This is a genomic window from Janthinobacterium sp. 344 (genome assembly GCF_900112025.1).
Taxonomy (GTDB): Bacteria; Pseudomonadota; Gammaproteobacteria; order Burkholderiales; family Burkholderiaceae_D; genus Janthinobacterium.
This window is the reverse complement of the sequence record NZ_FOKL01000008.1, coordinates 102,766-159,902: the sequence shown is the minus strand read 5'-3', so window position 1 is coordinate 159,902 and position 57,137 is coordinate 102,766. Positions and strand designations below refer to the sequence as shown.

Genomic DNA, 57,137 nt, shown 5'->3' with positions numbered 1-57,137 from the left:
CCGTGAACACCATGCCTGGGTACGGTGATGCGCGGCACGCCGCCAGCCGCTGCGCCAGGGTGCCCGCATGGGCTTCCAGCTGGTGGCCGTCCGGGTCGAGGAAATACAGGGAATCGCCGGCGCTGCGGTTTTGCCGCCATTCGGGTACGCCGGCGGCGCGCAGGTGGGCGGCAAAGGCGGGAAAATCATCCTGCGAGATGGAAAACGCATAGTGCGTGTAGGCGGGGCTGGCCAGCGCGGCGGTGTCCTGTCCCTCCAGCGACAGGCACAGCCACAAATCCCCGGCCGACAGATACGCGCCCCCATCCCAGCGCGCATGCAGGCGCAAGCCCAGCATATCGCGGTAAAACACGACGCTGCGCGCCAGGTCGTGCACGGACAGGGTGAGGTGGTTCAGGCCGGTCAACATGGTGCGGGATAACTTTCAGGTGGAAGTGGAGGCCAGCGGCGGCGCTTGCGGTGCGCGGGCTGGAAGCTTGACGACGACCGTGCCGGCCATGAAGTCTTGCGGCGCGCGGCGCTTCTTGTTAAAGAATAGCACCACGAATTCGCTGACTATCCACATCTGCGTCAAGGTATCGACGGTCGCGGCCCAGCTTGGCCTGAGGCCGGCCATGCGCGCGGATATCTGTATGAACGGCATCTGCAGATACGCGGCCTCATCGATGCGCAAGACGCCAATGATGCCAGCGATGGCGCTCAGTATCGTCAATGCCAGCAGCACGGCATGGCGCAGCAGCGCCGCCTGGCGCGTGACGCGAGCACCATCGAGCATGCGAACGCGTAATTTGCATAACAGCTGGCCGGGCGTACCGCCAAAACGGTTGACCAGGTACACATTGTAGCCAAGGTTCAGTGCCAGGCTGGGCAGAAACCAGTACAGCAGGAAAGACTGGCTCTTGGGCAGTCCCAGGTAAACGAGGGGCAGGACCAGCGCAGCATGATAGCGATATCGATAAAAAACGCGCCCACGCGGCGCCAGAATCCTCCGTATTCCATACAAAATTCCCCCAGTCATGGCAACCGGCGGCTGCCTGTATGACCAGATACGCGATTACGCAGGAGGAATGTTGGCTATCTGGCGCATGCTTGAGATGGGGCAATAACGGCAGGCTGCGTGCTCAGGCAGGCTCGGCATGCTCCACCATCAATTGCACCTTGGTCGTGCCATTGTATTCATTCGCATCGAGGCGGAAGGCGACCCGCGTGCGTTCACCCAGGGCGTCCGTGTGGCCGAACCAGATGGCATCGAAGCGCACGCCGTTCTTTTCCAGCAGCAGTTTCAAGTGCCGTTCCTTGAGGATGCGCTGGCTGACGACGCGGAATTCGTCGCAGAAGACGGGCGGGGCGAAGCCCTGGCCCCACACTTGCCCATCCATCAGCTCGATGAAGGCCGTCGTGTAATACGCGTCTTCCAGCGGGCCGTCCGTTTCCACCACCCGTTCCAGCTGCTGCTGGCTGAGCCAGGCCTGGCCCACGGCTTCGAAGGCTTGCGAAAACGCGTCGAAGGCGTCGGCGCGGATGGTCAGCCCGGCCGCCATGGCGTGGCCGCCGAATTTGTCGATCAGGCTGGGCGCCCGTTTCGACACGAGGTCGAGCGCGTCGCGCAGGTGGAAGCCGGGGATCGAGCGTCCCGAGCCCTTGATCCAGCCGTCCGCGCCCGGCGCGAAGGTAATCGTCGGGCGATAAAACTTTTCCTTCAGGCGCGAGGCGACGATGCCGATCACGCCCTGGTGCCAGGAGGCGTCGAAGACGCTGATGGTGCTGCTGTTGGCCGGCTCGAAACTGTCGAGATGCAGCAGGGCCGTATCCTGCATTTCCGCCTCGATCTCGCGCCGTTGCAAGTTGATGTCGTTGAGTTGCTGGGCCAGCGCCCAGGCGCGGCCCTCGTCGTCCGTGATCAGGCATTCGATGCCCAGCGACATGTCTTGCAGGCGGCCGGCCGCGTTCAGGCGCGGGCCCAGGGCAAAGCCCAGGTCGAACGGCGTGGCGCTGCGCGCTTCGCGGCCCGCCACGCGGAACAGGGCCGCCACGCCCGCGTGCATATTGCCTTTGCGCATGCGTTTGAGGCCTTGGGCGACGAGGATGCGGTTATTCGTATCGAGGCGCACCACGTCGGCCACCGTGCCCAGCGCCACCAGGTCGAGCAGGTTGTCCAGCTTGGGTTGCGTTTGCGCATCGAAGACGCCACGGCGGCGCAGCTCGGCGCGCAGGGCCAGCAGCACGTAAAACACCACGCCCACGCCCGCCAGGTGCTTCGACGGAAAACCGCAGGCGGGCTGGTTCGGATTGACGATGACGGCCGCGTCGGGCAGGGTATCGGCCGGCAAGTGGTGGTCGGTGACGACGACCTGGATGCCGCGCCGGTTCGCTTCGGCCACGCCGTCGATGCTGGCGATGCCGTTGTCGACGGTGATGATGATGTCGGGCGACTTTTCACGGGCAGTGAGTTCGACGATTTCCGGCGTCAGGCCGTAGCCGTACTCAAAACGGTTGGGCACGATGAAATCGACGTCGGCGCCCATGGCGCGCAAGCCGCGGATGGCCACGGCGCAGGCGGTGGCCCCATCGCAATCGTAGTCGGCGACGATGACCATACGTTTTTTTGCCGCAATGGCGTCGGCCAGGAAGACGCCGGCCGCGCCGATGTGCAGCAAGCCGGACGGTGGCATCAGGGCGGCCAGTTCGCTCGACAGTTCTGCCGCGTCGGACAGGCCGCGCGACGCATACAGCCGGGCCAGTACGGGATGGATGCCGCCCTGGCGCAGCAGTTCGGATTCGCGGTAGGGGCAGGGACGGGTGGCGATGCGGGTACGGGTCATGATGCTTTCAACTTGTTCAGGGTCATCGCGCGCCAGAATTTGCGCTGCGCGTTCTTGCTGGTGGTGACGTCGAGCCAGGCGTCGCGGTGGCTCAGCACCAGGCGCAACTGGCCCAGGCGGCCATCTTTCAGGGCCGCCAGCAGGGGGGCGAACCAGTGCGCCTCCAGCGCCTGCAACTGCTGCAGCCACAAGCCCCACTCCTGCGCCTGCGCCGCTTCGGTCAATCCGCCCAGCACGACGATGGTGTCCTGCGGGCTGGCCAGCACACTGCTTGGACTGGCAAGGCGCTGCGCCGGTTCCGCCAGCGCGGCCAGCCAGCCCGGCGCGTCCGCCACATGCAGGCTGGCCGCGCAAGGTGCGGGTGCGGCCGTGGCCTGGCTGCCGCCCCAGATCCAGAAGGAATTGATGGGCTTCAAGCCCCGTTCTTCGCGCGCCGCGTTGACGGGGTGCGCATGCCACAGCATCTGCACTTCGTTTTGCAGGCGCCGCGCGGCGCGCGCATGTTCGCCTTCCGGCATCCACACGGACAAGTCCTGCGTGGTGGCGGCATCCGGCGTGGCGCATTGCAAGTCGCTCCAGGCATCGCCGCGCATGAACCACGTGCCCGCGTCGCCATACGCCAGCGGCTGGCCGATCTCGTCGAAATACGGACGCGCCGTGTCGAACAGGGCGCGGCCATCGGCGTCGCTCAGATTGAGCTGGCGCAAGTCTTCCAGGCTGATATGGCTGCGGGCAATCGCCAGGTGGGCAGGGTGCAGCAGGAAATAGCGCGCGCCCGGTTCCGGCGTGAGGCCGTAGCCGCGCATGGCCTGGGCGGCAAAGGCCGCCTGCGCCGCCGCGCCATTGGCGGCCGGTGACAGGCCCAGCGCATGCGAAAGCCACGCTTCATGGGGCAGCAGGCGGTTGGCGTTGTCAAAAGTTTCCAAATTACTACTGGAGGTGCGCGACAGCAGGGCGGCCAGGGCGGGCGCTTGCAGGACCTTGATCAGGTCGGCAACCAGTTCAGCGTTGGGCAGGGCGAAGGGCAAGACGAGGGTAAGTTGATTCATCCCGAGATTGTAGGCGATTGTGGGCATGTCAGAGAAGGCGGCATGCAATTTCAGCGGGCAGGCGAGTGCCGTGAAATGCCATGAATGCATCAATAATATAAAAAATTCATCAGTATTGACGGAAAATAATTTGCTTTTGAAAATATAGACGATATAATTGCGCTAACTTAAATATCAGAAAGACAATCATACCGTGCTGTATGGTTGCGTCGTCTGGCTCCTGTGTCCCTAGAAACTGTATACAAGATGCTGCCGGCTTCATTTTTTAACAAGTCTCTTCTTGGAAGCCCATCTATGTATACATTCGCCGCTTTGCCCGGCCTGGCTGACTACGCCCTGGCCCCGACCGTTCCCACTCCTGCCGCCGCTGTTGCGCACCGTCAGGAGGCCGCATGACTACCTTTAATTTGTCGACCACGGTCCACGTCTGTGAAGATACCAGCAAGAATTTCGACATCCGCGACCTGCTGATCCAGGCGGGCTACACGGCGCAGGGCGAACTGAACATCAAGACTTTCAACGTACTGCTGCCTGACGATACGGAATCGAACACGAATACCCCGCTGTTCGGCCTGCTCGACAGCGACACCGTGTATGTGCGCCCCGGCGACTGGGCCGCCAACTACAACGGCAGTTTCTCCACCATCCAGGTGACGATCGACAAGGGCAATGGCGATATCGTCCAGTTGAGCCTGCAAGTCATCATCGATCCCGTCAATGACGCGCCCGACGCGGCCGACAAGACGTTTACCTTGCTTAACGGCAACAACGTGGTGCTGAGCGAAGGCGATTTCGGCTTCCACGACGACGTCGAACATGACGGCTTCAAATCCATCGTCATCACCAATACCACCACGGCGGGCCAGGTCTTGCTCAACGGCGTGGCCGTGGCGGTGGGCACGGAAATCTCCATCGACGACATCCGCGCGGGCCACCTGGTCTTCGTGCCCAGCCAGACCGTGGCGGGCGACTTCGACCTCGGTTTCAAGGTGCGCGATGACGGCGGCACGGCTGGCTGCAATGCGCAGGACCTGAGCCTGGTGCCGCATTACCTGACCTTCAAGGTGCCGATGGCGCACCTGGGCGACTTCGTCTGGGAAGACAAGAACGCCAACGGCGTGCAGGATGCGGGCGAGGCGGGCATCGCCAACGTGGTCGTGCAACTCAAGGATACGGCCGGCAACGTGGTCGCCACCACCACCACGGACGCCAGCGGCGGCTATCACTTCGACGTCAATCCCGGCACCTATTCGGTGACGGTGGTGGCGCCGGCCGGCTATGTGCCGACGGCAGCCAGCCAGGGCGGCGATGCGGCCAAGGACAGCAATATCGATGCCAGCGGCAAGATGGCGCCCGTGACCCTGGCGCCGGGCGAAACCAACCTGACCCTGGACGCGGGCCTGTACCGCACGGCCGAACTGGGCGACCGCGTCTGGTTCGATACCAACAAGAACGGCGTGCAGGATGCGGGCGAAGCAGGTGCCGCTGGCGTGAAAGTGACCTTGCTCGACGCGTCGGGCAACGCCGTGGGCAGCCCGTTGGTGACGGACGCGAACGGCAACTACCTGTTCACGAATTTGAAACCGGGCGCCTACAGCGTGCAGTTCGACAAGACCACCTTGCCGGCGGGCTATGTCTTCACGGGCCAGGACCAGGGCGGCGACGACTTGCGCGATTCGGACGCGAATGCCGATGGCCGCACGGCGCAAGTGCTGCTGGCCTCGGGCGACAGCAACCACAGCGTGGACGCGGGCATCGTGGCCTTGCCGGCCACCCTGGGCGACCGCGTGTGGCATGACACGAACGCGAACGGCGTCCAGGATGCGGGCGAGTCCGGCATCGGCGGCGTCACCGTGCAGCTGAAAAACGCGGCCGGCGGCGTGATCGGCTCGACCGTGACGGACGCCAGCGGCTATTACAATTTCAATGTCGATCCCGGCACGTATTCGATCGCCGTCGTCGCTCCCGCCGGCTACTTGACCACCGTCAAGGATGCGGGCGGCAACGATGCGCTCGACAGCGACATCAACGCGGCTGGCAACAGCGGCCAGGTGACAGTCGTTGCCGGCCAGAACTACAAGGATCTCGATGCGGGCCTGTACAAGACGGCGTCCATCGGCGACCGCGTCTGGTTCGATGCGAATGGCAACGGCACGCAGGATGCGGGCGAAACGGGCGTCGGCGGCGTGAAGGTCAACCTGTACAACGGCAACGGCGCCGTCGTGGCCAGCGCCACCACGGATGCCAACGGCAACTATCTGTTCAGCAACCTGGTGCCGGGCAACTATTACCTGGGCTTCGTGCCACCGGCAGGCTATGGCTTCACCAAGGCCGATATCGGCGGCTATGCCACCGATTCGGACGTCAATCCGGCCACCGGCCTCACCACCGCCATGGCGGTGCTGAAATCGGGCGACGTGCAGCTGGACTGGGATGCGGGCCTGGTCAAGCTCAACACGGCCTCCATCGGCGACCGCGTGTGGGAAGACAATAACTACAACGGCGTGCAGGATGCGGGCGAGCTGGGCGTGGCGGGCGTGAAGGTCAACCTGCTCAACGCCAGCAACGTGGTCATCGCCACGACGACGACGAATGCCAGCGGCAATTACCTGTTCAGCGAACTGGCGGCCGGCAGCTACAAGGTGGAAGTCATCCGTCCATCGGGCTTTTATTACACCAAGGCCAACGTCGGCAGCGATACGGCCGATTCCGACGTCGATGTCAGCACGGGGCGCTCGGCGCTGATCAACCTGGCCGCCGGCCAGAACGACATGAGCTGGGATGCGGGCATCTACCGCAAGGCCAGCCTGGGCGACAAGGTCTGGCGCGACGCCGACCATGACGGCGTGCAGGACTACAACGAGGCGGGCATCGCCAACATCAAGGTGCAGCTGTACTCGGGCAGCGGCGTGCTGCTGGCCACCACCTACACGAACGCCAACGGCAATTATCTGTTCAGCAACCTCGATCCGGGCAGCTATTCCCTGAAATTCGACAAGTCGGGCGTGTACCACGCGGGCTACGCCATGGATACGTGGCGCTGGGGCGCGAAGAACGTGGGCACGAACGACAATATCGATTCGGATGTCAACAGCAATGGCACGACGGCCAACGTGGTCTACACGGACATATTGAAACTGGCGTCGGGCCAGAACGACATGAGCTGGGACGCGGCCATCACGCCGATCGTCATCGACCTCAACGGTGACGGCGTGCACACGATCGCCCGCGCCGACTTCCACGGCAGCTTCGACCTGCTGGGCACGGGCAGCGCCATCCAGACGGGCTGGGTCTCGGCCCAGGACGGCTTGCTGGCCATCGACAGCAATGGCAATGGCAAGATTGACAATATCTCGGAACTGTTCGGCGGCAACGAAAAGGGCACGGGCTTTGCCAAGCTGTCCAGCTATGACTCGAACGGCGACGGCGTGGTCGACGCGAAGGATGACCATTTCGCCGAACTGCGCATCTGGCGCGACGCCAACAGCAATGGCGTGACGGACGATGGCGAACTGATGTCCCTGCACGACGCCGGCGTGGCCAGCCTGACGGTGAGCTACACGGAACTGCCTTTCCTCGACGCCAACAGCAATCTGCACCTGGAGCGCAGCAGCGCCACCCTGGCCGACGGCAAGACGGTCGACATGACGGACGTGTATTTCAACGTCGATGCCAAGGACGCGGCCGCCGCCGGCGTGCACCTGCCCAGCATGGCCGATTTGCTGCGCGACGACAGCACGCTCGACGTGGTGCTGGGCCAGGATGGCACGGTGAGCACCGTCGCCGCCGCGCCGGCCGCCGCCACCCCCGCCGCGGAAGCCCAGGCCCAGTGCGACATGGCCGAAGTGCTGCGCCGTGCCATGGCCCACGCAACGACCCAGCCCCAGGAAATGGCTGCCTGATGTCCAGTACCAGGCCGTAACCACGCCTGGCACCGGTGCCGGCCCCTGACACAGGGCGCCGGCACTTCTCGATACTCACCATAAATATTTAGGGAAACCACAATGAAAAAATCCATGCACATGATCGTCCGCGGCACCCTGGCGGCGGCCGCCTTTGCCCTGGCCAGCGGCAGCGCCCTGGCAGCCGGCTCCAAACTGACCGTCGACGACTTCTATGGCGTGCCCCTGTTCACGGCCACCGGTGGCGCTTTCGGCAGCGGCAACGCCATCACACCTTCCGTCTGGCAAGTCAGCTACGACAGCAACACCTTCCTGGCGTTTTGCCTGGATCCGCACGTGGCCCTGAACAGCGGCGCGAACAGCTACAGCAGCGGTACGTTCGCCGCCAGCGATTCCATCAAGCGCCTGTATGAAGGTTATTACAGTTCATCGGTGGCGAATGCGTCGAGCAATGCCAACGGCGCGGCCGCTTTCCAGCTGGCCCTGTGGGAATTGAACAATGACAACACCAACCTGCTGACGGGCGACCTGCGCTTCAAAAACCTGAGCAATGCCGTCGTCGCTGAAGCGAACACCATGCTGGGCGTGGCCACGGGCAATGGCGCCATCCAGAACCTGTACAACTACACCAGCCTGACCAGCGTAAACCCCGCTTCGCAGACCCTGCTCAGCGTGTCGCCGGTACCGGAAGCGCAAACCTGGGCCATGCTGGTCGCCGGCCTGGGCTTGCTGGGCTTCATGGCGCGCCGCCGCAAGGCGGGCCAGGCGTAATTGCCCGGCTGAAGTTGGCAGTTTCCCCTTTGTAGTGACTCTTGCTGCGGTGCGTCCGTCACGACGCACTGCAGTTTTTCTTTTTAACAACACATTTTCAGACAGTCGTTATTACTATGGCACAATGTTTCTGCAAATCATCGCAGCGCGACCGTGACGCTGGTGTTGCGCTGTTTTGCCACTCGCCACTGCCACAGACTGGATTGAGCTCATCATGACGCCACCTTCCGCCGCCGCCCACGGCCCCGCCAGCGCATCGGCCGCGCCCTCGGCCGCCAATGCCGCCACCATCGCCGACGCCATCGTCTTCCTGGCGCGCTTTTTTGGCGTGGCCGTGCAGGCCGAGCGCCTGCACGCCAGCGTGGCGGCGCAAGCCGACCCGGCCGCCGCCGATTTCCTCGACCAGGCGCTGGCGCACGCCACCCTGGCCGGCACCGTGCTGCCGGCCGACAAGCCGCGCCGCGCCACGGAAATGCCCGCCTTGCTGATCAACGGCGCCGGCCAGGCGCTGGTGGTGCTGGCCATCGCCAACGATCAGTACGAGTGCCACGTGCCCGGCATCGCCGGCAGTTCCTGGCGCGACGCGGCCGCGCTGGCGCAGGAAGTGCCCGCCGGGCGCTGGGTGGCCGTGCGTCCCGTCATGTTCTTCGACCAGCGCAGCTTGCTCTACAGCATGCCGGTGGCGGGGCGCTGGTTCTGGGACGTCTTCAACCGCAACCGCTGGATCTTCCGCTGGGCCTTGCTGGGCACCCTGGTGCTGAACATCATCGGCGCGCTGGTGCCGTTCTATGCGATGGCCGTGTATGACCGCGTGATCCCGAACAATGCCACGTCCAGCCTGTGGGTGCTGACGATCGCCGTGGTGGTGCTGACGGGCTTCGAGCTGGCCATGCGCCTGCTGCGCGGCGAACTGGTGGAAACGGCGTCGCGCCGCATGGACGTGGCGCTGTCGTCGAACATCTTCGCCCAGTGCCTGCGCCTGCGCGCGGCCAGCCGGCCCGCTTCCGGGGGCACCTTGGCCAATACCGTGCGCGATTTCGAATCCGTGCGCGAATTCTTCGCCTCCACCACGCTGACCACCCTGGGCGACTTGCCCTTTTTGCTGCTGTTCCTGCTGGTGATCGCCCTGGTGGGCGGCTGGCTGGTGCTGGTGCCGCTGGCCGCCATCCCCATCCTGCTGCTGGTGGCGTTCGCCTCGCGCGCGGCGCTGGCGCGCCACGTGGCCGCCTCGATGCAGGAAAGCGCCCAGCGCACGGCGCACCTGTTTGAAACCATGAATGGCCTCGACACCATCAAGGCGCTGGGCGCGGAAGCGTGGAGCCGGCGCAAATGGGAAAGCCTGACGGTGGCCATCGCCGCCAACAGCGTCGAGACGCGCGAAATCGTCAGCCGGGTCAATTACATCAACACGGCCGTGCTGGCGCTGTCCGGCGTGGCCGTGGTGGCCACGGGCGCCTTGCTGATGGGCGAACACCTGCTGACCCTGGGCCAGATCATCGCCGTCAGCATGCTGACGGGCCGCGCGCTGGCGCCCGTGAGCCAGATCGCGGGCCTGGTCATGCGCTGGGAGCAGACCAAATTGTCCTACCACGCGCTCAATAAAATCATGGAAGCGCCCACCGACGACGATGCGGCCAGCCTGCAGGCGCCGCCGCTGACGGGGCGCATCGAGTTCCGCGACGTGGGCTTCGCCTACCCGAATTCGCCGCCGCTGCTCGACAAGCTCAACCTGCACATCCGTCCCGGCGAGCGGGTGGGCGTGATCGGCAAGCTCGGTTCCGGCAAGAGCACCTTGCTGCGCCTGCTGCTGAACCAGTACGGCCCGCAGGCCGGCAGCGTGCTGTTCGACGACCTGGCCAGCACCCAGCTCGACCCCTTGAGCCTGCGCCGCCAGATCGGCTACGTGCCGCAGGACGTGACCCTGTTCCATGGCAGCCTGCGCGAAAACATCGAACTGGGACGCAGCCAGCCCGACGACGAGAGCCTGCTCGACGCCATCCGCCTGGCCTGCCTCGATGACATCATCACCCAGCTGCCCAACGGCGTGGCGACGGAAGTGGGCGAGCGGGGCGAGCGCCTGTCCGGCGGCCAGCGGCAAGCCGTGGCCATGGCCCGCGCCTTGCTCATGAAACCGCCGATGCTGCTGCTCGATGAGCCGAGCAGCATGTTCGACCCGGCCACCGAGCAGCGCCTGATCGCCCGCCTGCGCACCTTGCAGGACACGACCATCGTGCTGGTCACCCACCGCATGGCCATGCTGGCGCTGGTGGACCGGTTGATCGTCTTCGACAAGGGGCGCATCGTCGCCGACGGCCCGCGCGATGAGGTCATGCGCGTGCTCAATGGCCAGGCGGCCAAGCCAGCGGTGGAACAGGGAGCGGCGGCATGAGCGCCCTGAATGCCCCGAACGCCCGCCCTCTGCCGGCGGCCCACCCCGATCCGGAAAGGGAGCCGCAGCGTATCGTCATCCGCATGCTGGCCTTGATGTCCGTGCTGCTGGTGCTGGTGCTGGCCTGGGCCATGTTCGCCCAGCTCGACGTGTCCGTGAATGGCCGTGGCGCCATCACGCCGCCGTCGCACCTGCAGGAAGTGCAAAGCCTGGAAGGCGGCATCGTGCGCGAGATGCTGGTGAAGCCGGGCCAGCAGGTGCGCCGCGGCGACTTGCTGCTGCGCCTGGACACGGCCCAGTACGACGCCAACCTGGGCGCCAGCGTGCAGAACCGCCTGGCCGCGCTGGCGGGCAGGGCGCGCCTCGACGCGCTGCTGGCGGGCGCCACGCCGCAGTTCGCGCCCGAGTGGCAGAAAGACGCGCCGGAGCTGATCGCCAAGGAGATGCAGCTGTGGCGCGACGGCCAGCGCGAATTCGCGTCCGCCACGGCGGCCGCGCGCGAAGGCGTGACGCGCCGGCGCGGCGAGCTGGCCGAGGCGCACAGCCGCATCGCCCAGCTGGACGCGGGCTTGAAAATCGCGCTGGAAAGCCTGTCGATCGAAGAACGGTTGTTCAAGGAGGGCGCCGGTTCGCGCGGCGACTACCTGAATGCGCAGCAGCGCGTGCAGCAGCAGCGCACGGAACTCGACAGCCTGCGCGCCTCCGTGCCGCGCCTGGTGGCCACCCTGGCCGAGGCGCAGGCGCAGGCGGGCGAAGTGGAAGCGCGCATGCGCGGCCAGTGGGGCGCCCAGCGCAGCGAATACGAAACCAAGGCGGGCGCGCTGGCCAGCACGGTGAAGGGCCAGCAGGACCAGGTCAGCCGGCGCGACATCACGGCGCCCGTCGATGGCGTCGTCAACCGCGTGCTGGTGGCGACCGTCGGCGGCGTGGCGCAGCCGGGCAAACCTATCCTGGAAATCGTGCCCGCCGATTCGGAAGTGCTGATCTCCGTGCGCGTGAAACCGTCGGATATCGGCTTCATCCATGTGGGGCAGAGCGCCTCGGCCAACGTGCTGGCGTACGACGCCACCACCTACGGCCGCCTGCAGGCGCAAGTGGTGCGCGTGGGGGCGGACGCGATTCCCGACGAACGCAACGAGCCGTATTTCGAGGTGCAGCTGAGCACCGACCGCAGCCAGCTGACGGCGCACGGCAAGGTGCTGCCCATCACGCCCGGCATGCCCGTCGACGTGGGCATCCTGACGGGGCGCCGCTCGGTGCTGCAATACGTGTTCAAGCCCGTGCTGCGCGGCTTGCAGTCTTCCCTGCAGGAGCGGTGATGCGCGCCTTGTTACTCTGCATGGCGTTTGCCGGTGCGCATGCGGCGGCGCAGTCCATGCCGCCAGCCACCTTCCAGGCGCAGTCCGCGCGCGGCTTGCCGGCCCTGCTGGCGCGCGCCGTGCCGCGCGACCCGCAGGTGGTCGCCGCGCAGGCGGCGCTGGCCACCACCGAGGCGCGCTACAGGCAGGCCCGTTCGCGGCTGTTCCCGAATGCGGGATTGCAGGCGACGCGGGGGCGCAGCAACGACCTCGATGGCACCCAGGACGTGGAGCGTCGCACGCACCAGGTGGAGGCGAGCGTGCGCTGGAATGTGTACAACGGCGGCGCCGACCGCGCCGAAATCGACGCGGCCGAGCGCGAGATGGCGGGCGCCGCCTTCGACGTGGAGCGGGCACGCGCGGAAAGCGCGGAAAAGCTGGCCGAGGCGTATTTCGACATGCAGCGCCTGGAACGCAGCCTGCAGCAGTCGCAGGAGCGCCTGCGCGACGTGACGCAGCTGGTGCGGCAGGTGACGCGCCAGGCGGAACTGGGCAAGTCCTCGGAAGTGGACCGCGAACTGGCGCAAAGTTCGCAGCTGGACGCGGAACTGGTGCAGGATGGCCTGCTGACGGACCATCAGGCGGCGCGCATCAAGCTCGAGGCGCTGGCTTTCGAGCCGGTGGCGCAGTTTGCCGATTTCGCCTTTGCGCCATTATCCGCGCAAGCGCTGGAGAACGCCGATACGCAGCAGGCGCAGTTGCGCGCCGCGCGCGAGCGGGCGGCGGCGGCCCAGCTGCGCGTGCGCGGCGTGGCAGCCACCCTGGCCCCTAAAATCGATCTGAATGTCAGCCATCTGCTGAATAACAAGACCACGCCGCCGCCGTCGACCATTCAGCAGCGGGGCTGGTCGGTGGGCGTTTCCTGGGAGTTCCCGCTCGGTGGCGGCAGCCTGGCGCAGCGCGACGAAACCATCAGCCGTGCCCAGGCGGCCGATGCGGACGTGGCGCGCGCGGAGCAGGGCACGCGCGCCGATCTGGCCAGCATGCTGCCGCGCATCGCCAATGCGCAGCGCACCCTGGCCCTGCTCGACGAGCAGGAAAAGAAGATGGCCTTCGTCGTGCGCGGCGGGACCATCCAGTACGAGGCGGGGCGGCGCAACCTGCAGCAGATCATCCAGACGCGCGATACCTACTTCACGATACAGCAGCGGCGCATCGACCAGTTGCACCGTTTGACCCTGGCGCAGATGCGGCAATATGCGCTGGCGGGGCAGCTGTTGCGTGTTTTTGGCCTGGCGCAGGAGGCAAAATAGCGCCGGCGTGCGCGGTTTCACGCACAGATGACGCAGAGATCATGCATGACATGCCCATTGTGTGGCACACTGCGCGCTCGCATATCATCGTTGTCGCGGGAGCGCATGGGCATCATCAAACAATTTCCTTTTGAGTGGCAGGTCGGCGTGCGCTATACGCGCGCCGGGAAACGCAGTGGCCGCAACAGCTTCATTTCCTTCATCTCCCTCATTTCCGTGGCCGGGATCGGCCTGGGCGTGGCCGCCCTGATCGTCGTCCTCTCCGTCATGAACGGCTTCCAGAAGGAAGTCACCGACCGTTTGATGTCGGTGCTGGCGCACGTCGAGGTGTTCGACACCAGCGGCTCGATGCCGAACTGGCAGGAACAGGAACGCGCCGCCTACGCCAACCCGCAAGTGAAGGCCGTGTCGCCGTTCGTGGAAACCCAGGGCATGCTGCTGAACGACGAAACCATGCGCCCGTCCGTCGTGCGCGGCGTGCTGCCGCAGCAGGAAGCGACCGTCTCCAGCGTGGCGGCCCAGATGAAGCAGGGCAGCTTCCAGGACCTGACGCCAGGCTCGTACAACGTCGTGCTGGGCATCGACCTGGCCAAGGCGCTCGACGTGAAGGTGGGACAGAACGTGACCCTGATGCTCGAGCGCGAGCCCCGGGCGGGCGACCCGGCGAATGGCATCGTCATGCCGCGCATGCGCGCGCTCAAGGTCGCCGGCATCTTCGAGGCGGGCCACAATGAGCTCGATGGCAGCCTGGCCTTCGTGAACATGCAGGACGCCGAGCAGCTGCTGCAGCTCGACGGCCCGTCCGGCCTGCGTTTGCGCCTGCACGACATGAACAAGGCGCCGCAGGTGGCGCGCGAACTGAAAGCCTCGATGCCGGGCCAGCTGTGGATGCGCGACTGGTCGCGCGCCAGTGCCAGCTGGTATGCGCTGGTGCAAAGCCAGAAGAACATGATGTTCATCATCCTCAGCATGATCATCGCCGTGGCCGCGTTCAACCTGGTCTCCACCCTGGTGATGTCGGTCACCGACAAGCAGGCCGATATCGCCATCCTGCGCACCCTGGGCGCCTCGCCGTTCTCCATCATGAAGATCTTCATGATCCAGGGCGCGCTGGTGGGTTTGCTGGGGAGTGCTTTGGGCGTCATCGGCGGCGTCGTGCTGGCGCTGAACGTGGGCGTCATCGTGCCCTTCATCGAGGGCATCTTCGGCCTGCACTTCATCTCCAAGGAAATCTACCAGATCAGCGCCGTGCCGTCGGACGTGCACTGGCTGGACGTGGCGCAGATCGGCCTGATCGCCTTTGGCCTGGCGCTGGTGGCCACCATCTACCCGAGCTGGCGCGCCGCGCGCGTCAAGCCGGCCGAGGCGCTGCGCTATGAATAAGAAAATCAGCCCCAAGGCAGAACCTGGGGTCGGACCCTCAGGGTCCGACCCCGGCACTTCGCTGTTGGGTCAGCACGGTGGCATGTCGCTTATACAAGAATCAATCACCTCACAAGCATGTTAAAAAATCTTCCCTTCGAATGGCTGGTCGGCCTGCGCTACACGCGGGCCGGCAAGCGCAGTGGCCGTAACAGTTTTATCTCTTTCATCTCGCTCATTTCCATGGCCGGCATCGGCCTGGGCGTGGCGGCGCTGATCGTCGTGCTGTCCGTGATGAACGGCTTCCAGAAGGAAGTGACGGACCGCATGCTGTCCGTGCTGGCGCACGTGGAAGTGTTCGACAACAGCGGCAGCATGCCCGACTGGCGCGCCGAAGCGGCGCAGGCCTTTAAAAACCCGGCCGTCAAGGGCGCCGCGCCGTTCGTCGAAACGCAGGGCATGCTGCTGCGCGACGATGCGCTGCGCCCGGCCATCGTGCGCGGCGTGCTGCCCGAGGAAGAGCCGAACGTCTCCGACATCGCCGGCCAGACGCGCATGGGCAGCTTCAAGGCGCTGCAGCCGGGCACCTTCAATATCGTGCTGGGCATCGAACTGGCGCGCGCCCTGCGCGTCAACCTCGGTGAAAAAGTCACCCTGATGCTGGCGCAGGGCCAGGTCACGCCGGCCGGCGTGCTGCCGCGCATGCGCAGCTTCACCGTCAGCGGCATCTTCCAGGCGGGCCACAATGAATTCGACGCGGGCCTGGCCTTCATCAATATCGAAGACGGCCAGCGCTTGCTGCGCATCGACGGGCCGTCCGGCCTGCGCCTGCGCCTGGCCGACATGAACCAGGCGCCGCAAGTGGCGGCGGAGCTGAAGAAAAGCATGCCGGGCGACCTGTGGCTGCGCGACTGGTCCAAGCTGAACGCCAACTGGTTTAGCGCCGTGCAGACGGAAAAACGCATGATGTTCATCATCCTGACCCTGATCATTGCCGTCGCCGCGTTCAACCTCGTGTCGACGCTGGTGATGACGGTGACGGACAAGCAGGCCGATATCGCCATCCTGCGCACCCTGGGCGCCTCGCCCGGCTCCATCATGAAGATCTTCATGATCCAGGGCGCGCTGGTGGGCATCCTGGGCACGATCCTGGGCGTGGGCGGCGGCGTGCTGGTGGCCATGAATATCGACGTCATCGTGCCTTTCATCGAGCACCTGCTGGGCGTGCAGTTCCTCTCCAAGGACATCTACTTCATCAGCACCGTGCCGTCCGACCTGCGCTGGCCCGACGTCACCAAGATCGGCGTGCTGGCCGTGATCCTCGCCTTCTTGGCGACCCTGTACCCAAGCTGGTGGGCCGCCCGCGTCAAACCTGCGGAAGCCCTGCGCTATGAATAATCCACTGACGACTACCATGACCGATCTGAACAAACCCGCCTCCAATGGTGCATCCGCCGATTCCGCCGTGCTTTCCTGCCGTGGCCTGGGCAAGACCTTCACGCAGGGCAGCTACAAGGTGCAGGTCCTGGCCGGCATCGATATCGATATCCACCGCGGCGAGCGGGTCGCCATCGTCGGCGCCTCCGGCTCGGGCAAATCGACCCTGCTGCATCTGCTGGGCGGTCTCGATACGCCCACCAGCGGCAAGGTGACTCTGCTGGGCAAGGACTTCGCCACCCTCAGCGAAAAGGCGCGCGGCGACCTGCGCAACGCCTCGCTGGGCTTCGTCTACCAGTTCCACCACCTGCTGCCCGAGTTTTCCGCGCTGGACAACGTCGCCATGCCCTTGATGATACGCCGCATGAAGCGCGCGCCGGCCACCGACCTGGCGCAGCAGATCCTCACGCGCGTGAACCTGGCCAAGCGCGTGACGCACACGCCCGGTGAATTGTCGGGCGGCGAGCGCCAGCGCGTGGCCCTGGCCCGCGCCCTCGTCACGCAGCCGGCCTGCGTGCTGGCCGATGAACCGACGGGCAATCTCGATCACGCCACGGCCGAACAGATTTTCGACCTGATGCTGGAATTGTCGCGCACCCTGGGCACGGCGTTTGTCATCGTCACGCACGATATCGAACTGGCCAAGCGCTGCGACCGCGTGCTGCGCCTGACCGATGAAGGGCTGCAGCCTTATCAATACTGAGCAATACTAGGAGTCCGCCATGTGGATCGACACGCATTGCCACCTCGACGCGCATGAATTCGGCGGCGAATCGCCGCAGGTGGCGGCGCGCGCGCAGCAGCAGGGCGTGGCGATGATCGTCGTTCCGGCCGTCGAACGGGCCAATTTCGCCATCGTGCGCGAGCTGGCGGTAGCGGCGCCCAACGCCTGCTATGCGCTCGGTATCCACCCGATCTACGTGCCGCACGCCACCGAGGACGATCTGATCGCCCTGCGCGAAACCGTGGCGCAGGCCATGCATGATCCGCGTTTTGTCGCCATCGGCGAGATCGGCCTCGATTTCTTCCTGCCCATGCTGTGCGAACCGCCCATGCGCGCCAAGCAGGAACACTTCCTGCGCGAGCAGCTGAAGATCGCCCGCGACTTCGACCTGCCCGTGCTGGCGCATGTGCGCCGCTCGCAGGACATCGTCCTCAAGCACGCGCGCCAGATCCGTCCGAACGGCGGCATCGCGCATGCGTTCAACGGCAGCTTCCAGCAGGCCCAGGGTTATATCGACCTGGGTTTCAAGCTGGGTTTTGGCGGCGCGATGACGTTTACGCGGGCCTTGCAGATACGCCGCATGGCCACCGACCTGCCTTTGGACGCCATCGTGCTGGAAACGGACGCGCCCGACATTTCCCCCAGCTGGATCCACCCTGGCCGCAACAGCCCGGAAGAATTGCCGCGCATCGGCGCCGTGCTGGCCGAGTTGCGCGGCCTGCCGCTTGCCGACGTGGCGCTTGCCACCAGCGCCAACGCGCGCGCCGTGCTGCCCCGATTACCCTTGACGGAATGAGACCACAATGCACAACAAGATGATCACCGGCGCGCTGGCCGCCTGCCTGTCCGGCGCCCTTGCACCGGCCATCGCGGCCACTGGCGCCCAGTGCGACGGCATGCCGCGCCTCGACGTGACCACGCCGCCCGGCTTTTGCGTGGCCGTGCTGGCCGACGGCCTGAAATTTCCCCGTGGCGTGCTGCCGCTGACGAATGGCGACATCCTCGTCACGGACATGGCGGGATGGACGCCGAAGCAGGGCAAGCTATGGCTGTTGCAGCGCAAGGCGGCTGGCCCGGGCTATGAGCGCAAGCTGCTGCTCGACAAGCTCGATCGCCCGAATGGCATCGTGCAGGGACCGGACGGCCTGGTCTACGTGGGCGAGGTGGGACGCATCTTCCGCTTCGACCTGCGCGATCCCGCCCGCGCCACCACCGACATCATCGGCGGCACGGCCAAGACGCCGCGCCTGCCGGGACTGGGCTTGCACCTGCTGACGACCATGCGCTTTGGCCCCACGGGCGACCTGTATGTGAACGTGGGTTCGAGCACCGACCATTGCGAGAGCGATGGCAAGGCCCCCGATCCCGCCAAGCCCTGCGCCTCGGCGGAAGGCCCGGAAGCGCTGGGCGCCATCCGCGAATACAAGATGGCCTGGCCGGCCGGCACGGTGACGGGCTGGCGCACGCACGCGCGCGGCTTGCGCAATTCGATGGCGCTGGCCTTCCATCCGGCCACGGGCGAGCTGTGGCAGGCGGAAAACGCGCGCGACGCCATCCAGGCCGCGATGCCGCAGCTGAAAAGCGACGAGAACCTGCCGCATGAGGAACTCAATCTGATCAAGGCCGACCAGCACTATGGCTGGCCCTACTGCTACGACGACAATGTCGCCAGTCCCGAATATCCGAAGACGGCGTGCGCCGCCAAGTACGTGGCGCCGCAGCGCCTGCTGCCGGGCCACGCCGCGCCGCTGGGCATGACCTTCTATACGGCCAGCCGCTACCCGGCGGTGTACAAGAACAGCCTGATCATCGGCTACCACGGCTATCGCGGCAACGGCCACCGCCTGGTGGCGCTGCTGCCCGACAAGGCCGGCGCCCCGCTGGGCAAGTCCGTCGAGTTGATCGGCAACTGGGAGCGCAAGGGCAAGCAGGGCAGGGGCGCGCCCGTCGACGTCAAGCAGGGCCAGGACGGCGATATCTATATGGCCGACGACCATAACGGCCTGGTGCTCAAGCTGCACTATGCGGCGCCGGGCAAGCCCTGACCCGACAACAGCCGCAGCGCCAGCAGTGTCGCCGGATGACGCGCGCCTTCGGACGCGCTAATCCGGCCTACCCGACCTGTGCTTGACCTCGCTCAGTGCGGGGCTGGCGCATTCTCCTACAATCGGCCAGACGTTCCCCACTGACGGGCTGGCCATGCATGTCTCCGTGTTCCTCATCGCGCTGTGCCTTTGCCTGCCAAGCGCGCGCGGGGAGGGCGCAAGCTACCCGCCGGCGCCGCGCCTGAGCGCCGACCGGCTGATCGCCTTTTACCGGGAAGCGCCGCCGCAGGGAGAAACGGCCGATCCCCTTTTCCTGCTAGGCCAGCGCTACGCCCAAGGCTACCTGGCCGGCGTGGCCGATGCGGCGCAGGGCCGGCAGTGGTGCGACACGGGACGCCTGAAAACGCTGGAAATCGACGCGCAGGTCGTGACCGAGTTGAAAAAGCTGCCCGCGCGCGCGCGCCAGGGCGATGCCGCCACCTTGATCGTCGCCATCCTGGCGCGGCGTTTTCCCTGCTCCACTCCACCACCCATGGGAGGCTGACGTGAAACCTGCATTCATCAAGCTGCGTGAAAACTACTCGAGCGTGGCCGCCGTCGACCAGGCGGCCCTGTTCGGTGAAATCGGCTGGGAGGATTTGATCGGCAAGGACAGCTTCGCCAACACCTGCGCCATCCGCGTCAGCCTGGCCCTGATCAAGGCCGGCATCAGGCTGAAAGGCCGCATGGCCATCCGCAAGGGGCCGTTCAAGGGCGCGCTGATCGAACCGGGGCAGGCCAAGCTGGCGCATATGCTGGCCAGTCCGTCGCTGTTTGGCGCGCCCGAAAAATTCGCCCGCGATGCGGCCATCGAAGGCATCGGCCAGCGCAAGGGCCTCGTGGCTTTTTTTCGCATCCCCGGCTACCTGGGCGGCGCGGGCGGGCATATCGATATCCTGCTGCCGTCCGCTGGCGTGAAGATATGCGGCTCCGAGTGCTACTGGACTTGTGCGGAAGTCTGGTTCTGGGAATTGCGCTAAGAGATACGGCCTATTTGAATTTCTTCGAACGACCGCGCGAGGCCGCATTGTGCGCGCGCAGGATGGAATCGACCCTCTCCGACGCGTCGCGCGACAGGTTCTGCGCCACGGCGATGTCGGGGAAGAACTCGGGCAGGCGGTAGCTGAGCCAGGCATACGCCGAGTAGTAGCGGCAGGTGTCTTCCACCTGCTGCAGATTCTGCGTGCCGCCGCCATAGGCGTGCTGGCGCAGGGTGCTCGTTTTTCCCTGCGACAGATTCTTCGCCCAGTGCTCCCACGCCGTCTGCAGGGACGGCACCTTGCTGGAGATCGGCACCAGCGACAAAGTAAATTTGTCGGCCACGGACAAGGGCAGGGTGTCGAGCCACACGGCGCGCTCCTTCTGGTCTTCCGTGATGCGCGGGAAGAAGAAGCCGTCCGGCACGTCGATATTGTGGATGAAGCGGCGCAGCAGTTTACTCAGCGACAGTTCGCCCGTGACGGCCGAAATGCGGTGCAGATGCTCGAGCGAGGGCGCCACGGCAAAGCCGCTGGTGTTCAGCGGGTGCAGCTTTTCCTTCAGCAGCGCGCGCATGACTTCATGCGTCTCGTTGTCATAGCCGGCCACGAGTCCCTCCTCATGCACGCCGTAGCGGCCCGCGCGCCCGGCGATCTGGCGCGCCAGCGCGGCCGAGATCTCCTCCTCTTCGCGGCCATTGTATTTGACGCTGGTGGTCATGACGATGCGCGCGATCGGCATGTTCAGGCCCATCGCCAGCGCATCCGTGCCGACGACGATATCGGCCGTGCCGTCGCGGAAGCGCTGCGCCTGCGCGCGCCGCACTTCAGGCGACAGGTTGCCGTACACGGTGGCTACCGACAGTCCCGTTTCCGTGATCATGTCGCGCCACATCAGCACCTCGCGGCGCGAAAAGGCGATGACGGCGTCGCCGCGGCGCAGGTTGCGTACCTTGCGCACGGCCGTCGGCTCCATCGACAGGGGCGCCATGCGCTTCAATACGTGCACCTCCAGCGGGCAGTCCAGGCGCTCGGCCAGCGCCTCGATGGCGCGCCGCGCTTCCGGCGCCCCCACCAGGTACACCGTGTGGGCGGGCGCGCCGCAGACGGCCGCCGTCCATGCGGCGCCCCGGTCCGGGTCGGCCAGCATCTGGATTTCATCGATGACGGCCACTTCGACGACGGTTTTCGTGTCCAGCATTTCCACCGTGCTGGCGATGTGCGTGGCGCCGTCGACGACCCTGCGCTCCTCGCCCGTGATCAGGCTCACGGCCAGCGGCTTGCCGTGCGGCGCGGCTTCCTGCAGGCGCTCGTAGTTTTCCAGGGCCAGCAGGCGCAATGGCGCCAGGTAGATGCCGCTCTTGGCCTTGACCAGCGCTTCCATCGCGCGGTGCGTCTTGCCGGAATTGGTGGGGCCCAGCAGGGCGATGAAGCGGCGCGGCAGGCGGCGCGCCATCTCGAACGAGGCGGGATACTCGGCCAGGTTGATGCTCTGGCGCGTGCGCGCCGCATGCTGCTCTTCCTGCTGGCGCTCGATGGCGTGGTTGAAGCGCTGGCGGATGCGGTCGAACACCATGCCGGCCGGTTCCGACGTCTGCATGTCGCCCAGGGTGTGCAGGAACAGCATCGGGTCCGCCTCGACATCCTCGCACTGGCCCGCGATATCGGCGACGAAATCCATCACGTGCTGGCGCAGCTCATCGAAGGCGGCCGCGCCGGCCCGCTCGTGTATCAGCGCCTGCTTGGTCTCGCGGTCCATCTTGCGCCACTTGGCAGGCCGCGCCAGCACGCCCTGCGCGGGCACCAGCGCATACGGCACCACCAGATGGCCGGCCTTGACGACCCCGGAAAAGCGCACGAAGACGCGGCCTTCCATTTTCACCAGGCGGACATGCTCGGCCAGTTCCCCCAGTTCCGCGACCAGGGTGGCGTCGTTATTGTCTTCGATACTGTCGGAAAGGTCGGTGGAAGTGGCGGGAGGAAGTGCGGAAGAAGTCATGTCGTGCCTGGGTGTTGGAGTAAGCGAGGCCGATTATACCGTCGATGGCGGCGGGCGGCGGGGGGGCGCCCGCATTCTCAGGCGGCGCGGGTCACGCCCACCTGGCGTTGATGGAAGGCGTGCAAACAGGTTTGCGCAGCTGTCCGTCGGGTCCAAGCAATGTCCGCCACGTCGTGGCGCCTGTACGCCGGAGGGCAATCGTGGCATGGAGAAATTTTTGGCGTGGCGCGGGGTGTACTCGGAGCGCGAGTGCAGTTTTCTGCTGCTCCATTGCGCCAGGTCAGACGACAGGGGCAGGCTACGCGCATAGTGTGGATGCCCTTTTCGCGTCGCGCGACCATTCCGTTCCCATGCGCACCCTGATACTCGGTTTTGCCACAGGTGCCGTCTGGCTGCAGACACAGGCCGGCTTGCCGCCGCACGCGGGCACGCAGCTGCTGCTGATTGTTGCGGCCGGGATGCTGGCGGCATGCCTGCTGCGACGCCATGCGTGCTGGCGCCCGGCTGCCGCGCTTGTCACTGGCATGGGCCTGGGCTTTTTCTGGGCCGCCTGGCTGGCGCAACTGGCCCTGGCACCGCGGCTGGCGCTGGCGGACGAAGGGCAGGATCTGACGATCATTGGCACGGTGTCCAGCCTGCCGTACCGCTTCGAGCAGGGCGTGCGCTTCAATTTTGCCGTGGAACAGGCGCCCGGTGCGAAGGTGCCGCCTTTGATCGCGCTGTCCTGGTACGCGGGGTTTGGCGACGACGTGACGAACGAGGTGGGCGACGTGCAGCCGGGCGAGCGCTGGCGCCTGACGGTGCGCCTGCAGCGTCCGCACGGCAATGCCAACCCTATGGGCTTCGACTACGAGGTGTGGCTGCTGGAGCAGGGCGTGCGCGCCACCGGCTACGTGCGGCCGCAGCCGCGCGCCGATACGCCGAACCGGCGCCTGGCCGCCTTCGTGCCCGGCTTTGGCAATGTGGTGGAAGCGAGCCGCGCGGCCTTGCGCGCACGCATCGTGCGCAGCCTCGAGAATAAACAGTATGCGGGCGTGATCGTGGCGCTGGTGGTGGGCGACCAGCGCGCCATTCCCCAGTCGGACTGGCAAGTGTTCAACCGCACGGGCGTCAGCCATCTGATTTCCATTTCGGGCTTGCACATCACCATGATCGCGGGACTGTTTGCGCTGGGCGCGGGGGCGTTGTGGCGGCGTTCATTTTTTACTGATTGGCAATTGCCCTTACGCCTGCCCGCGCAAAAGGTGGCGGCGCTGGGCGGTGCGCTGGCCGCCTTCCTGTACGTGCTGCTGGCCGGCTTCGGCGTGCCAGCACAGCGCACTTTATACATGCTGATGGTGGTGGCGCTGGCCTTGTGGCTGGGGCGTATCACCAGCATCGGGCATATCCTGTGCCTGGCGCTGGGCGTGGTCGTGCTGCTCGATCCGTGGGCCGTGCTGTGGCCCGGTTTCTGGCTGTCGTTCGGCGCCGTCGCCACGATTTTGTATGCCACGGCGGGGCGCACGCCGGCGCCCGTGCCGGAGAGCGCCGGCCGCTGGCGCCGCCTGCGCGCGGCCGTGGGGCTGGGGGCGCACACGCAATACGTGGTGACGGTGGGGCTGGTGCCTTTGAGCATGCTGCTGTTCTCGCAAGTGTCGCTGGTGTCGCCCGTCGCCAATGCGCTGGCCATTCCCGTCATCAGCCTGGTCGTCACGCCGCTGGCGCTGGCGGGCAGCCTGCTGCCGGCGCCCCTCAGCGATTGGTTGTTGCTGCTGGCGCACGCCATCGTGCAGCTGCTGGCGCAACTGCTGGAATGGCTGGGTGCGCGCCGTTTCGCCGTGTGGACGGCACCCGCGCCCCCGATGTGGAGTTTTTGCTGGTCATTGTTTGGCACGGCCTGGCTGCTGGCGCCACGCGGGTGGCCGCACCGTTGGGCGGGCATGCTGGGCTGGCTGCCGCTGCTGACGGCCTTGCCGTCGAGTCCGCCGCCAGGAACACTATGGGTCACGGCCTTTGACGTGGGGCAGGGCATGGCCCTGCTGGTGGAAACCCACGACCATCGCCTGCTGTACGACACGGGTCCCGCCTACGGCGCCGATTCCGACGGCGCCAGCCGGGTCATCGTGCCGTATCTGCGCGCGCGCGGCATCAGCAAGCTCGACGGCGTCATCATTTCGCACAGCGACCTCGACCACGCGGGCGGCGCCGTGTCCCTGCTGGAGAACGTGCAAGTGGGCTGGCTGGCCTCGTCGCTGTTCGGCGGCCACCCGGCCATCGAGGCGCAGCGCGCGTTGCACCGGCCCTATCTGCACTGCGCGGCCGGTCAAAGCTGGACGTGGGAGGGCGTGCACTTCGCCATGCTGCACCCGCTGCCGGCCAGCCACGCGGACATTTCCCTGAAACCGAACGCGCGCAGCTGCAGCGTCAAGATCACGGCGGGCAAGCACTCGATCCTGCTGGCCGGCGATATCGAGGCGGCGCAGGAAGCGCAGCTGCTGGCGCGCTCGGCGGATGGCGCGCTGGCGGCCGACGTGCTGCTGGCGCCGCATCACGGCAGCGGCACGTCGTCGACGCCTGCCTTCCTGAGCGCCGTGCATCCGGCCCTGGCGATTTTCCAGGTGGGCCACCGCAACCGTTATAAGCATCCGAAGGCGCAGGTGTATGCGCGCTATGGCGAGATGGGCATCACGCGCCTGCGCACGGATGTGGAAGGGGCCGTGGTGCTGGAGCTGGGGGAAGAGATAGCGGTGACGCGGTACCGGGCCAGCCGGCCGCGGTACTGGCATGGGCGATGAGGCGCTACGCCGCATCGGACGCCAAACGGGAGGCTTACTATGTGCGATGCATGCAATCCCTTCGAGCGGCTGCTGGCGAAAGCCGATGCCGCTTACCAGCGCCTGCGTCTGAGCCGGTGGGATCGATATCTATCTCAAGTGGCGCAGCTATCGCCAGCGTTGGCGCAGTCGATGCAGCAGACGGGCATCGGCATGGCGAGTGGCTTGTTTACCGGTTTGATCTTGTTTGGACTGCAATTTACGAGTGATCAGCCTGTTAATGACATGGCCAAGTCGCTACGCTGCAGCTTTATTCTGCATTACCAGGATATTCAAGGGCCCCTGTCCAATCTTGTGCTGTTTCTGGTGGCATGCACCATGCTGCTGGCCGCCGAATGGGGGCGTTTTTTAAGGCAGAAAATGCTGGTGCCCGTCATACACGGCATCTCGCATACCGTCTCCATCACCACGGGGATGTTATTGTCGCTCGTCCTGTCGGAAGTGCTGACGAAGAGTTTTCTGCCGAATGCCCTCCAATGGTTTGGGAGTTTGGTCGTGATTGCGATAGTTTGGATCCTCGCGGTGACGTTGAACGCAGTCATTTATGTTTGTCGCCACGGCGTGGCGGGGCTATGGCGTAAGAAAAGCTGCGTTGGCGACAATTGTCCTGTCGTGCAAAAAAAGTATGAGGTCGTGCACTTTATTTTTCCACTGGTGGGCATTTGTCTCCTCTTTTATATGTGGGGGGATGTCAAGCGGAGCGCCGTGCAGGTGGCGCAAGCCGCCCGGTCCGGCACAGTGGCGGCCTGCGCGGCACACTAGCGGTTTTCATCGTCGCTGCAGCCGCCATCCTGGCGGAAAAAACCGGCCCTGGCGCATGGATTGTCGCCTCCACGTCCCGATCATCTGATCCGGCCGGCCCACGCCGCCGCTATCGGCACCATCAAGGCTCTGGCTGCAAGCCGGCTCCCCTCGCAGGGGGGCAGTTTGACCGGGCGCCTGTGGTGCTGGCCATGCTGGCCGCCGATGGGGCAAAAGAAAAGGCCCATGTGCATGGCCCGGTCCGCGTTGCGGCGTCGGCGCGGGGACAGGGGGGGGGGCTGGCGCGGGCGCGCAGCGACCAAGAGCCTATCCCCGTAGATGACTACCTCTCTTGCAGGCGCCCCTCAGAAGCGGGGACTGCGTTGTTCGTCGTCGCGTGGCTCGCCACGCGTCTTCCTCGCTGCCCGCGCTCCTGATGTGCTGCTGGCAAAAGACGCTCCCTACCGGGATAGGCTCGAGGTTATTCTTTCATCCGGTATCTCCATCCCCCTTTTCTTCACATATTCCAGGAACAGCCGCGCGCCCTTGGCCATCCGCGAGGTGCCATACACGGCATGGATGCTGGGGTCGAGTTCCTTCGACGACGTCAGCCGGTACGCCGTGCAGACCCGGCGCAGGGTGCCGGCGGCGACTGACGGTTCCGCCAGCCAGCTGGCCAGGCGCACGATGCCGGCGCCTTCCAGGGCCGCCTGGAAGGTGGCGATGCCGGAGGTGAAGCGGAAGCGGGGCTGCACCTGGTAGCGCACGTTGCGTTCGTCGGAGACGAAATGCCAGTCGCGCAGGATGCGCGGGGCCGAGTGCATGATGATGTCGTGGCCGGCCAGCTCTTCCGGTTCCGCGGGCGCGCCCATGCGTTCGATGTAGTCGGGCGAGGCGTACATGTAGCGCCGGTAATTCCACAGCGGGTAGCCGATCAGCTCGCTCGACTGGGGGAAGGCGCCGCGGATGGCAAAGTCCAGCTTTTCCTGGATCGGGTCGATCGATTTGTCCGAGAAATGGATGTCCACGGAGACGTTCGGATAGTCGCGCGAAAACTGCGCCACGACTTTCGGCAGGAAGCCCAGCGAGAGGATTTCCGGCGCCGAGAGGCGCACCCAGCCTTGCGGCGAGTTGCTCAGTTCGGCCAATTGGTCTTCCGCCTCGGCCTGCGTTTCCAGCAAGTGCTTGGCCGAGGCGTAATACGTTTCGCCGGCCGTCGTCAGGGTGAACTGCTTTTGCGTGCGCAGGATCAGTTCGGCGCCGATGGCGTCTTCGAGGAACTGGATGGCGCGCGTGACGGCCGATGGCGACCTGCCCAGCATGCGCGCCGCGTGGATGAAGCTGCGCTTTTCCACGACCGTGCAAAAGGCGCGGATTTCCCACATCAGTTTCATCGACATCGCGCGCTCCCGGCAAAAAAGGCCAGTAGACCGCACGGGGCGCATTCCGTCAAGCGTTACGCCAGATTGCGTTTTCCGCAATTTGAAGTTGCATCCGGAAAAATCCACGGCGCCTATACTGCCGCTGTCGCCCCTTTTCCCTTGCCTGTCATGCTGACCATCTCACTGCTGTGTTTATTTGCCTTCTTTGCCGGCCTCATCGATGCGGCCGTGGGCGGGGGCGGGCTGATCCAGCTGCCGGCCCTGTTCAACCTGATGCCGAACATGGCCTCGACGTCCTTGCTGGGCACGAATAAATTCGCCTCCGCCTGCGGCACCACGTTCGCCGCCCGCTCGTTTGTGGGCAAGGTGCATATCCCGTGGCTGCTGGTGCTGCCGGCCGTGGCCAGCGCCTTCGTCATGTCCTTCATCGGCGCGGCCGCCGTGTCCTACGTGCCGCAGCAGGTGGTGCGCCCCATGGTGCTGGTGTTGATCATCATCATGGCCATCTACACCTTCATCAAGAAGGATTTCGGCAGCATGCGCGAGTCGCGCCCCATCGGTCCGCGCGAGCGCATCCTGGCCATCGTCATCGGCGGCGCCATCGGCTTTTATGACGGCCTGTTCGGGCCGGGCACGGGCAGCTTCTTGATTTTCCTCTTCATCCGCGTCTTCGGCTTCGATTTCATCCTCGCCTCGGCCTGCTCGAAACTGGTGAATATCGCCACCAATATCGCCGCGCTGGCCTTCTTCATTCCCGCCGGCCACGTGGTGTACGCGGTGGCCGCGCCGATGGCCGTGTGCAATATCCTCGGCGCGCTGACAGGCACCTGGATCGCCGTGCGCCGTGGCGCCGCCTTTGTGCGCATCCTCTTCCTCGTGCTGCTGGTGCTGCTGATCGTGAAATTATCCTACGACATATTTTTCAAGTAATTGCCCGTACGTGGAAACCTAGCCATGAAAACCATTCAGGGTGTGCTGTGGGACAACGATGGCGTGCTGGTCAACACAGAGCAGCTGTTTTACGAAAGCAACCGCGACTTGCTGGTGCCGTACGGCATAGACTTGACGCCGAAGCAGTTCTTCGACTGGTTCCTGGACAATAACTACGGCGCCTGGCATGTGCTGCTGGGACAGGGCCACGCCATCGAACTGGTCGACCGCCTGCGGGCCGAGCGCAGCCGGCTGTTCGCCCGGCGCCTGCGCCAGGCGCGCCAGCTGGCCATGCCCGGCATCGGCTCCGTGCTGGCGGCGCTGCGTCCGCATGTGGCCATGGGTGTCGTCACCAGCGCGTATGCGCAACATGTTGAGATCAGCCATGCGGCCACGGGGCTGCTGCCGCATTTCGACTTCGTCCTGACGCGTGAAATGTATGACGAAAGCAAGCCTGCGCCCGATGGCTATCTGCTGGGCTTGCAGCACCTGGGCCTGGCCGCCACCGATTGCGTGGCCGTGGAGGATTCGCCGCGTGGCTTGCGCGCCGCCAATGCGGCTGGGCTCGAATGCATCGTGTTGCGCAATCACATGAACCGCGATTACGCGTTCGACGATGCCTTTTGCGTGGTCGACTCGGTGGCCGAGCTGGGCGCGGTGCTGGCCGCCTTCGTGCCCGGCATGGCGCTGGCCTGCCAGCCAGGCCAGCAATTAGAGGCCTCCCTCTGATCCGTCTCGCCGGCATGCCATTACAATTGCCTATCGCATTTACCGGCACCGCCCCACGATGACACTCCCGCAGTTGCACTTTGCCCACGCCAACAGTTATCCTGCCGGCACCTACCGCAAGCTGTTCGGCTTGCTGGGCCGGCACTACGCCGTGCAGGCGCTCGACATGCATGCGCACGACCCCGCCTACCCCGTCAGCACGGGCTGGCCCGAGCTGGTGCGCGAGTATATCGACGACCTGGAACGCCGCTACAGCGCGCCCGTGATCCTCGTCGGCCATTCGCTCGGCGGCATGCTCAGCGTCATGGTGGCCAAGCAGCGGCCCGACCTGGTGCGCTGCGTCGTCCTGCTCGATTCGCCCGTGGTGGCGGGCTGGCGCGCCTTGCTGGTGCGTCTGGCGCGCAACACGGCGCTGGGCGAACGCTACTCTCCCGCCCGCTTTTCCGCCCGGCGGCGCATGCTGTGGCCCGACGCCCGGGCGGCATACGAACACTTCGCCGCCAAGGACATGTTCGCCATCTGGGCGCCGCAAGTCTTGCGCGACTATATCGACAGCGGCCTGGCGCCCCATCCGGACGGGGTGCAGCTGCGCTTTACGCGCGAAGTGGAGACGGATGTCTACCGTGGCTTGCCGCATCACATCGGCAGCCTCGTCAAGGATGGCTTGCCGGTGCCCATCGGCTTTATTGGCGGCACGGCATCGGTGGAATGCCGCCAGGCGGGCTTGAAGGCCACGCGCAAGCTGGTCGGCCCGTTTTTCCGCCAGGTACCCGGAGGCCATCTGTTTCCCATGGAAAATCCTGAACTGACGGCGCAAGTGGTGCGCGAGATGATCACTTCCTTGCTGGCGAAACAATAAGCCATCGCCGGGGATTTTCACCAGGCAAGGGCCAACAGCGGCGGATTTTCGCGTAAAATCCTGCCATTCGGGCCGCGCCTGCAGCAGGCGCGCCGGCCCAGCCATTCCGATATTCTAGAAAGATACCCCTGCGATGACGATTAAAAGCGACAAATGGATACGCCGCATGGCGGAAACGACGGGCATGATCGAGCCGTTTGAACCGGGCCAGGTCAAGGAACGCGACGGCAACCGCATCGTTTCCTACGGCACCTCCAGCTATGGCTATGACATCCGCTGCGCCGACGAGTTCAAGTTGTTTACCAACATCAATACCACCATCGTCGACCCGAAGGATTTTGACGCGAACAACTTCGTCGACGTGTCGGGCAAGGGTTATTGCATCATCCCGCCGAATTCGTTCGCGCTGGCCCGCACGGTCGAGTATTTCCGCATTCCCCGCAACGTGCTGACGATTTGCCTGGGCAAGAGCACCTATGCGCGCTGCGGCATCATCGTCAACGTCACCCCGTTCGAGCCGGAATGGGAAGGTTATGTGACCCTGGAGTTTTCCAACACGACGCCGCTGCCGGCGAAAATCTATGCCAACGAAGGCGTGGCGCAAGTGCTGTTCTTCGAATCCGATGAAGTGTGCGAAACCTCGTACAAGGACCGCGGCGGCAAATACCAGGGCCAGGTGGGCGTGACCCTGCCAAAGACCTGATGGTGTTTTGCAGGGGCGGGGCGCCAGCCCTGTCCTAGATCTGACTCAGCAGCCAGGCTGTCAGCGCGGCGGACGCCTGGTACAGCGGCACATGGCCGCGCAGCAGGATTTGTGCGCTGCGCCGGTAGGCCGCGCTGCGAATGGTTATGTGGCCGGTAGCCGCATCGCGGCGCGCCACGATGGTGGTGCCGAGGATGCCGGCCGGGTTGTCGATGCCGATGTCGATATCGGTGTCGTCGCTTCCCACGGATGGCACGCCGCGCGCGGCAGCGTGCGCCACCGTTCCCGCTATCAGGCATGCGGCCGCCAGGCAGCAGCCACCGGAGACGGCCAGCGAGGCGTGGCCCGCCTGCGGCGTGAAGTAGCGCACTGCAATATTTCCCTCTCCTGACGCCGGCCCCACGATGCAGAATTTGGGGATGGTTTCGCTGCGCGCCAATTCTTCCAGCGTCATCAATTGCCCATCGCGCCTGCGCAAGCCCATCATGAGTCCCGCCGCGCTCCACACTTGCCGGATGGCATCCATGAAGACCTGGTCCGCTTCCAGCGCCGCGATGGGTTCATGCGCCGTCTTGCCGAACTGTTGCGCCGATGCGATGACCATGGGCACGGCCACGTCCACGCAAGAGACGTCATAGCCGAGGACCTTGTCCCGCGCCTTGCCCGTCGGCAGCAGCTGTCCCGTCTTCGCGCCCACGGGGTCGTGCATGAACAGGTCCACGCGGGGAAATCTGCCTGGCACGCCGGGAATGCCGGCCGTCGCAAAGCTGCCGTCGCGCTCGCGCGCCATGCGCGAGGTGGTGATGACGCCCGTGTTCGTGTTGCGGATATCGATGGCGTGCGTGCCGATGGCCAGCGCCTCGATGACGCCGCTGTCCAGCCCCCACAGTTGCAGGGCGGACGACATATTGCCGCAGTTCACGCTCCAGTCGATATCGGGATGCCCGCCGGCCAGCTGCGCCAGGGTGCCGACCAGGCGCGCCTGTCCCGCATGCTGTTCCACGTCGGCGAGAAACACCTTGTTGCTGGTGGGCGCGCCGCGTCCCAGTCCCGTGATTTGCCGGTTGCCCGGCAGCTGGCCGGACTGGGGCGCGCCCATCAGGTGCCGCAGCAATTCCTCGCGCAGCGCCAGGTCGGCCGGGACGCAGGCCGCATGCAGCACCAGCCCTGTCGAGGTGCCGCCACGCATGTGGTGCACGGGAAACTCGATCACGCCGCAGCGCTGGCGGGGAACGAGGTCGGGCAGGGCCGGCAGCAAGGGCGTTTTCATGGTTGATCAGGCGCAAGGAAGGAAGTGTCAGTGTGCCAGCCTTTCGTGCTTGGGCGCAAGCGTGCAGGGGATGGGAAGGCAGCCGTCTTTACCTGCCTTTACGTGGCTTTACACTGGCCGCACTACGTCCGCGCCGGCCCTTGCCGTTAACTGCAGTATTGACATACACAGGAGGCAATATGGTAGCGGCAATCGGTTCAGGCGGTTCGGTGAGCGCGGCCGGCAGCGGCAGCGCGGGCAGCGCTACGCAGATCGCGGCGCTGCAAAAGCAGATCACGGCGGCGCAGAAGCAATTGACGGAGTCGCAAAAGGGCGAGCAGACGGACGCTGCGCAAAAGCTGCAGCAGCAGCTGGCGCAGCAGATCCAGGCCTTGCAGGCGCAAATTGCTCAGCTACAAGCGGCGGCTGCGCAACAGGCGGCGCAGAAAGACACGCAAACGTCCAGCAGCGCCGATACGACGACGAGTCCCGTCAAATCGGCCTCGTCGACCCTGGGCAGCATCATCGACACCCAGGCATAGCGCGGGACCATGCCAGGCGGGCTGGAAGGTCAGCCAGGCCTCTTCACGGGCAACAGCATTTCCACGCACAGGCCGCCACTGTGGCGCAGGCTGGCGGCGATGTGCCCGTCATGGGCGCCGATGACGTGCCGGGCGATGGCCAGGCCCAGGCCGTGGCCTTCCGTGCTGTGCTGGGTATTGCTGGCACGGAAGAAGGGTTCAAATATGCTGGCCAGGTCGGCCTGCGGCACGCCCGGCCCACGGTCCAGGACGGCAATGCGCAGTTGCTGGCCGCCGTCCTGCAGCGCGATATCCACTTGTACGGTTTCCCCATCCGGGCTGTGCTTGACGGCATTGCGCACCACGTTTTCCACGGCGCGCGCCAGCAGTTCGGGCTGGCCCGTGATGACGGTGTCGGCACCGGCCGCATTGCCCGTGATGTCGATGGCGACGTGGCGCGGCTCCGCCTCATAGCGGGCATCGTCGACGATATCGTGGACCAGGTCGGCGATGCAGATGTCTTCGCTATGCGCTTGCACGGCCCCCGCTTCCAGCCGTGACAGGGTCAGCAGTTCGCCGATGAGCTTATCCATGCGCTCGCTTTCACGTTCGATGCGCTGCATCGAGGCGGCCATCTTGTCCGGCTGCTGGTGCGCCAGGCCGATGGCGGCCTGCAGGCGCGCCAATGGCGAACGCAGTTCGTGCGAGACGTCGTGCAGCAAGCGCGTCTGGCTATCCATGAGGTTGCGCAAGCGTCCCGTCATGCGGTCGAAATCGCGGCCCAGATTCGTCAGTTCATCGCCGCGCTTGCCGCTGGTGTCGAAGCGCGGCGCCAGATCGCCGTTCGAGGCGGCCTCGAACGCTTGCCGCAAGTCGCGGATGGGGCGCGCAAAGTACCAGGCCAATAAAAAGGCGAACAGCAGGCTGGCGGCGATGGCCGCCGTGAGGGGAATGAAGGTGCGGTAGGGACTGTCCATGCGCGGACCGGGCGGCATGCCGCCCATGCCGCCCATCTCGCGTGGCTGGCGCTGGTAGTCGGGGCGCGCTGACGCGGCGCCGGCCTCGGCGGGACGGGGACCGGGCGGCATGCCGCGCGGTCCCGTCATCGTCACGGCATTGAGCGTGTCGCGCGCGGCGCCGGCCTCGGCATTGCGAAAGCGTTCGGACGAGGGCAGGAACAGCAGGTAGCGCACGCCATCGCTGCCGTCCGCCTCGCGCACCACAGGATGCGGCGTGTCTTGCGCCAGCAGCGCGCGCGCCTTGCCCAGCATGGCGGGATGGACCTTGCGGCCCATCAGTTCGTGTCCCTGCGCATCGACGGCAAACACGCGCATGCGTCCCATCTTGCCGAGGAATTGCTGCAAGGCCTTGCTGCCGCCCGCCTCGAGCGTGGCGCTGGCCGCTTCGATGGCCATCTGCGCGGGAGGACTGGTGTCGATGTCGAGCGCCCGTTCCTGCTGCGCGGCCCGGTTTTTCAGCCAGAACGTGCCGCCGATGCCGATGGTGGCCGTGACTTGCGCCAGCATGATGCACAGGAAAAATTTCCAGAACAGGCGACCCACGCTTATTCCTTGATCAGTTGATAGCCGAGCCGGTACACGGTCTGCAGGCAGGAGCGGCCATCGGCCAGGCTGCCCAGCTTGCGGCGCAGGCTGCTCAGGTGCACGTCGATATTGCGGTCGAAGCGGGCCATGGGCCGTCCCAGTCCCAGCTCCGACAATTGATTCTTGCTCACCGGCTTGCCTGCATGGCGCACCAGCACTTCCAGCAGATTGAATTCCGTGCTCGTCAGTTCCAGATGCGTGCCGGCCCAGGACGCGCGGCGCTGCTCCGGCCACATCGTCAGCTGGCCCACGGCCAGCGGCGCCACGCCCGCGGCGTCGTGCGGCACGGCTTGGGCGCGGCGCAGGATGGCGCGGATGCGCGCCGTCAATTCGCGCGGCGTGCACGGCTTGGTCACGTAATCGTCGGCACCCAGTTCCAGGCCCACGATGCGGTCCGTGTCATCGCCGCGCGCCGTCAGCATCAGGATCGGCAGGTTGCTGCCGGCGCGGATGCGGCGCAGGGTTTCCAGGCCATTCATGCGCGGCATCATGACGTCGAGGATGGCGATGGCATACAGGCCCGTCAGCGCTTCGGCAGCGCCGCTTTCGCCATCGTGCACGGCCTTGGCGTCGAAGCCTTCCTGCGTCAGGTATTCCTGGAACATGCCGACTAGCTCGACGTCGTCGTCTATTAACAAAACCTTGCTCATGCCTGTGCTTTTTCGGGTGAATATCGCCCGATGATAGCAGTCAAACGGGGCTGTTCAGCGGTGTTTTACCCGCTTTTACACACTTCTGCTTACATTCCGATGCTTTCCTTTACGCGCTTTTACGCCGTCCTAACGTTGCTTTACACGCCAGACGCCGACAATCAAGGCTGATCGCCACCAAAGGAAAGCCCGATGAAATATCTGAGTATCGCCGTATCCCTGTTGCTGTTGTCCGCCTGCAGCATGCCGCTGGTGGCTTTGGCCCAGCAGGCGTCCGCGCCCGATGGCCCGCCGCCGCACGCCATGGACGGGCCGCCGCCCGGCCCCGGCTTCGGCCCCGGCCCCGGTCCCGGTCCCGGTGCCGGTCCCGGCCCCCAAGGTTTGCCGCCTTTTCTGCGTGGCATCGACCTGAGCGAAGCGCAGCAGGACAAGGTCTTTGCCGCCACCTATGCCCAGGCGCCATTGCTGCGCGAACAGCAGAAGATTGCCTTCAAGGCCCATGCGCAGCTGCGCGCCATGGCCGCGTCCAGCGCTTACGACGACGCGCAGGCCGGCGCACTGGCCAGCACGGCGGCGCAAGCCATGGCGACGATCAGCCTGCAGCAGGCGCGGCTGGAGCAGCAATTGCTGGCCGTGCTGACGCCGGAGCAGCGCAAGCAGGCGGAGCGGCAGCACGACCAGCACCCAGGCCCGCGCCGTCCCCAATAACACGCCAACACCACAGGGAGTATCAACATGAGCATCAGTGCCTTGAGTTCCAGCAGCGCCGCCAGCCAGTTGAGCGCATTCAGCCGCCTGAGCGGCGGCAGTAGCGCCAGCAACACCAGCGGCGTGGGCGGCACGCCGCCGCAAAAACCCGATGATGGCGCCTTGCTTGACGCCATTTCCAGCGCCTTGTCCGCGATCGGCGTGAGCGCCAGCGATGGCGAGAGTGACGGCACGACGGATGCCGCCGCCAGCGGTACCGGCGGCAGCGACGCCAGCCAGGCGCTGGGCGCCTTCTTGCACCAGTTGATGGGCAGCCTGCACGCGCAGAGCGGCGCAGCGGCCGGTGAACAGGAAGAGGGCGGCGCACCGCCATCGGGGCCGCCGCCCGGCGGTGGCGCGCGCGCTGGCGGCCCTGGCAATATCGAATCGGACTTGCAAAGCCTGCTGCAAAAGCTCTCGGCCTCCGCCAGCGACGGCACGGAAAGTACGGATAGCAGCGACAGCGCCGTGACCGACCTGCAATCGAGTTTTGCCAGCCTGATCAGTGCGCTGGGCGGCGATGCCAGCGGCAGTGGCGGCAGCAGTAGCAAGCTGAGCAGTTTCCTGCAGGCGCTGTCGGGCAGCCTGGGCGCGGCGAATGCGGGCGGCAGCCTGTCTTCCAGCGGCAACCTGGTCAATACAACGGCCTGAACCATGGAACGCAGGCTCGCCCTTGTCGTCAGGAAAGTGCTCTCGGAACGGGGCACGCAGGCCCTGTTCCTGTGCGCCAGCCTGAGCCCGGCGCTGGCGGGCTTGCCCCACTTGTTGGAGTATGTATGGACTTACATGATCACGGCTTGGCATCCGACCTCGAAATGATGGGTCGGCTGGCGGCCGAACGGCGCCAGGTCTTGCGCTGGCTGCTGGCCGGCGCCGCCAGCGTGCCGCTAATCGGCTGCGGCGGGGGATCGGACGCCAGCGGCGCGGCGGCTGGCACCGGCAGCGGCACTTCCGGCACGGGCACGGGGAGCGTTGCCACGCCCGTCCCGGGCGCCTGCACGGTGATCCCCGAGGAAACGGGCGGCCCGTATCCGGCCGACGGCACGAACACGAATGGCGGCAGCATCGTCAACGTGCTGAACCAGTCTGGCGTGGTGCGCAGCGATATCCGCGCCAGCTTCAATGGCGCCAGCGGCGTGGCGGCAGGCGTGCCGTTGACCATCAAGCTGCAATTGCTCAATGCCAACGGCAGTTGCTCCAGCCTGGCCGGCTATGCCATTTATCTGTGGCATTGCGACCGCGAAGGCCTGTATTCGCTGTATTCGAGCGGCGTGACGGGGCAGAATTACCTGCGCGGCGTGCAGGAAACGGATGCGTCCGGCAACCTCAGCTTCACGAGCATCTTTCCCGGCTGCTACGCGGGGCGTATGCCGCACGTGCATTTCGAGGTCTATCCCAGCCTGGCCAAGGCGGTCAGCGCCTCGAACCGCATCAAGACTTCGCAGTTCACCTTCCCCCTGGCGACCTTGAACGAGGTCTACGCCGCCAGCGGCTATGCGGCTAGCGTACGCAATCTGGCACAGATCAGCTATGCCAGCGACAACGTCTTCAGCGATGGCACCAGCCTGCAGATGGCCGGCGTGACGGGCAATGCCACCGAGGGGTATGTGGTGACGTTGACGGTGGCGGTGAACGGCTAGCTTGCGGTCATGAAACCCAGGTCGCGCCGGCTGAAGTTGCCGATATTCGGGAAGACGCTGGCCAGCTGGCTGTCGGCCACGCCGAACCACTTGGCCAGGGTGGCGCCGTACTGGTCGACCGAGGTGGTCGGCAGCAGGGCGCCGGAACCCACGTCCAGTTCATGGCCCAGGCCCGTCGTCGGGAAGGCGCCGTAGATGTCGCGGCCCTTCACGGCACCGCCGACGACAAAGTGATGCGCGCCCCAGCCGTGGTCCGTGCCATCGCCATTGCTGCTGAAGGTGCGGCCGAAATCCGAGGCCGTAAACGTCGTCACCTGGCGCCGCAGGTCGGCGCCTTGCAGCGATGCCAGGGTGCTGTCGAAGTAGGCCAGCGCATGGGCCAGGCGGGCCATCAGGTCCGCATGCAGCACTTTTTGCCGGTCATGCGTGTCGAAGCTGCCCAAGGTCACATAAAACACTTGCCGCTTCGCCCCCAGGGCGCCGCGCCCGCCGATGATGCGCGCCACCGTCTGCAATTGCACGGCCAGCGGATTGACGCCTGCCACGCCCGTGTTCGGGTTGATGTAGGGCGTGGGATTGGGCACGCCGCCGGGACCGGCCGCCAGCATGGCGCCGCTGAGGACGCTCTGGCTGGAGATGGCGCGCTGCACCACGGCCACGTGCTCCTGCTCGATCAGGTCGCCGCCGGCATCGTTGATGATGGCTTGCAAGGCGCTGGCGCCGCCCGCGCTGCCGAACAGGTTGCCGCTCAAGCCACGGATGGGCACGGCGCCCGCTTGCCCCACCTGGAACTGGCGCACCTGGCGCCCGCTCAGAAAAACGGTGTTGCCGGCCGCCGAGACGGCAGTGAAGGTGGCATTGCTGTTGCCAGCGCCCGCCACGTCGCCGATGCGTCCGCCCCAGCCCGTGCTGGCCCCTTCCGGCGAGCCCGACTGCCACGCCGATTGCTGGTCGCTGTGCGAAAACAGCTTGGGCGGCAAGGCCACGCTGCCTGCCTTGTATTGTGCCAGGGTGGCGGGCTGGATCAGCGTGCCGACGTTGGCCACGATGGCGGCGCGGCCATTGTCGAACAAGTCCTTCAACGTACCCAGCTGGGGATGCAGGGCAAAGGCGCGTCCGGCCTGGGCCGTAGCGGGCACGACAGGCAGTACGCCGCCCGTCTCGCCCACGCCCGGCAAATGGATGGAATCGTTGCCGCCCGTGTTACGCAGGCGCAGGTATTCATTCCAGGACGTGTTGTCCGTGGCGAGTACCGTATTGAAGGCGTCGTTGCCGCCTGCCATGAACAGGCACACCATGGCCTTGTAGTCACCCGCCGATTGCGCGGCGGCATTGCCCATGGCGGCCAGGTTCAGGGCGAACGGTGCGGCAGTGGTGCCGGCCAGGCTCAGCATGGAGCCGAGGAAGCGGCGGCGGGAAAATGGGAAATTTTGCATGATTGACCTTATTTTTGCACCAGATAGGCGGGCGAGGCCATGGTCAGGAAGATGGCCAGCTTGACGCGGTTGGCCTGCGCAGTGGCGACCTGCGTGGCGTTGCTGGCCGTGGCGGCCGGGATGGCGATGCCATTGACGGCGGTGGTGATTTGGCCCCGCAGCCTGGTTGGCATGCTGCCGTGCGTCAGCAGCAGGTCGATGCGGTCCAGCAGGGCGCCAGGATTGGCCGCCAGTGCCAGTTCGCGCGTGTAGTCGGGAGCAATATCGTGGTAATCGCCGGCACCGCTAGCAATACAGCTTTGCATATAGTTTAGATAGCCGGTGACCGATGGCTCGGAGGTAATTTGTAGTTCCGGTGCCACCAGGCCTGAAGTGGCCAGTCCCGAATTTGGGGGCACATAGGCTGGTCTGAAGAAATTGAAAACGGATGGTGCGTTCAATGGACTCTGGCCCAAGCCCGCAAGGGAGTCATCGACGTTATAGATGCGAAAGCGGCCGTTTGTGGATTGCGCGTCAAACGCACGCATCCAGTGCGCCAGCCGAAGCAGCGGCTCACGCAATTTCCCCGTGAGCAACTGGGTTTCTGTCGCTGCCAGCGCGTCCGGATCGAGCAGCACGGCGCGGATGACGGCCTGCATGTCGCCGCGCACGCCGCTGCCATTGTTGGCAAAGGCGGCCGCGACACGGCCTATGTAGGCGGGGCTGGGGTTGCTGGTGACGAGGCGCTGTATCAGCTGGCGGCCAAAGAACGGCCCTGCGTTGGGATGGTTGAACAGGGTATCGAGCGCGACTTTCAGGTCCGCCTCGCCGCTGGTGGCGCCGGAAATGGACTTGCCCAAAAAACGCTTTTCGCCGCTGGAATGAAAGGCCGCATAGTTCTGCATCGCTTGCCAGTCGCGGTCCGGATCGGGCGTGCCGCCATAGAAGCGCGTGGAACTCTGGTCCGGCCCGGCCCAGCTCCAGCCGGTAAATACGCGCGCCAGGCCTGCCACGTCGTCGTGCGTGTACGTCTCGATGGGCTTGCCGCCGGACAGTTTCAGGCTGCCGTCCGCATTCAGCTGGTACAGGCCGATGGTAAAAAGCTGCATGACCTCTCGGGCGAAATTCTCATCGGGCGTACGGGTCGCCGTTTCCTTTTGATTGCGCATGTGAGACATGTACAGCCCCATCATCGGATGTAAAGCCACGTCCTGCAGGAGGTCGCGAAAATTGCCAAAGGCCCGCTGGCCCAGCATGTCGTAGAAACTGGCGATGCCGCGCGGCCTGGTTACTAGCTCTCCATTCTGTAGAGAAATAACAAAAATTTCCGATAGTGCAAAAGCCACTCGCTGGCGTAACTGATCCTCACCTCGTATGCCTTGTTGCCAGAACGATTCGTAGAACTGCGTATGGCGGGTCTTCTCTCCACCAGAGGCTTCCGCAGCCAGCATGCCGTCGATATATTTGCGATGCAAGGTCTGCGGCTTGGAAAACTGCGCGGTGAACCAGGCGTCGCTGTCGCTGGCGGCCAGGGCATCGATGGCCGCCATGTTCGGGCCGAAGGTCGCGCGGCCCAGGAAGCGCGATGCCTGCTGGCGCGTAAAGGTAACCGTCTGGCCCACAGGCGGCGTGGTCAGGGGCGGCGGCGGAACGGTATCGCCAGGCGGGTTGGCTGGTGCATCCGGATCGGCAGGCGCGACAGCTGTGGGCGGCACGGCCGGCGTGTCCGGTTTCAGGATGGAGCCGCTTTGGCTGTCGCCGCCGCCTCCGCCGCAGGCGGACAGCAAACTGATCAATAGCAAGGCCAGCACGCGGCGCAAAGTTGGATGGGTCATTTAGTTTCTCTAGGGCAATCAAATTCTGGCCCGGTAATTGTAGAGCGAAGCGAATAAAATCGCGTTTGCAATTAAATATTTTCGTCTTGCTCATCTTTTGGATTGTCAGCAATTTGCAAGGCATTGCGGGTTTTTTGAAGCATTTTGGGCGAACTTTATTTTTTACAAATGGAAAATATTTTCAATTATTTTCAACCTTTGTGGCGGATAGGCGACGTAATCATTCCTGCCAATTAAGCTTGCCTGAAAGCTCATCTTGTCAACGAAATTTGCTTCGCCGGAAACCATGGTTTTTACGCCATCGGCGAAACGCCGTTCGCCCCTGCCCGCCGCCATCCCCCTGTTTTTGCTGGCACGGCCCTTGCGATAGCAGGGCATGGGCCGCGAGCCTTCCCTTTGCCGGAGCCTGCCATGACCAGCCGTTTGCTTGCCTATCGTCCCGAGATGGAATTGCCCGAGGCCGTGGGCACCTTGCCCCTGCAGCAAGAGGATGAGCTGGCGCTGGCGGCGCAGTTGCTGGAAGTGGCTGCGCCAGCGCAGTTCGACGCCTTTCTCACGCGCCAGCTGGACGCCACCCTGGCCGGGCAGCAAGTGCGCGGCACGCCGCTGGAACCCCCGCTGCGCAAGCTCCTGCGGCAGGTGGTGGCGCCCATGTTGCCCCTGCATGGCGCGGCGGCGCAGGCGCGGCGCCAGCATGTCGCGCGCGTCTTCGGCATGGAGCTGGAAGGGCTGAGTCCGGAAGACAAGGAATTCGAGCTGGCGCGCCACGTCGTGCATCTGCTCGATGCCGTGAACACGGAGCTGGCGCAGCACGCCGCAGCTGGCGGCATGGCCGCGCGCGCGCCGAAGGCGCAGGTGGAAATGGCCTTGCTGCGCGTGGCGCGCACCCTGGCGCCTGGCTTGCTGCGGCAGGCGGCGCAGGCGTCGGCGCAGATCCCGAACGGCGGCCGCTGGCGCCGTGAAGACGGGCACATCGTCGTGCTCGATTGTTAGCCGGAGGCACACGCCGTCCGGCACTGCAGCATTAGTGGGATGTCAACCGAGGTGTCACTTTGAGGAGTTCATCATGCATGACATAGATCGTACGACCCTGGAATACGGGCAAGAGATGTCCGGCTTTGAAGCGGAACAGTTCGAATTCGGCCAGGGAGAATGGAGCGGCGAAGGCGCTTCCAACGCCATGTTTTCCGAATCCGAAGAGATGGAACTGGCCAATGAATTGCTGTCGGTCAGCAATGAAGCGGAGCTGGAACAGTTTCTTGGCAACTTCCTGCGCAAGGCCGCGTCGGTGGCGGGCGGCATCATCAAGTCGCCCGTGGGGCAAGCCATCGGCGGCGTGCTCAAGGGCGTGGCGAAGAAAGCCATCCCCCTGGCGGGCGGCGCCATCGGCGGCTATTTCGGCGGCCCCTTGGGCGCCAAGATAGGCAGCGGCCTGGCTTCGGCGGCCGGCAATGCGCTGGGCCTGGAAGCGGAAGCGTCATCAAATGAAGACCGCGAATTCGAGGGTGCCAAGCAGTTCGTGCGCCTGGCCGCTGACACCGTCAACCGTGCCGCGCAGGCACGCGGCAATGGTGATCCGCGCGCCATTGCCCAGGCGGCGGCCAGCGCGGCGGCGCGCCAGTTCGCGCCCGGCCTGCTGGGACGTCCCGGCGGCCAGGTCGCCACGCAGAACGGCAGCGGTGCCGGCGCCATGGCGCCGGCCGGCGCACGCGGCCAGGGCGGCATGCGCCCGGCCAGCGGACGCTGGGCGCGGCAAGGCCACAAAATCGTCCTGTACGGCGTCTGACATCATGGCCATCGGCGCTTACGCTGCCTGGATGCTGGCGCAGGAGGCGCGCTCGCTGCTGACGCGGCTGGCGCGGCTGGAACCGTTCGCGCTGATCGAGCCGACGGTCCTGGCGGCCGCCCTGATGCCCAGCGCCCAGTCGGCCATCGAAAGCCAGCTGGTGCAGGGCCGGCGCGAGCTGCGGCGCATGGTGGCGCAATTCCAGTGGTGGCTGCGGCGCGAGCAGGCCAACGGCGCCAGCATGGCCACGGCCGCCGAAGCGCAGCGCCGGTTTACCTTCCTGCGCCTGAAGTTCAATGCCGCGCTGACCCAGTTCGACCTGTTCAACGAAGTCATCACGCAGCGCAGCGAGCACAAGACGGGCGTGTGGCTGGCCGGCCTCGACATCGTTGCCGCCGACGCGCTGGCGCTGCCCGGCAATGTGTACCAGGCGCCGCCCGTGATCTGCTACCTGGACCGTGGCCCCGGCGCGGCCATCCGCCGCGCGCGCACGCGCCTGCCCGGTGGCGGCGACAATCCCGTCGCCATCATCCGCCTGCCACGCGAACGCATGATCGGCAGCAGCATCGCCTCCTCGCTCGTGCACGAGGTGGGGCATCAGGGTGCTGCCCTGCTGGACCTGGTCGCGTCCCTGCGGCCCGTGCTGCAAGCCATGCAGCACGGCGGCAGCGGCCTGGTGCACGTGTGGCGGCTGTGGGAGCGCTGGATTTCCGAGATCGTGGCCGACTACTGGTCGCTGGCGCGCGTGGGCGTGGCCGCCACGCTGGGCCTGATCGGCGTGGTCAGCCTGCCGCGCGTATTTGTCTTTCGCCTCAACGTCGATGATCCGCACCCGGTGCCGTGGCTGCGGGTGCGCCTCAGCTGCGCCATGGGACGGGCGCTGTATCCGCACCCGCAGTGGACCCGGCTGGAGCGGCTGTGGCTGTCGTACTACCCGCTGGCCGGCCTGCCTTTGCCGCAGCAGCGCCTGCTGGCGCAGCTGCAGGACAGCATGGCGGCCCTGGTCGGCTTGCTGGTGCAGCACCGGCCGCCGGCCTTGCGCGGCGGCTCGCTGGCCGAGGCCATGGCCGTGCACGCGCGCCAGCCAGCCATGCTGGCCCACCTGTTTCGCAGCTGGAGCCTGGCGCCGGGGCAGATGTACCAGGCCACGCCGACCCTGGTGTTCGCCGTGCTGGGCCAGGCGCGCGCCAGCGGCAGCCTGAGCCCGGAAGATGAAAGCGAACTGCTGGGGCGCCTGCTGACCCACTGGGCCTTGCGCAGCACCCTGGACACCTCGGAACTGTGCGCCGACGTCGTGCGGCATGGCCGCCAGCCCGGCAGGCCGCTGCCGCTCCTGGCACCGCGTTTGATTATCCATTGAGGAGAATGACATGAGCAGCAAGATGAGCAGCAAGATGAGCAGCAAAAGCGGGGGCGCGGGCCAGGCGGGCCCGAAAATCCACGGCGGCAGCATCGCCGTCACCGTACATGAGCAAAACAGCGGAACGATGGTCGTCAATGCCGCCATCAGCCTGTACCGGGGGCTTGAGGCCGATTGCCATAATTTCATCGCCGCCACCTGGCTGCCCGATCCCGCCAGGCTGGTGGGCGTGCGCTGGACCGATGGGCGTGGCAGCACCGTGTTTTCCGAGCTGGAGACGGGCAGTTATGTGGGCGTGTACGGCAACTTTCCCGCCACCTTGCCGCAGTGCGTGACGGTGCAGTCGGGCTGCAGCGCCGTGCTGTGCTTCAAGCCCCAGCTCAATCCGCAGGTGGACCTGGCGTTCGAGACGGCCGATTGCCATCCCAGCGACTGCAATTTCGGCAGGGTGGGCGACCGCGCCATCGCCACGGTCTCGTTCGACGGCGACCAGAGCACCGATGGGCGCGACCAGGTGCAAGTGCTGGCCGCCTCGCCGTGGGTACCCATGCGCGGCACGCCAAACGCCTTTTCCACGCCCGTGCGGCGTGCCGGCATGCACCGTTTTTCAGGGCAGATGATGCTGTCGCAACGGCCGGATTTGCGCAGCGCCTTGCCCGTGCCCGAGGGACTCAGTCCGCACGCCATGCTGGCCGTGGATGCCGAATACGAGACGGAAGAACGCCAGCCGCAGCCCATTTCGGGCAATGTGGGCGTCTCGCTGACGCGCACGGAAACGGAACCGACCGAAGACTTGCCCCTGTGGACCCTGATCCGCAACAGCACCGAGGCCATGTCGTTTACGAATTACCTGCATTTCATGGACAGTCTGTTTTGCGGCGACCTGGCGAATGTGCGCGGCTTCGAGCAGGAGCGCTTCGTCAAGAAGGCCGAGGTATTCCAGCAGCTCAAGCAGCGCCGCGCCCTGCCGTTCTCGGATGCGGATTCCTATCGCGTGCTGAAGGTGGCGACGGAAGCGTTCGTGATGGTCAATTGCGGCGTGCTGAACCAGCCGCTGGCCTTCAATCCGGCCGAAGACAATGCCTATCTGGACCGGCGCGACATTCCCCTGGGACGCGACCTGGAAACCGTGCTGCGCAATGACTATCTGGAAAACATCGATGGCTTCCAGACCTTGCCCTACCTGGCCGTGATCCGCCGCAAGCTGCCCGATATTCCCATCAGCATCCCGCGCGGCCAGGAAGGCGAAGTGGACCTGTGCTTTGGCATCATCCAGGAAAAGCTGGCCAATCCCTGCCTACTGGAACTGATCTGGTCATACTGGCACGAGGAGGGCATGCTGGTGCAGACCATGAACGCCATCACGCAGCGCTTCCAGAACCTGCGCGCCCCGGGCCACCACCTCGATCCCCTGTCGAACACGGAGATCGACATGCTGCGCCCCCTGAATAATCTGCTGTGGGGGTATACGCAGGATGAGCAGCACCGGCTGACCGTGGTGCGCCGTAATTACGAGTACGACCACCATTACGGCGTGCGGCTCGATGGCAAGGCGGTCCAGCACTTCCGGCCAGCCGACAGCCGCTCGAAATTCCTCGAAGCGTTCCACCATTTGCTGCGTCTGCTGACCTCGTTCTACAAGCAGGATGACGACACCACCGTGAAGGCCGACGCCTTCCCCGTGCTGAATGCCCTGAAGGAAATCCACCTGATCCTCTCCCAGGGCGCGCATAACCAGTTCGGCGATTTGCCATCGACGGCGCGCATCGAAATGCTGATGCAGCAATGGATGCTGGCGCGGCCCGAATTCCGCGAATTTTTGCCCACGCGCGTGATGGTGGCGTATCCGGAACCGTGGATGGACCGGGTGGATGCCATGAAGAAACTGCAAGGCTGGACGGATACCAGCGTCATGCACTTCCGCAACCTGGCCATCTTTGGCGAGCAATTGCTGCTGTCCGTGCGCTACGGTAACTGGAGCGATATCTACGAACCGACGCAGGCCTTCAACTGGGCGCGCTTCTGGCGGCCGCAAGTGCAGGGCTATATCCACGGCTACCGCGCCGCCACCGGGGTCGACCTGTCGGTCGACAGCAGCGATCCGGCGATCGAATCAACCATGCCCTCGGTGCTGCTGCGCCAGCGCCTGAGCCAGCAGCTGCGCAGCGTGTAGCAGGGAGAGGGGGCGCCTGCATGCTCGACTTCAGCAGCGCCCTGTATCTGGGCATGCGCCATCCGGCCGCCACCCTGGCCCCATGGAGCAGCCTGAGCCTGGGCAAGCCGGCGGCGCTGCAGGAGCCGCCGGGAGCCCTGGCGCTGGCAGCCGACCTGGCCGCGCTGCAAGGGTGTGAAGCGGCGTGCGTGCTGCCCTCCACCCTGCACCTGTTCTGGGATCTGTTCGGCATGCTGGCAAGCGAACGGCTGGTGATCCTCATCGATGGCGGCAGCTACGCCATCGCGCGCTGGGGCGCCGAGCGGGCGCAGGCGCTGGGTCTGCCGCTGCGATTGTTTCCCAGCGGCGAGGTGATGGCGCTGCGGCGCCTGGCGGCGGCCTGGCGCGGGCAAGGGCGCCGTCCGCTGATCCTGGCCGATGGCTATGTGCCGGGCAGCGAGCAGGTGTTGCCGCTGGCGGCCTATGCGGCCGTCGCGCGCGAGGGCGCCGGCTATCTATTGCTCGACGACACGCAGGTGCTGGGCGTGTGCGGTGCGCAGGGCGGCGGGTCCGCGCGCCTGCATGGCTTGCCGGGTGGCAGCGACGGACAGGGGGGGCAGTTGATCATCGGCGCGTCGCTGGCCAAGGGGTTCGGCGCCCCCCTTGCCGTGCTGGCGGGCAGCCGGCAGCTGGTGCGGCGCTTCATCGCGCACAGCCAGACGCGCGTGCATGCCAGCCCGCCATCGGCGGCCGTGCTGGCGGCGGCGCGGCGGGCCCTGGTCCTGAATGCGCGGCAAGGCGATGCCTTGAGGGCCAGGCTGGTGGCCAGGGTGGCGCAATGGCGGGCGGGCATGAAGGCGGCTGGCATCGCTTGCCGGGGTGGCGCTTTTCCCGTGCAGCGCCTGCCCGGCTGCGCCCACTTGCAGGACGTCCTGCGCCAGGCCGGCGTGCTGGCGCTGGCGCAGGCGGGGGGCAGGGCGGGGACGCTGACCTTTTTGCTGCGCGCCGATCATACGCCCGCGCAGTTGCAAGAGGCGACGGGTTTGCTTGAACATCACATCAGGAGGCAATATGCACGAAGCATTTGAAATGCTGCCCTTTGCGGGACAGCCGGCGGCCGGGGAATCCGAATGGGAGCAGGAAGGCTTGCAAGAGCAGTCGCAGGAATGGGGCCAGGAGTGGCAAGGCGAGGAGGAAGGAGAATGGGAGGGCGAGCGTTGGTACCCGGGCGGCGGGCGCGCCCCCATGCGCGGCGGCGGCCTGCGCGCCCGGCCACCGCTGCGTGGACAGCGGCGCCCCGCGCCACCCCGCTACCAGGGACCGGGACGCCGGCCGGGCCGCTATCCGCCGCCACCCTTGCCGTATCCGCCGGCGCGCTACCGGGGCTGGGGTGCTTATCCAGCCATCTATCCCACGATCTATCCGGCGCCATACCCGGTGGAGCCGCCCGCGTTTGGCGACCAGCAGGAGCCTGATGCCGGCCAGGACCAGGACCAGGGCCAGGATGGCGATCAGATGCAGGGTGAAGTGCCGCCCACGCTGGCCGGCACCATGGGCCGCGTGCCGGAAGCGGCGGCCCTGAGCTACCAGGCGCTGGGCCCGCTGGCCAGCGCCTTGCGCGATCCGAATGGCCGAGGACCTGGGCTGTATGTGATCGAATTCGATGCGGGCGGGCGCCGCCGTGCCTACAGCGGGCAGACGGACGACCTGCACCGGCGCTTGCTGCAGCACCGGCTGTGCGGCCAGATGATGGGCGTGGACTTGACGGGACACCAGGTGTACGTGGCGCCGCTGGCGTCGGCGGCGCAGCGGCGGCGCATCGAACAGCGTATCCACGACGACATGTTTGCCAACCAGCGCGGCGTGCTGACCAACCAGCGGCGCGAACTGGAAATGGCGGTACTGGGCGAGATGTGGAGCTGACGATCGCCTGTTCATCACTGCGAAGGAGAGCATCATGCACCAACTCGAATGTGAATGCGCGCAATGCCGGCAGCGGGCCGGCACCGCGTTTGAAGTGCTGGAATTCGGCGAGAGCTGGGCCGGCAAGGGCAGCGCCCCGGCCGTGTTCAGCGCGGAGGAAGAGCTGCAGCTGGCCATGGAGCTGCTGGAAGTATCGAGCGAGGAAGAGCTGGAACAATTCCTCGGCAATGTCTTCAAGAGCGTGTGGAAGGGTGTCAAGAAAGTGGGGTCGAGCATCGCCAAGGTGGCCAAGCCGCTGGGCGGCGCCTTGAAGGCGGTGGCCAAGACGGCCTTGCCCTTTGTCGGTGGCGCACTGGGCTCGATGATCCCGATACCGGGCGTGGGCACGGCGCTCGGTTCGGCCCTGGGACGCGCGGCCAGCAACGCGCTGGAACTGGAAATGGAAGGCGCCGCGCCAGCCGACCGCGAACTGGAAATGGCGCGCCGCTTCGTGCGCATCGCAGGGCAGGCTGCGCGCCTGGCCAGTGAAGGCGATGGCAGTGCGCGCGCCGTGGAAAGCGCGCTGACGCGGGCGCTGCACCAGCAATTGCCGCATTTCCGTCCGGCCGCGCCGCGGCAGGAAGAGGAAAGCGGGCGCTGGCGCCGGCGCGGCAACCGCATCGTCGTGATGGGCGACTGGAACTGAGCGGCTCGGCCAGGGAGCGGCTCATGGCGACCGTCATCGACTGCCATTGCCATGCGGGGCCCGGCGACGGCTTGAGTGGACCGTGGGACAGCGACGCGCCACTGGCCGCATATCTGCGCCGCGCGCAGGCGGCCGGCATCGTCCGCAGCGTGCTGTTCGCTACTTTCCACTCCGACTATGCCATCGCCAACCATGGCGTGGCGCGCCTCGTCGCCAGCGATCCGCAGCGTTTTTACGGTTTTGCCTTCGTGCACGCGCGGCGCGACCGGGGCCGCATCATGGATCTCGTGCGCATGGCCGTCGAGCGCTATGGTTTCGTCGGCATCAAGGTGCACCGGGCTGACGCGCGCATCAGCGGCGAAGTCTGCGAGGCGGCGCGCTTCTTTGGCTTGCCCGTGCTGTATGACCCGATGGGCGAAGTGGCCGTGGCGGAACTGCTGGCGCGGCAATATCCCGACGTCGATTTCATCCTGCCGCACCTGGGCAGCTTCGGCGACGACTGGGCCGCACAGCTGGCGCTGATCGACCATCTGGTGCGGCACGCCAATATCTACACGGACAGTTCCGGCGTGCGCCGTTTTGATTTGCTGGAGCAGGCCGTGCGCCGCGCCGGGCCGCACAAGGTGCTGTTCGGGTCGGATGGCCCTTGGCTGCATCCGGGGCTGGAGTTGCACAAGATTCGCTTGCTGGGCTTGCCACCGGCCGATGCGGCGCTCGTCATGGGGGAGAATTTTCTGCGCCTGACAGGGCAGGAGCGGGGTGGGCGGTAGCCGCGATGGCCGCAGCTTGTACCAGCGAACAAGGCTTTTCGACGAGCAGGAACAGCGCGATGGCGGGTGGCAGGGTGAGGGCCAGCATGAGCGGCATCAGCAGCAGGAAAAAGGCCAGGCCATGCGCCTGCGGCGGGTGCAGGAGGGCCAGCGCCAGGAAGGCGCCCTTCAGCGCCAGGCCATGGATCAAATAGTAGGAATAGCTGATGTTGCCCAGCCAGCGCAACGGTGTCCAGCAAAACGCCTGCCCTAGCCAGTTGCTGCGCGCCTGGAAGCAGCACAGGCATAGCAGGAAAAAAGCGCCCGCCAGCAACGCCAGCTTGAGCAGCAGCGCCAGCGGCAGCAGCAGACAGCCCAGGGCCGCCAGCACGGCGCAGGCCGCCAGCAGGGGCGGCGGCGCGCGCCAGGCCGGCGCCGCCAGCGCTTCATGGACGGCAATGCCGGCGATAAACAGCAGCAAGCGGGCGGGGCCGCCGAACGCGGCGAAGACACTGATGGCCAGCGTTGTCAGCAGGGCAAGGAACAGGCAGCGCCAGGCGCGGCCGTGGTGGCGCAGCTGGAAAACATGGATCAGCAGCGGCAAGGCCAGGTAGTACAGCATTTCGTAGCTGAGCGACCAGGCCACGCTGATGAAGGGCAGGGCCGTATTGAAACCCGTCAGCAGGAGAAAATTGCTGGCCAGGTAAGCCAGCGCCTGCGGCCATGGCGCGGGGATCTTGCTTTCCGACGGGAATAGCCACGACAGCAGCAGGTACAGGCCAAACACGCAGGCATACACGGGATAGATGCGGCGCACGCGCCGGCGCAGGTAGGGCACTATGGCTTGCGCGCGCGTGATCAGCGAGCCGTAGATCAGGTAGCCGCTGAGCACGAAGAACAGGTCGACGCCCGCATTGCCCATGCCGTGCAAGGCCGTGGCCAGCGCTCCCACGGCGGAACCGCTGCCGCGCCAGGGCTGGCTCAGGCTGGCATAGTGGACGCAAAATACCAGCAGCACGGCCATGCCGCGCAAGCCCTGCATGGCGTACAGCTGCGTTGCCGCGCCCGTGCGGGCCAGCTCGAAAGACGCGCGCAGGGCATGGCGCATGGGCCTGGGAAGGCTGGACATGGCCCGACTATAGCCACCTGCCCGATGCCGGTCTTATGTTGGCGCAATCTCATTGGCCGATTGTGTCGATTGCGTCGAGAGTGCCAGCTGCGCGGCGCAGGCGGCCGCCTTGCGGCGTATCTGCAGGGCCCTGTCCGTGACGCCCAGGCGGGCGGCGGCGCGCTGGTTATTGCCGTGTTCTTCCGCCAGCACCAGACGGATGGCCATGTCGGTGGCGCAGCGCGTGATGTGCGACAGGTTCAGGCCCAGGTGCAGGGCGCGCCGCACCGCCATTTCAAAATGCTCGTCAGGCCAGCACGGCGCCAGCAGGCGTTCTTCCGGCGGCAGGGCGCCGATGGTGATGGGGCCGGGGCCGCAATGGCGGTGCCAGATGCGCGTGACGGTCTGGCGCAGCTCGCGCACATTGCCCGGATAATCGCGCAGCAGCAGGTATTCGCGCACGGCGGCGTCGAGCGCGGGCGGCGGCTGCTGCGCCAGTTCCGCCAGAAAATAACGGGCCAGCGGCAGGATATCGTCCTGGCGCTCGCGCAAGGGCGGCGTCTGGCAGCGCCAGCCGGCGATGCGGTAATACAGGTCGGCGCGGAAGGCGCCGCGCGCCACTTCATGTTCCAGTTCGCGGTTGGTGGCGCAGACGAGGCGGAACTGTGTCGGCTGCCAGCTGTTGCCCCCCACGCGCTTGTATTTGCGCTCCTGGATGGCGCGCAGCAGCTGTGCCTGCAGGGGCAGGGGCAGTTCGCCCACTTCGTCGAGGAACAGCACGCCGCCATCGGCCAGGGCGAAGGCGCCGTCGCGTGCGCCGGCCGCGCCCGTAAACGCGCCCCGTTCATGGCCGAACAGTTCGCTGCCGGCCAGTTCCGGCGACAGGGTGGCGCAATCGAGGATGGTGAAGTCACCCGCATAGTTGCCGAGACGGTGGATCAGTTGCGCCAGCACATCCTTGCCCGTGCCCGTCTCCCCCGTGATCAGCACGGAGGACTGGCTGAAGGCGGCCATTTCCACCACGTGGTGCAGCAAGCCGCGCCAGGCGGTGCTGTCGCCCACCAGGTGCTGGCGCACGCCATCGGACGCCAGCAGTTGTGCCACGGCTTGCCAGCGCTGCAGGCGCGCCAGCACCTGGCCCGCATCGATGGCGCTTGCCGGCCATAGCAGCACATCGAGGGCGCCCGCCGCCAGCACGGCCCGCTGCTGGGCGCAGCTCAAGGGCTGGCCGCAGGCGGCGATCGCCAGCACGCGCGCTTGCTGGCACAAGGCGGGCAAGACGCGCAACAGGGCCGCATCGGCCTGCGAAAACAGCACGATGCCATGCTGGACGGACTCGCCACCGGCACGCCGCACTATCGTGACCTGAGCCTGCTTCAAGGCCGCAAGCAGCAAGGCGCCACTGCCAGCCGCCGCCTGCTGCATGATTTCCAGCCAGACCTTGAGCGCCATATACGGGCCATCCCACGACACGAGTGGCCCATCTTAGGAGTCCGTCACCCCAGCCGTTTGATCTGGCACAAGCGTGCGCGGACGCCAGCCATGAAAAAGGCTATGTCACCGTCAAGTGTGGGAAATCTCCCAACGTTGCTTTCAGTAATGCTTCCGGCGAGCGGATGCGCCGCGCATCGAGTATCCAGCGCCACCCCAGGTAGTGCGGCAGATAGCGGCTGGCGACACCATGAAAGCGCTGCAGCCAGCCGCGCAGGCGGCTGTGATAGGCATTCACATGCTGGACGTGGACAGCGCCGCGCACGCGGATGCCGGCGCGCACGTTGACGGCCTGGTGGCTGATGCCCGCCTCCCTGGCAAAGGGCGGATAGACGGCATGGCCATGCGTCACCAGCAACACATCCTGATCCATCACGGGCCGCAAACAACGGTGCAGCTGCGCTTTCGTCAATTGCCCTCGGCCCGTGACGAACGCGAGCGTCTGCCCCGTGCGGTCGCGCGCCACCAGGATGCACTCGTGCTCACCGCAAATGCCGCGCAGGCGCGCGTGGCCGCCCCGGCGGCGCGCGGGACGCGTCAGGTGGCGTGCGCCCTTCTGCGACGCCAGCACATACAGTTCATCGGCCTCGGCAATGCCATGCAGGCAATGCGGCCGGTCCGTTGTGGCCAGGCTGAGAAAGCGGTGGCGCCAGCGAAATGTGGTGTTGCGGTGCACGCCCAGTTGGCTGGCCGCCTTGCGCACCGAGCAGGAGTCCAGCAGGCAATCGGCATAGTCCAGCCACATGGCTTTGTGGCGCAAATGCGCCAGCGGCGTGCCCGTCAGGGCATTGAAGGTGCGGCCACAGGGCACGCAGCGGTAGCGCTGCAGGCCATGCGCGTGGCCATGCCGGTGCAGGTGCGCCGAATGACAGGCGGGACAGTGCAAGCGCTGCCGCGCCACGTTTTCCAGCAATGCCACCACCGCCGCTTCCTGCGGCGCGATGCCGCGCAGCAAGGCCATGCCAGCGCGGCGCTGGCGCACGCTCAATAGCGGGAATTGGGTCACGAAGGTTTTCCACTGCGCTGTTTGCATGATTGGCTCCCTGTCTGTCTGGTGTACAGAGTCAGACAAGGGCGGCGGCATCAGATTCCCGGTGTTCCCCTATTTATCGATGACATAGCCATGAAAAACGCCGCCTGATGTGCATCAGGCGGCGTCAATATCAGGCGGCGTCAATGAATGACGTGAACGAACGTCACGAGCATGGCTGAAAACGTTCAGGGCAAGGCGCATTGCCGACAACAGTACGAATAGTACGGCTAGGCAATGCAACGCCGCCATGGACGGTTTTTAGGCGTTCTCGTCCATTTTCACACAATCGACGAAGTAGCCGCGCTTGCCATCGACTTCGCGCTTGACCAGGCCATGCACGTCCGTCTCGAAGCCAGGGAAGCGCTCGTTGAAGTCGCGCGCGAAGCGCAGGTAGTCGACGATGGTCTTGTTGAAGCGCTCGCCCGGGATCAGGAGCGGGATGCCCGGCGGATACGGCGTCAGCAGGATGGACGTGATGCGGCCCTCCAGGTCGTCGATGGCCACGCGCTCGATTTCGCGGTGCGCCATCTTGGCGAAGGCGTCCGATGGCTTCATGGCCGGGATCATGTCCGACAGATACATTTCCGTCGTCAGGCGGGCCACGTCGTAAGCCTTGTAGAAATCATGGATCTGCTGGCACAGGTCGCGCAAGCCCATTTTTTCGTAGCGCGGGTTGGCCGCCGCGAATTCCGGCAGGATGCGCCACATCGGCTGGTTCTTGTCGTAATCGTCCTTGAACTGCTGCAGCGCCGTCAGCAGGGTATTCCAGCGGCCCTTGGTAATGCCGATGGTAAACATGATGAAGAACGAGTACAGGCCGCATTTTTCAATGATCACGCCATGTTCGGCCAGGTATTTGGTGACGATGGACGCGGGGATGCCCGTGTCGCCGAACTGGCCATCGAGGGACAGGCCCGGGTTGACGATGGTCGCCTTGATCGGGTCGAGCATGTTGAATCCGGGAGCCAGGTCGCCGAAGCCGTGCCAGTCGTCCTCGGCGCGTATCATCCAGTCCGCTTGCTCGCCCATGCCTTCGTCGTTGAAGTTGTCCGGACCCCACACCTGGAACCACCAGTCCTGGCCCCATTCCTGGTCGATCTTCTTCATGGCGCGGCGGAAATCGAGCGCTTCCATGATCGACTCTTCCACCAGGGCCGTGCCGCCCGGCGCTTCCATCATGGCCGCGGCCACGTCCAGCGAGGCGATGATGGAATACTGCGGCGAGGTCGAGGTGTGCATCAGGTAAGCCTCGTTGAAGGCGTCCTGGTCCAGCTTGACCGTATCCGATTCGCGCACGAGGATTTGCGAGGCCTGCGACAGGCCGGCCAGCAATTTGTGCGTCGACTGGGTCGAGAAGATCATCGATTCCTTGGCGCGCGGACGGTCCTTGCCGATGGCGTGCATATTCTTGTAGAAATCGTGGAAGGTGGCGTGCGGCAGCCACGCTTCGTCGAAGTGCAGGGTATCGATCTTGCCGTCCAGCATCTCGCGCAGGGTTTCCACGTTGTAGATCACGCCATCGTAGGTCGATTGCGTGATGGTCAGGATGCGCGGCTTCTTGTTCTTCGCTTCGCGCGCGAACGGGTTCGCCTCGATCTTGCGGGCAATGCTTTCCGGCGTGAACTCATGCAGCGGGATCGGGCCGATGATGCCCAGGTGATTGCGCGTCGGCATCAGGAACACGGGAATCGCGCCACACATGATGATGGAGTGCAAGATCGACTTGTGGCAGTTGCGGTCGACAACGACGATGTCGCCTGGCGCCACGGTCGAGTGCCACACCATCTTGTTCGAGGTGGACGTGCCATTGGTGACAAAATAGCAATGGTCGGCATTGAAGATGCGCGCCGCGTTGCGCTCGGAGGCGGCGACGGGGCCCGTATGGTCGAGCAGCTGGCCCAGTTCCTCGACGGCGTTGCAGACGTCGGCGCGCAGCATGTTTTCACCGAAGAACTGGTGGAACATCTGGCCGATCGGCGACTTCAGGAAGGCCACGCCGCCCGAGTGGCCTGGGCAGTGCCACGAGTAGGAGCCGTCATTGGCGTAGTGCACCAGCGCGCGGAAGAACGGCGGCGACAGGCCGTCCAGGTACGATTTCGCTTCGCGGATGATGTGGCGCGCGACGAATTCCGGCGTATCTTCGAACATATGGATGAAACCATGCAGTTCGCGCAGGATATCGTTGGGGATATGGCGCGAGGTGCGCGTTTCGCCATACATATAGATGGGGATGTCGGCGTTCTTGTAGCGGATTTCCTCGACGAAGGCGCGCAGCGATTTCAGGGCGATATTCGTGTCTTCCACGGAACCGGAGCCGAATTCCTCGTCGTCGATCGACAGCACGAAGGCTGACGCGCGCGATTGTTGCTGGGCAAATTGCGACAGATCACCGTAGCTGGTCACGCCCAGCACTTCCATGCCTTCTTTTTCCATTGCGGCGGCAAGGGCGCGAATGCCCAGGCCGGACGTATTTTCAGAACGGAAATCCTCGTCAATGATGACGATAGGGAAACGAAATTTCATGCATGTCTCCAAAAAAGCAAGCCGCCCCTGACAGATGTGGAGGGGCGGACTAGGGCGCGGCAGCCCGGTGGTCTAGTTACCCGGCAGTCGCAGAAAAAAAATAAGAACGGGATTCTCGCAGAAATGCGGCCTCTGCGGGAAAAAAATATCACATCGCCATTTCACCAGCCTGCGCTAGCGTGACGCAACGGTGTGACAGGGGCATTACAGCACGCCATTCCAATTGACACGTGCGGCAAAACATCACCTTATCAGGCTTTGCGTTGCAGCGTGACAAAGGCGTAAGGCAGGCCGGATTTCTCCGAAACATGCGCTTCACGCGCCGTCTCTTGCCACTCGGCATGATCCACGGCGGGGAAAAACGCGTCGCAGTCAAACGTCTGGCCGATTTCCGTGATGACCAGGCGCTGCGTCAATGGCAAGGCCTGGCGGTAAATCTCGGCGCCGCCGATGACATAGCCTTCCGCGCCGTCCAGCAGCGCGATGGCCGCTTCCACCGACGACACGGCTTCCACGCCGTCATGGCGCCACTCGGGATTGCGCGTGATGACGATGTTGCGGCGGTTCGGCAGCGGCCGGCCGATGGAATCGAAGGTCTTGCGGCCCATCAGGATGGGGTGGCCCGTGGTCAGGCGCTTGAAGTGCGCCAGGTCCTCCGGCAGTTTCCACGGCAAGGTGTTGTTGATGCCGATGCCGCCTTGCTGGTCGGTGGCGACGATGATGGTGAGTTGAGTCATTGCTTCTAAGAAATAGGTGAGGGTCAGGCCCGATGCCCGCCATTATCGTTGAAATTGCCCATCGCCTCCAGATGCGCGCGTATCGCAGCGGCCAGCGCGCCCGGTGCTTCCAGCGGGAGCATGTGGCCCGACTCGCCAGCGAGCAGGCACAGGGTGGCCCGCGGCAGGCGGGCCGCCATGGCGCGCAGGTCGTCCGCATTGACGAGCTTGTCATCTTCGGCGCCCACGATCAGCACGGGACAGCTCAGTTCCGGCAGGCGCGCCATCAGGTCCGGCCGGTCTATCGTCGTCATGAATTGCGCCAGCAGCACGTCCTTGCCCAGGTCCAGGCCCATCTGCTGGATCAGGCCGGTGATCGCGGCGTCTTGCAAATGCGAGGGATGCAGCAGTTCGCGCAGACGCTGGCGCGTGATGCCCGCGTAGGCATTGCGTTCCAGCATGGCGACAATGCGCTGGCGCGTGGCGATTTCCTCGGGCTGCAAACCTTTGGCGGAATTGGCGATCAACGTGAGGGACTTGACGCGTTGCGGATGCGCCAGCGCGTGTTCCAGCGCCAGGTAGGCGCCCAGCGAAAACCCCACCAGATGGGATTGCGGGGCGCTGTGGCTGGCGATCAGCGCCTGCATCTGGCCGCGCGTGCGGGCCTCGTGCAGGGGCACGTGCTGTAAATGGACAGCGTGCCCCAGGGCCGCCGCCAGGGGCGACCACATGCGTGCATCGCACAGGGTGCCGGGGATGCAGTCCAGGCGGATGCTGCCGTCGTGCGCGTGCTCGCCAGGGTAGGTATCAGTCATGGGCTTGGTAAATTCATATCGAGCGGCATTATCCTTTATTTTGGCGGGGCGGGCAGTGGCGCAAGTTTTCCGTATGGCATTATTTTCAATAGTGCGAGGCTGGCAAGCAGGAACTTTATGGTAGGCTCATGGCTCATCAAGCCGGCCTGCCGGCGTAGTCACCTGAAACACCGAATGCAACCCACACATTGAAGAGGAAATACCATGGCGATCAGTTTGCAAAAAGGCGGCAATGTCAACCTGAGCAAGGAAGCTCCTGGCTTGAAGAAAATCGTGATTGGCCTGGGCTGGGATCCTCGCGCCACCGATGGCGCCGCCTTCGACCTGGACGGCAGCGCCTTCCTGCTGAAAGCGGACGGCAAGGCCCGCTCCGACGCTGATTTCATTTTCTATAACAACCTGAAGTCCGCCGACGGTTCCATCGTCCACGCGGGCGACAACACCACGGGCGGCGGCGATGGCGACGACGAGAAAATCGCCGTCGACCTGGCCAACGTGCCGGCCGACATCGACAAGATCGCCGTGGCCGTCACCATCCACGACGCGGAAAACCGCAAGCAGAACTTCGGCATGGTCGGCAAGGCCTACATCCGCTGCCTGAACGGCGACAACGGCGCGGAAATCGCCCGCTACGACCTGTCCGAAGACGGCTCCACGGAAGCGGCCATGATCTTTGGCGAAATCTACCGTGCCGGCAGCGAATGGAAATTCAAGGCCATCGGCCAAGGTTTCAAAGGCGGCCTGGGGCCATTGGCGCGCTCGTTCGGCATCAACGCCTAAGAGCTCCGGAAAACGGCCCATGGCGGCGTTGCGTCGCCATGCAAGTTCTGTACTATGCGTACTGTCTTCGG

General features: G+C 65.4%; 50 protein-coding genes (1 of these 50 running past the window's edge). 32 read left to right on the top strand and 18 right to left on the bottom strand.

The annotated features are described in order from the left end of the window. The 4 genes from fos to BM193_RS21010 form a co-directional block, all read right to left on the bottom strand. Positions 1-409: the 5' portion of a fosfomycin resistance glutathione transferase gene (gene fos / locus BM193_RS21025; RefSeq protein WP_092800133.1), read on the bottom strand. The gene continues 5 nt to the left of window position 1, outside the view; the window shows 409 of its 414 coding nt (coding positions 1-409); the start codon lies at positions 407-409; the stop codon falls past the left edge of the window. A 15-nt stretch (positions 410-424) separates the two neighbouring features. Next, positions 425-1,018: an RDD family protein gene (locus BM193_RS21020; RefSeq protein WP_092800136.1), complete on the bottom strand. Its 594-nt coding sequence runs from the start codon at positions 1,016-1,018 to the stop codon at positions 425-427. 103 nt (positions 1,019-1,121) lie between these two features. Continuing rightward, positions 1,122-2,822: a single-stranded-DNA-specific exonuclease RecJ gene (gene recJ, locus BM193_RS21015; RefSeq protein ID WP_092800139.1), complete on the bottom strand. Its 1,701-nt coding sequence runs from the start codon at positions 2,820-2,822 to the stop codon at positions 1,122-1,124. Beyond that, a complete protein-coding gene (locus tag BM193_RS21010; protein ID WP_254786346.1) occupies positions 2,819-3,871 on the bottom strand; it encodes a hypothetical protein in 1,053 nt (350 codons plus the stop codon). The genes recJ and BM193_RS21010 overlap by 4 nt, the downstream gene beginning before the upstream one ends. A 392-nt stretch (positions 3,872-4,263) precedes the next feature. Between BM193_RS21010 and BM193_RS21005 the strand changes: the two genes are divergently transcribed. From BM193_RS21005 to BM193_RS20950, 12 genes are all read left to right on the top strand, one after another. Next, a complete protein-coding gene (locus tag BM193_RS21005) occupies positions 4,264-7,773 on the top strand; it encodes an SdrD B-like domain-containing protein (protein ID WP_092800142.1) in 3,510 nt (1,169 codons plus the stop codon). A gap of 114 nt (positions 7,774-7,887) precedes the next feature. Then, the gene (locus tag BM193_RS21000; protein WP_254786345.1) at positions 7,888-8,544 is read left to right on the top strand and encodes a PEP-CTERM sorting domain-containing protein; all 657 of its coding nucleotides are present in this window, start codon (positions 7,888-7,890) and stop codon (positions 8,542-8,544) included. 214 nt (positions 8,545-8,758) lie between these two features. Further along, the gene (locus tag BM193_RS20995) at positions 8,759-10,933 is read left to right on the top strand and encodes a type I secretion system permease/ATPase (protein WP_092800148.1); all 2,175 of its coding nucleotides are present in this window, start codon (positions 8,759-8,761) and stop codon (positions 10,931-10,933) included. Next, positions 10,930-12,252: an HlyD family type I secretion periplasmic adaptor subunit gene (locus tag BM193_RS20990; RefSeq protein WP_254786344.1), complete on the top strand. Its 1,323-nt coding sequence runs from the start codon at positions 10,930-10,932 to the stop codon at positions 12,250-12,252. The genes BM193_RS20995 and BM193_RS20990 overlap by 4 nt, the downstream gene beginning before the upstream one ends. Further along, positions 12,252-13,544, top strand: coding sequence for a TolC family protein (locus tag BM193_RS20985; protein ID WP_092800151.1), 1,293 nt, complete (start codon positions 12,252-12,254; stop codon positions 13,542-13,544). Before BM193_RS20990 ends, BM193_RS20985 begins: the two co-directional genes overlap by 1 nt. A gap of 105 nt (positions 13,545-13,649) precedes the next feature. Further along, positions 13,650-14,927, top strand: coding sequence for a lipoprotein-releasing ABC transporter permease subunit (locus tag BM193_RS20980; RefSeq protein WP_092800154.1), 1,278 nt, complete (start codon positions 13,650-13,652; stop codon positions 14,925-14,927). Between the two features lie 117 nt (positions 14,928-15,044). Continuing rightward, positions 15,045-16,304 (top strand): lipoprotein-releasing ABC transporter permease subunit, encoded by a 1,260-nt coding sequence (locus BM193_RS20975; protein WP_092800157.1) that lies wholly within the window; start codon positions 15,045-15,047, stop codon positions 16,302-16,304. A gap of 16 nt (positions 16,305-16,320) precedes the next feature. Next, the gene (gene lolD, locus BM193_RS20970; protein WP_092800160.1) at positions 16,321-17,046 is read left to right on the top strand and encodes a lipoprotein-releasing ABC transporter ATP-binding protein LolD; all 726 of its coding nucleotides are present in this window, start codon (positions 16,321-16,323) and stop codon (positions 17,044-17,046) included. 19 nt (positions 17,047-17,065) lie between these two features. Beyond that, entirely contained in the window at positions 17,066-17,863 is a 798-nt protein-coding gene (locus BM193_RS20965; protein ID WP_092800163.1) for a TatD family hydrolase, read from the top strand. A gap of 7 nt (positions 17,864-17,870) precedes the next feature. Beyond that, entirely contained in the window at positions 17,871-19,112 is a 1,242-nt protein-coding gene (locus BM193_RS20960; protein WP_092800166.1) for a PQQ-dependent sugar dehydrogenase, read from the top strand. 154 nt (positions 19,113-19,266) lie between these two features. Further along, entirely contained in the window at positions 19,267-19,656 is a 390-nt protein-coding gene (locus BM193_RS20955) for a Rap1a/Tai family immunity protein (protein ID WP_139176261.1), read from the top strand. 1 nt (position 19,657) lies between these two features. After that, the gene (locus BM193_RS20950; RefSeq protein ID WP_217638505.1) at positions 19,658-20,131 is read left to right on the top strand and encodes a T6SS effector amidase Tae4 family protein; all 474 of its coding nucleotides are present in this window, start codon (positions 19,658-19,660) and stop codon (positions 20,129-20,131) included. 10 nt (positions 20,132-20,141) lie between these two features. Here BM193_RS20950 and BM193_RS20945 read toward each other — a convergent pair whose 3' ends face one another. Further along, positions 20,142-22,127 carry a helicase-related protein gene (locus tag BM193_RS20945; RefSeq protein WP_092800172.1) on the bottom strand — a complete coding sequence of 662 codons (1,986 nt, stop codon included), beginning with the start codon at positions 22,125-22,127 and terminating at the stop codon, positions 20,142-20,144. Positions 22,128-22,477: 350 nt separating this feature from the next. Between BM193_RS20945 and BM193_RS20940 the strand changes: the two genes are divergently transcribed. Further along, a complete protein-coding gene (locus tag BM193_RS20940) occupies positions 22,478-24,901 on the top strand; it encodes a DNA internalization-related competence protein ComEC/Rec2 (RefSeq protein WP_092800175.1) in 2,424 nt (807 codons plus the stop codon). A gap of 39 nt (positions 24,902-24,940) precedes the next feature. Next, positions 24,941-25,702, top strand: coding sequence for a hypothetical protein (locus tag BM193_RS20935; protein ID WP_092832491.1), 762 nt, complete (start codon positions 24,941-24,943; stop codon positions 25,700-25,702). A 440-nt stretch (positions 25,703-26,142) separates the two neighbouring features. Here the strand turns inward: BM193_RS20935 and BM193_RS20930 are convergent, their stop codons facing one another. Continuing rightward, entirely contained in the window at positions 26,143-27,081 is a 939-nt protein-coding gene (locus BM193_RS20930; RefSeq protein ID WP_092800181.1) for a LysR family transcriptional regulator, read from the bottom strand. A 150-nt stretch (positions 27,082-27,231) separates the two neighbouring features. On the opposite strand from BM193_RS20930, the gene BM193_RS20925 reads away from it, so the two are divergent. The 4 genes from BM193_RS20925 to dcd all read left to right on the top strand — a co-directional run bounded on the left by BM193_RS20925 (position 27,232) and on the right by dcd (position 30,284). Next, complete coding sequence (locus BM193_RS20925; protein WP_092800184.1) at positions 27,232-27,993, top strand: sulfite exporter TauE/SafE family protein; 762 nt, start codon at positions 27,232-27,234, stop codon at positions 27,991-27,993. A 24-nt stretch (positions 27,994-28,017) separates the two neighbouring features. Next, positions 28,018-28,722 (top strand): HAD family hydrolase, encoded by a 705-nt coding sequence (locus tag BM193_RS20920; RefSeq protein ID WP_092800187.1) that lies wholly within the window; start codon positions 28,018-28,020, stop codon positions 28,720-28,722. A gap of 58 nt (positions 28,723-28,780) precedes the next feature. Further along, positions 28,781-29,581, top strand: a complete 801-nt coding sequence (locus tag BM193_RS20915) for an alpha/beta fold hydrolase (RefSeq protein WP_092800190.1) — start codon at positions 28,781-28,783, stop codon at positions 29,579-29,581. A gap of 133 nt (positions 29,582-29,714) precedes the next feature. Then, positions 29,715-30,284: a dCTP deaminase gene (dcd, locus tag BM193_RS20910; protein ID WP_034755486.1), complete on the top strand. Its 570-nt coding sequence runs from the start codon at positions 29,715-29,717 to the stop codon at positions 30,282-30,284. Between the two features lie 34 nt (positions 30,285-30,318). Here dcd and BM193_RS20905 read toward each other — a convergent pair whose 3' ends face one another. Beyond that, a complete protein-coding gene (locus BM193_RS20905) occupies positions 30,319-31,554 on the bottom strand; it encodes a PrpF domain-containing protein (RefSeq protein WP_175533371.1) in 1,236 nt (411 codons plus the stop codon). Between the two features lie 179 nt (positions 31,555-31,733). On the opposite strand from BM193_RS20905, the gene BM193_RS20900 reads away from it, so the two are divergent. After that, entirely contained in the window at positions 31,734-32,075 is a 342-nt protein-coding gene (locus BM193_RS20900; protein WP_092800193.1) for a FlxA-like family protein, read from the top strand. A 29-nt stretch (positions 32,076-32,104) separates the two neighbouring features. On the opposite strand, the gene BM193_RS20895 is transcribed toward BM193_RS20900, so the two are convergent. Together BM193_RS20895 and BM193_RS20890 are read right to left on the bottom strand one after the other, a co-directional pair. Then, positions 32,105-33,616, bottom strand: coding sequence for an ATP-binding protein (locus tag BM193_RS20895; RefSeq protein ID WP_092800196.1), 1,512 nt, complete (start codon positions 33,614-33,616; stop codon positions 32,105-32,107). A gap of 2 nt (positions 33,617-33,618) precedes the next feature. Continuing rightward, the gene (locus BM193_RS20890) at positions 33,619-34,308 is read right to left on the bottom strand and encodes a response regulator transcription factor (protein WP_092800199.1); all 690 of its coding nucleotides are present in this window, start codon (positions 34,306-34,308) and stop codon (positions 33,619-33,621) included. Positions 34,309-34,500: 192 nt separating this feature from the next. On the opposite strand from BM193_RS20890, the gene BM193_RS20885 reads away from it, so the two are divergent. From BM193_RS20885 to BM193_RS20875, 4 genes are read left to right on the top strand one after another with little or no spacing between them, the layout of a single operon-like run. After that, positions 34,501-35,016 carry a Spy/CpxP family protein refolding chaperone gene (locus tag BM193_RS20885; RefSeq protein WP_092800202.1) on the top strand — a complete coding sequence of 172 codons (516 nt, stop codon included), beginning with the start codon at positions 34,501-34,503 and terminating at the stop codon, positions 35,014-35,016. Positions 35,017-35,043: 27 nt separating this feature from the next. Continuing rightward, positions 35,044-35,706: a hypothetical protein gene (locus tag BM193_RS20880; protein ID WP_092800205.1), complete on the top strand. Its 663-nt coding sequence runs from the start codon at positions 35,044-35,046 to the stop codon at positions 35,704-35,706. Positions 35,707-35,709: 3 nt separating this feature from the next. Beyond that, positions 35,710-35,874 (top strand): hypothetical protein, encoded by a 165-nt coding sequence (locus tag BM193_RS28840; protein WP_175533370.1) that lies wholly within the window; start codon positions 35,710-35,712, stop codon positions 35,872-35,874. Beyond that, on the top strand, positions 35,832-36,695 hold the full coding sequence (locus tag BM193_RS20875; RefSeq protein WP_092800208.1) for a dioxygenase family protein: 864 nt from the start codon (positions 35,832-35,834) through the stop codon (positions 36,693-36,695). The genes BM193_RS28840 and BM193_RS20875 overlap by 43 nt, the downstream gene beginning before the upstream one ends. Here BM193_RS20875 and BM193_RS20870 read toward each other — a convergent pair. The 3 genes from BM193_RS20870 to BM193_RS28500 form a co-directional block, all read right to left on the bottom strand. Then, complete coding sequence (locus tag BM193_RS20870; RefSeq protein WP_092800211.1) at positions 36,692-38,131, bottom strand: DUF1501 domain-containing protein; 1,440 nt, start codon at positions 38,129-38,131, stop codon at positions 36,692-36,694. The genes BM193_RS20875 and BM193_RS20870 overlap by 4 nt on opposite strands. 8 nt (positions 38,132-38,139) lie before the next feature. Next, complete coding sequence (locus BM193_RS20865; protein WP_092800214.1) at positions 38,140-39,945, bottom strand: DUF1800 domain-containing protein; 1,806 nt, start codon at positions 39,943-39,945, stop codon at positions 38,140-38,142. A 162-nt stretch (positions 39,946-40,107) separates the two neighbouring features. After that, positions 40,108-40,323, bottom strand: coding sequence for a hypothetical protein (locus BM193_RS28500; protein WP_092800217.1), 216 nt, complete (start codon positions 40,321-40,323; stop codon positions 40,108-40,110). A gap of 33 nt (positions 40,324-40,356) precedes the next feature. Between BM193_RS28500 and BM193_RS20860 the strand changes: the two genes are divergently transcribed. The 8 genes from BM193_RS20860 to BM193_RS20825 all read left to right on the top strand — a co-directional run bounded on the left by BM193_RS20860 (position 40,357) and on the right by BM193_RS20825 (position 48,621). Continuing rightward, on the top strand, positions 40,357-40,938 hold the full coding sequence (locus BM193_RS20860) for a hypothetical protein (protein WP_139176263.1): 582 nt from the start codon (positions 40,357-40,359) through the stop codon (positions 40,936-40,938). A gap of 73 nt (positions 40,939-41,011) precedes the next feature. Continuing rightward, on the top strand, positions 41,012-41,731 hold the full coding sequence (locus tag BM193_RS20855; protein WP_092800223.1) for a hypothetical protein: 720 nt from the start codon (positions 41,012-41,014) through the stop codon (positions 41,729-41,731). A gap of 4 nt (positions 41,732-41,735) precedes the next feature. Beyond that, the gene (locus BM193_RS20850) at positions 41,736-43,091 is read left to right on the top strand and encodes a hypothetical protein (RefSeq protein WP_092800226.1); all 1,356 of its coding nucleotides are present in this window, start codon (positions 41,736-41,738) and stop codon (positions 43,089-43,091) included. Between the two features lie 10 nt (positions 43,092-43,101). Further along, the gene (locus BM193_RS20845; protein WP_092800229.1) at positions 43,102-45,264 is read left to right on the top strand and encodes a hypothetical protein; all 2,163 of its coding nucleotides are present in this window, start codon (positions 43,102-43,104) and stop codon (positions 45,262-45,264) included. A gap of 20 nt (positions 45,265-45,284) precedes the next feature. After that, a complete protein-coding gene (locus BM193_RS20840) occupies positions 45,285-46,331 on the top strand; it encodes an aminotransferase class I/II-fold pyridoxal phosphate-dependent enzyme (RefSeq protein ID WP_092800232.1) in 1,047 nt (348 codons plus the stop codon). Further along, positions 46,315-47,166, top strand: coding sequence for a GIY-YIG nuclease family protein (locus BM193_RS20835; protein ID WP_092800235.1), 852 nt, complete (start codon positions 46,315-46,317; stop codon positions 47,164-47,166). The genes BM193_RS20840 and BM193_RS20835 overlap by 17 nt, the downstream gene beginning before the upstream one ends. 34 nt (positions 47,167-47,200) lie before the next feature. After that, on the top strand, positions 47,201-47,851 hold the full coding sequence (locus BM193_RS20830; protein ID WP_092800238.1) for a hypothetical protein: 651 nt from the start codon (positions 47,201-47,203) through the stop codon (positions 47,849-47,851). Positions 47,852-47,874: 23 nt separating this feature from the next. Then, positions 47,875-48,621: an amidohydrolase family protein gene (locus BM193_RS20825; protein ID WP_092800241.1), complete on the top strand. Its 747-nt coding sequence runs from the start codon at positions 47,875-47,877 to the stop codon at positions 48,619-48,621. Here BM193_RS20825 and BM193_RS20820 read toward each other — a convergent pair. The 6 genes from BM193_RS20820 to BM193_RS20795 all read right to left on the bottom strand — a co-directional run bounded on the left by BM193_RS20820 (position 48,569) and on the right by BM193_RS20795 (position 56,286). Further along, the gene (locus BM193_RS20820) at positions 48,569-49,729 is read right to left on the bottom strand and encodes an acyltransferase family protein (RefSeq protein ID WP_254786343.1); all 1,161 of its coding nucleotides are present in this window, start codon (positions 49,727-49,729) and stop codon (positions 48,569-48,571) included. The two genes, BM193_RS20825 and BM193_RS20820, sit on opposite strands and share 53 nt — an antisense overlap. A 33-nt stretch (positions 49,730-49,762) precedes the next feature. After that, on the bottom strand, positions 49,763-51,160 hold the full coding sequence (locus BM193_RS20815; protein ID WP_092800247.1) for a sigma-54-dependent transcriptional regulator: 1,398 nt from the start codon (positions 51,158-51,160) through the stop codon (positions 49,763-49,765). A gap of 100 nt (positions 51,161-51,260) precedes the next feature. Further along, entirely contained in the window at positions 51,261-52,232 is a 972-nt protein-coding gene (locus BM193_RS20810) for an IS1595 family transposase (protein ID WP_092832486.1), read from the bottom strand. 258 nt (positions 52,233-52,490) lie between these two features. Then, entirely contained in the window at positions 52,491-54,755 is a 2,265-nt protein-coding gene (locus tag BM193_RS20805) for an arginine/lysine/ornithine decarboxylase (protein WP_092800253.1), read from the bottom strand. Between the two features lie 251 nt (positions 54,756-55,006). Then, positions 55,007-55,492 (bottom strand): dihydrofolate reductase, encoded by a 486-nt coding sequence (locus BM193_RS20800; protein ID WP_092800256.1) that lies wholly within the window; start codon positions 55,490-55,492, stop codon positions 55,007-55,009. Between the two features lie 23 nt (positions 55,493-55,515). Continuing rightward, positions 55,516-56,286: an alpha/beta fold hydrolase gene (locus tag BM193_RS20795; protein WP_092800258.1), complete on the bottom strand. Its 771-nt coding sequence runs from the start codon at positions 56,284-56,286 to the stop codon at positions 55,516-55,518. 204 nt (positions 56,287-56,490) lie between these two features. On the opposite strand from BM193_RS20795, the gene BM193_RS20790 reads away from it, so the two are divergent. Continuing rightward, positions 56,491-57,066 (top strand): TerD family protein, encoded by a 576-nt coding sequence (locus BM193_RS20790; protein WP_092800261.1) that lies wholly within the window; start codon positions 56,491-56,493, stop codon positions 57,064-57,066. Positions 57,067-57,137: the final 71 nt, after the last annotated feature.

Coding starts and splice junctions, on each gene's coding strand:
- BM193_RS20815 (WP_092800247.1), bottom strand. CDS start 51,160: ATGGCGCTCAAGGTCTGGCTGGAAATCATGCAGCAGGCGGCGGCTGGC.
- BM193_RS20860 (WP_139176263.1), top strand. CDS start 40,357: ATGACCAGCCGTTTGCTTGCCTATCGTCCCGAGATGGAATTGCCCGAG.
- BM193_RS20870 (WP_092800211.1), bottom strand. CDS start 38,131: ATGCAAAATTTCCCATTTTCCCGCCGCCGCTTCCTCGGCTCCATGCTG.
- BM193_RS20855 (WP_092800223.1), top strand. CDS start 41,012: ATGCATGACATAGATCGTACGACCCTGGAATACGGGCAAGAGATGTCC.
- BM193_RS20935 (WP_092832491.1), top strand. CDS start 24,941: ATGTGCGATGCATGCAATCCCTTCGAGCGGCTGCTGGCGAAAGCCGAT.
- BM193_RS20925 (WP_092800184.1), top strand. CDS start 27,232: ATGCTGACCATCTCACTGCTGTGTTTATTTGCCTTCTTTGCCGGCCTC.
- BM193_RS20790 (WP_092800261.1), top strand. CDS start 56,491: ATGGCGATCAGTTTGCAAAAAGGCGGCAATGTCAACCTGAGCAAGGAA.
- BM193_RS20995 (WP_092800148.1), top strand. CDS start 8,759: ATGACGCCACCTTCCGCCGCCGCCCACGGCCCCGCCAGCGCATCGGCC.
- BM193_RS20810 (WP_092832486.1), bottom strand. CDS start 52,232: ATGCAAACAGCGCAGTGGAAAACCTTCGTGACCCAATTCCCGCTATTG.
- BM193_RS20980 (WP_092800154.1), top strand. CDS start 13,650: ATGGGCATCATCAAACAATTTCCTTTTGAGTGGCAGGTCGGCGTGCGC.
- BM193_RS21010 (WP_254786346.1), bottom strand. CDS start 3,871: ATGAATCAACTTACCCTCGTCTTGCCCTTCGCCCTGCCCAACGCTGAA.
- BM193_RS20960 (WP_092800166.1), top strand. CDS start 17,871: ATGCACAACAAGATGATCACCGGCGCGCTGGCCGCCTGCCTGTCCGGC.
- BM193_RS20965 (WP_092800163.1), top strand. CDS start 17,066: ATGTGGATCGACACGCATTGCCACCTCGACGCGCATGAATTCGGCGGC.
- BM193_RS20850 (WP_092800226.1), top strand. CDS start 41,736: ATGGCCATCGGCGCTTACGCTGCCTGGATGCTGGCGCAGGAGGCGCGC.
- BM193_RS20845 (WP_092800229.1), top strand. CDS start 43,102: ATGAGCAGCAAGATGAGCAGCAAGATGAGCAGCAAAAGCGGGGGCGCG.
- BM193_RS20885 (WP_092800202.1), top strand. CDS start 34,501: ATGAAATATCTGAGTATCGCCGTATCCCTGTTGCTGTTGTCCGCCTGC.
- BM193_RS28840 (WP_175533370.1), top strand. CDS start 35,710: ATGGAACGCAGGCTCGCCCTTGTCGTCAGGAAAGTGCTCTCGGAACGG.
- BM193_RS20930 (WP_092800181.1), bottom strand. CDS start 27,081: ATGTCGATGAAACTGATGTGGGAAATCCGCGCCTTTTGCACGGTCGTG.
- BM193_RS20985 (WP_092800151.1), top strand. CDS start 12,252: ATGCGCGCCTTGTTACTCTGCATGGCGTTTGCCGGTGCGCATGCGGCG.
- BM193_RS20795 (WP_092800258.1), bottom strand. CDS start 56,286: ATGACTGATACCTACCCTGGCGAGCACGCGCACGACGGCAGCATCCGC.
- BM193_RS28500 (WP_092800217.1), bottom strand. CDS start 40,323: ATGCCCTGCTATCGCAAGGGCCGTGCCAGCAAAAACAGGGGGATGGCG.
- BM193_RS20825 (WP_092800241.1), top strand. CDS start 47,875: ATGGCGACCGTCATCGACTGCCATTGCCATGCGGGGCCCGGCGACGGC.
- BM193_RS20840 (WP_092800232.1), top strand. CDS start 45,285: ATGCTCGACTTCAGCAGCGCCCTGTATCTGGGCATGCGCCATCCGGCC.
- BM193_RS20830 (WP_092800238.1), top strand. CDS start 47,201: ATGCACCAACTCGAATGTGAATGCGCGCAATGCCGGCAGCGGGCCGGC.
- BM193_RS20820 (WP_254786343.1), bottom strand. CDS start 49,729: ATGTCCAGCCTTCCCAGGCCCATGCGCCATGCCCTGCGCGCGTCTTTC.
- BM193_RS20915 (WP_092800190.1), top strand. CDS start 28,781: ATGACACTCCCGCAGTTGCACTTTGCCCACGCCAACAGTTATCCTGCC.
- BM193_RS20890 (WP_092800199.1), bottom strand. CDS start 34,308: ATGAGCAAGGTTTTGTTAATAGACGACGACGTCGAGCTAGTCGGCATG.
- BM193_RS20905 (WP_175533371.1), bottom strand. CDS start 31,554: ATGAAAACGCCCTTGCTGCCGGCCCTGCCCGACCTCGTTCCCCGCCAG.
- BM193_RS20955 (WP_139176261.1), top strand. CDS start 19,267: ATGCATGTCTCCGTGTTCCTCATCGCGCTGTGCCTTTGCCTGCCAAGC.
- BM193_RS20805 (WP_092800253.1), bottom strand. CDS start 54,755: ATGAAATTTCGTTTCCCTATCGTCATCATTGACGAGGATTTCCGTTCT.
- lolD (WP_092800160.1), top strand. CDS start 16,321: ATGACCGATCTGAACAAACCCGCCTCCAATGGTGCATCCGCCGATTCC.
- BM193_RS20940 (WP_092800175.1), top strand. CDS start 22,478: ATGCGCACCCTGATACTCGGTTTTGCCACAGGTGCCGTCTGGCTGCAG.
- BM193_RS20945 (WP_092800172.1), bottom strand. CDS start 22,127: ATGACTTCTTCCGCACTTCCTCCCGCCACTTCCACCGACCTTTCCGAC.
- BM193_RS20880 (WP_092800205.1), top strand. CDS start 35,044: ATGAGCATCAGTGCCTTGAGTTCCAGCAGCGCCGCCAGCCAGTTGAGC.
- BM193_RS20920 (WP_092800187.1), top strand. CDS start 28,018: ATGAAAACCATTCAGGGTGTGCTGTGGGACAACGATGGCGTGCTGGTC.
- BM193_RS20990 (WP_254786344.1), top strand. CDS start 10,930: ATGAGCGCCCTGAATGCCCCGAACGCCCGCCCTCTGCCGGCGGCCCAC.
- BM193_RS20865 (WP_092800214.1), bottom strand. CDS start 39,945: ATGACCCATCCAACTTTGCGCCGCGTGCTGGCCTTGCTATTGATCAGT.
- BM193_RS20875 (WP_092800208.1), top strand. CDS start 35,832: ATGGACTTACATGATCACGGCTTGGCATCCGACCTCGAAATGATGGGT.
- BM193_RS21005 (WP_092800142.1), top strand. CDS start 4,264: ATGACTACCTTTAATTTGTCGACCACGGTCCACGTCTGTGAAGATACC.
- BM193_RS20975 (WP_092800157.1), top strand. CDS start 15,045: ATGTTAAAAAATCTTCCCTTCGAATGGCTGGTCGGCCTGCGCTACACG.
- recJ (WP_092800139.1), bottom strand. CDS start 2,822: ATGACCCGTACCCGCATCGCCACCCGTCCCTGCCCCTACCGCGAATCC.
- BM193_RS20800 (WP_092800256.1), bottom strand. CDS start 55,492: ATGACTCAACTCACCATCATCGTCGCCACCGACCAGCAAGGCGGCATC.
- dcd (WP_034755486.1), top strand. CDS start 29,715: ATGACGATTAAAAGCGACAAATGGATACGCCGCATGGCGGAAACGACG.
- BM193_RS21000 (WP_254786345.1), top strand. CDS start 7,888: ATGCACATGATCGTCCGCGGCACCCTGGCGGCGGCCGCCTTTGCCCTG.
- BM193_RS21020 (WP_092800136.1), bottom strand. CDS start 1,018: ATGACTGGGGGAATTTTGTATGGAATACGGAGGATTCTGGCGCCGCGT.
- BM193_RS20900 (WP_092800193.1), top strand. CDS start 31,734: ATGGTAGCGGCAATCGGTTCAGGCGGTTCGGTGAGCGCGGCCGGCAGC.
- BM193_RS20835 (WP_092800235.1), top strand. CDS start 46,315: ATGCACGAAGCATTTGAAATGCTGCCCTTTGCGGGACAGCCGGCGGCC.